Annotated in this window: 42 protein-coding genes; 25 read left to right on the forward strand and 17 right to left on the reverse strand. The window is 69.9% G+C overall.

Annotated elements, in window-relative coordinates:
- From AB0915_RS21265 to AB0915_RS21285, 5 genes are all read left to right on the forward strand, one after another.
- Positions 1-759, forward strand: a 759-nt coding sequence (locus tag AB0915_RS21265) for a (2Fe-2S)-binding protein (RefSeq protein ID WP_366692569.1), incomplete at its 5' end; no start/stop codon positions are given.
- Positions 756-3,083 carry a molybdopterin cofactor-binding domain-containing protein gene (locus AB0915_RS21270; protein ID WP_366692570.1) on the forward strand — a complete coding sequence of 776 codons (2,328 nt, stop codon included), beginning with the start codon at positions 756-758 and terminating at the stop codon, positions 3,081-3,083. The genes AB0915_RS21265 and AB0915_RS21270, both read left to right, overlap by 4 nt.
- A gap of 697 nt (positions 3,084-3,780) precedes the next feature.
- Entirely contained in the window at positions 3,781-4,209 is a 429-nt protein-coding gene (locus tag AB0915_RS21275) for a hypothetical protein (protein WP_366692571.1), read from the forward strand.
- A gap of 18 nt (positions 4,210-4,227) precedes the next feature.
- Entirely contained in the window at positions 4,228-6,564 is a 2,337-nt protein-coding gene (locus tag AB0915_RS21280) for a hypothetical protein (protein WP_366692572.1), read from the forward strand.
- Between the two features lie 53 nt (positions 6,565-6,617).
- Entirely contained in the window at positions 6,618-7,283 is a 666-nt protein-coding gene (locus AB0915_RS21285; RefSeq protein ID WP_366692573.1) for a hypothetical protein, read from the forward strand.
- Positions 7,284-7,487: 204 nt separating this feature from the next.
- Here AB0915_RS21285 and AB0915_RS21290 read toward each other — a convergent pair whose 3' ends face one another.
- Positions 7,488-7,895 (reverse strand): hypothetical protein, encoded by a 408-nt coding sequence (locus tag AB0915_RS21290; protein ID WP_366692574.1) that lies wholly within the window; start codon positions 7,893-7,895, stop codon positions 7,488-7,490.
- Positions 7,896-7,979: 84 nt separating this feature from the next.
- Between AB0915_RS21290 and AB0915_RS21295 the strand changes: the two genes are divergently transcribed.
- Positions 7,980-8,795, forward strand: coding sequence for a helix-turn-helix transcriptional regulator (locus AB0915_RS21295; protein WP_366692575.1), 816 nt, complete (start codon positions 7,980-7,982; stop codon positions 8,793-8,795).
- Positions 8,792-9,040: a DUF397 domain-containing protein gene (locus tag AB0915_RS21300; RefSeq protein ID WP_366692576.1), complete on the forward strand. Its 249-nt coding sequence runs from the start codon at positions 8,792-8,794 to the stop codon at positions 9,038-9,040. The genes AB0915_RS21295 and AB0915_RS21300 overlap by 4 nt, the downstream gene beginning before the upstream one ends.
- 240 nt (positions 9,041-9,280) lie before the next feature.
- Here the strand turns inward: AB0915_RS21300 and AB0915_RS21305 are convergent, their stop codons facing one another.
- Complete coding sequence (locus tag AB0915_RS21305; RefSeq protein WP_366692577.1) at positions 9,281-12,970, reverse strand: S8 family serine peptidase; 3,690 nt, start codon at positions 12,968-12,970, stop codon at positions 9,281-9,283.
- A gap of 249 nt (positions 12,971-13,219) precedes the next feature.
- Between AB0915_RS21305 and AB0915_RS21310 the strand changes: the two genes are divergently transcribed.
- The 6 genes from AB0915_RS21310 (at position 13,220) to AB0915_RS21335 (ending at position 18,271) form a co-directional block, all read left to right on the forward strand.
- A complete protein-coding gene (locus AB0915_RS21310) occupies positions 13,220-13,348 on the forward strand; it encodes a hypothetical protein (protein WP_366692578.1) in 129 nt (42 codons plus the stop codon).
- 97 nt (positions 13,349-13,445) lie between these two features.
- Positions 13,446-13,961, forward strand: a complete 516-nt coding sequence (locus AB0915_RS21315; protein ID WP_366692579.1) for a DUF1269 domain-containing protein — start codon at positions 13,446-13,448, stop codon at positions 13,959-13,961.
- A 290-nt stretch (positions 13,962-14,251) separates the two neighbouring features.
- Positions 14,252-15,727: an MFS transporter gene (locus AB0915_RS21320; protein WP_366692580.1), complete on the forward strand. Its 1,476-nt coding sequence runs from the start codon at positions 14,252-14,254 to the stop codon at positions 15,725-15,727.
- Positions 15,728-15,759: 32 nt separating this feature from the next.
- Entirely contained in the window at positions 15,760-15,957 is a 198-nt protein-coding gene (locus AB0915_RS21325; protein WP_366692581.1) for a hypothetical protein, read from the forward strand.
- On the forward strand, positions 15,957-16,325 hold the full coding sequence (locus AB0915_RS21330; RefSeq protein WP_366692582.1) for a Fic family protein: 369 nt from the start codon (positions 15,957-15,959) through the stop codon (positions 16,323-16,325). The genes AB0915_RS21325 and AB0915_RS21330 overlap by 1 nt, the downstream gene beginning before the upstream one ends.
- 164 nt (positions 16,326-16,489) lie before the next feature.
- Positions 16,490-18,271 (forward strand): DEAD/DEAH box helicase, encoded by a 1,782-nt coding sequence (locus tag AB0915_RS21335; RefSeq protein WP_366692583.1) that lies wholly within the window; start codon positions 16,490-16,492, stop codon positions 18,269-18,271.
- Positions 18,272-18,347: 76 nt separating this feature from the next.
- On the opposite strand, the gene AB0915_RS21340 is transcribed toward AB0915_RS21335, so the two are convergent.
- The 3 genes from AB0915_RS21340 to AB0915_RS21350 form a co-directional block, all read right to left on the reverse strand.
- Positions 18,348-19,184, reverse strand: a complete 837-nt coding sequence (locus AB0915_RS21340; RefSeq protein WP_366692584.1) for an SDR family NAD(P)-dependent oxidoreductase — start codon at positions 19,182-19,184, stop codon at positions 18,348-18,350.
- 436 nt (positions 19,185-19,620) lie between these two features.
- Positions 19,621-20,157 (reverse strand): YceI family protein, encoded by a 537-nt coding sequence (locus tag AB0915_RS21345; protein ID WP_366692585.1) that lies wholly within the window; start codon positions 20,155-20,157, stop codon positions 19,621-19,623.
- A gap of 62 nt (positions 20,158-20,219) precedes the next feature.
- Entirely contained in the window at positions 20,220-20,684 is a 465-nt protein-coding gene (locus AB0915_RS21350; RefSeq protein ID WP_366692586.1) for a nuclear transport factor 2 family protein, read from the reverse strand.
- A gap of 158 nt (positions 20,685-20,842) precedes the next feature.
- On the opposite strand from AB0915_RS21350, the gene sigJ reads away from it, so the two are divergent.
- The 5 genes from sigJ to AB0915_RS21375 all read left to right on the forward strand — a co-directional run bounded on the left by sigJ (position 20,843) and on the right by AB0915_RS21375 (position 25,839).
- Positions 20,843-21,784, forward strand: coding sequence for an RNA polymerase sigma factor SigJ (gene sigJ, locus AB0915_RS21355; RefSeq protein WP_366692587.1), 942 nt, complete (start codon positions 20,843-20,845; stop codon positions 21,782-21,784).
- 106 nt (positions 21,785-21,890) lie between these two features.
- Positions 21,891-22,817: an NAD(P)-dependent oxidoreductase gene (locus AB0915_RS21360; RefSeq protein WP_366692607.1), complete on the forward strand. Its 927-nt coding sequence runs from the start codon at positions 21,891-21,893 to the stop codon at positions 22,815-22,817.
- Positions 22,814-23,737, forward strand: a complete 924-nt coding sequence (locus AB0915_RS21365) for an RNA polymerase sigma-70 factor (protein WP_366692588.1) — start codon at positions 22,814-22,816, stop codon at positions 23,735-23,737. The genes AB0915_RS21360 and AB0915_RS21365 overlap by 4 nt, the downstream gene beginning before the upstream one ends.
- A gap of 458 nt (positions 23,738-24,195) precedes the next feature.
- Positions 24,196-24,837, forward strand: coding sequence for a helix-turn-helix domain-containing protein (locus AB0915_RS21370; protein ID WP_366692589.1), 642 nt, complete (start codon positions 24,196-24,198; stop codon positions 24,835-24,837).
- A gap of 213 nt (positions 24,838-25,050) precedes the next feature.
- The gene (locus AB0915_RS21375; RefSeq protein WP_366692590.1) at positions 25,051-25,839 is read left to right on the forward strand and encodes a S16 family serine protease; all 789 of its coding nucleotides are present in this window, start codon (positions 25,051-25,053) and stop codon (positions 25,837-25,839) included.
- Positions 25,840-25,925: 86 nt separating this feature from the next.
- Here the strand turns inward: AB0915_RS21375 and AB0915_RS21380 are convergent, their stop codons facing one another.
- The 8 genes from AB0915_RS21380 to AB0915_RS21415 all read right to left on the reverse strand — a co-directional run bounded on the left by AB0915_RS21380 (position 25,926) and on the right by AB0915_RS21415 (position 32,386).
- On the reverse strand, positions 25,926-27,203 hold the full coding sequence (locus tag AB0915_RS21380) for an MFS transporter (RefSeq protein WP_366692591.1): 1,278 nt from the start codon (positions 27,201-27,203) through the stop codon (positions 25,926-25,928).
- Between the two features lie 2 nt (positions 27,204-27,205).
- Positions 27,206-27,409: a hypothetical protein gene (locus AB0915_RS21385; protein WP_366692592.1), complete on the reverse strand. Its 204-nt coding sequence runs from the start codon at positions 27,407-27,409 to the stop codon at positions 27,206-27,208.
- Positions 27,410-27,421: 12 nt separating this feature from the next.
- Positions 27,422-28,030, reverse strand: a complete 609-nt coding sequence (locus AB0915_RS21390; protein WP_366692593.1) for a helix-turn-helix domain-containing protein — start codon at positions 28,028-28,030, stop codon at positions 27,422-27,424.
- A gap of 88 nt (positions 28,031-28,118) precedes the next feature.
- Positions 28,119-29,063, reverse strand: a complete 945-nt coding sequence (locus AB0915_RS21395; protein ID WP_366692608.1) for a glycine betaine ABC transporter substrate-binding protein — start codon at positions 29,061-29,063, stop codon at positions 28,119-28,121.
- A 53-nt stretch (positions 29,064-29,116) separates the two neighbouring features.
- Positions 29,117-29,989 carry an ABC transporter permease gene (locus AB0915_RS21400; RefSeq protein WP_366692609.1) on the reverse strand — a complete coding sequence of 291 codons (873 nt, stop codon included), beginning with the start codon at positions 29,987-29,989 and terminating at the stop codon, positions 29,117-29,119.
- A gap of 11 nt (positions 29,990-30,000) precedes the next feature.
- On the reverse strand, positions 30,001-31,257 hold the full coding sequence (locus AB0915_RS21405) for a betaine/proline/choline family ABC transporter ATP-binding protein (protein ID WP_366692594.1): 1,257 nt from the start codon (positions 31,255-31,257) through the stop codon (positions 30,001-30,003).
- Entirely contained in the window at positions 31,250-31,897 is a 648-nt protein-coding gene (locus AB0915_RS21410; protein ID WP_366692595.1) for an ABC transporter permease, read from the reverse strand. Before AB0915_RS21410 ends, AB0915_RS21405 begins: the two co-directional genes overlap by 8 nt.
- A gap of 15 nt (positions 31,898-31,912) precedes the next feature.
- Positions 31,913-32,386: an Lrp/AsnC family transcriptional regulator gene (locus AB0915_RS21415; protein WP_266985129.1), complete on the reverse strand. Its 474-nt coding sequence runs from the start codon at positions 32,384-32,386 to the stop codon at positions 31,913-31,915.
- A 122-nt stretch (positions 32,387-32,508) separates the two neighbouring features.
- On the opposite strand from AB0915_RS21415, the gene hppD reads away from it, so the two are divergent.
- Both hppD and AB0915_RS21425 read left to right on the forward strand, forming a co-directional pair.
- The gene (hppD, locus tag AB0915_RS21420) at positions 32,509-33,654 is read left to right on the forward strand and encodes a 4-hydroxyphenylpyruvate dioxygenase (RefSeq protein WP_366692596.1); all 1,146 of its coding nucleotides are present in this window, start codon (positions 32,509-32,511) and stop codon (positions 33,652-33,654) included.
- A 59-nt stretch (positions 33,655-33,713) separates the two neighbouring features.
- Positions 33,714-33,944 carry a hypothetical protein gene (locus tag AB0915_RS21425; protein WP_366692597.1) on the forward strand — a complete coding sequence of 77 codons (231 nt, stop codon included), beginning with the start codon at positions 33,714-33,716 and terminating at the stop codon, positions 33,942-33,944.
- Between the two features lie 18 nt (positions 33,945-33,962).
- Here AB0915_RS21425 and AB0915_RS21430 read toward each other — a convergent pair whose 3' ends face one another.
- On the reverse strand, positions 33,963-35,660 hold the full coding sequence (locus tag AB0915_RS21430; protein ID WP_366692598.1) for a tetratricopeptide repeat protein: 1,698 nt from the start codon (positions 35,658-35,660) through the stop codon (positions 33,963-33,965).
- A 97-nt stretch (positions 35,661-35,757) separates the two neighbouring features.
- On the opposite strand from AB0915_RS21430, the gene AB0915_RS21435 reads away from it, so the two are divergent.
- On the forward strand, positions 35,758-37,125 hold the full coding sequence (locus AB0915_RS21435) for an FAD-linked oxidase C-terminal domain-containing protein (RefSeq protein ID WP_366692599.1): 1,368 nt from the start codon (positions 35,758-35,760) through the stop codon (positions 37,123-37,125).
- Between the two features lie 20 nt (positions 37,126-37,145).
- Here AB0915_RS21435 and AB0915_RS21440 read toward each other — a convergent pair whose 3' ends face one another.
- Positions 37,146-37,622 (reverse strand): SsgA family sporulation/cell division regulator, encoded by a 477-nt coding sequence (locus AB0915_RS21440; RefSeq protein ID WP_366692600.1) that lies wholly within the window; start codon positions 37,620-37,622, stop codon positions 37,146-37,148.
- Positions 37,623-37,833: 211 nt separating this feature from the next.
- Here AB0915_RS21440 and AB0915_RS21445 point away from each other — a divergent pair, with 211 nt between their 5' ends.
- Together AB0915_RS21445 and AB0915_RS21450 are read left to right on the forward strand one after the other, a co-directional pair.
- Positions 37,834-39,423 carry an RDD family protein gene (locus tag AB0915_RS21445; protein WP_366692601.1) on the forward strand — a complete coding sequence of 530 codons (1,590 nt, stop codon included), beginning with the start codon at positions 37,834-37,836 and terminating at the stop codon, positions 39,421-39,423.
- A gap of 303 nt (positions 39,424-39,726) precedes the next feature.
- A complete protein-coding gene (locus AB0915_RS21450; protein WP_366692602.1) occupies positions 39,727-40,395 on the forward strand; it encodes an RDD family protein in 669 nt (222 codons plus the stop codon).
- 49 nt (positions 40,396-40,444) lie between these two features.
- Here the strand turns inward: AB0915_RS21450 and AB0915_RS21455 are convergent, their stop codons facing one another.
- Positions 40,445-40,795, reverse strand: a complete 351-nt coding sequence (locus AB0915_RS21455) for a hypothetical protein (protein ID WP_366692603.1) — start codon at positions 40,793-40,795, stop codon at positions 40,445-40,447.
- 371 nt (positions 40,796-41,166) lie between these two features.
- On the opposite strand from AB0915_RS21455, the gene AB0915_RS21460 reads away from it, so the two are divergent.
- Entirely contained in the window at positions 41,167-43,566 is a 2,400-nt protein-coding gene (locus AB0915_RS21460; RefSeq protein ID WP_366692604.1) for an immune inhibitor A domain-containing protein, read from the forward strand.
- Positions 43,567-43,690: 124 nt separating this feature from the next.
- Positions 43,691-44,023 carry a hypothetical protein gene (locus tag AB0915_RS21465; RefSeq protein ID WP_366692605.1) on the forward strand — a complete coding sequence of 111 codons (333 nt, stop codon included), beginning with the start codon at positions 43,691-43,693 and terminating at the stop codon, positions 44,021-44,023.
- A 166-nt stretch (positions 44,024-44,189) separates the two neighbouring features.
- Here AB0915_RS21465 and AB0915_RS21470 read toward each other — a convergent pair whose 3' ends face one another.
- Complete coding sequence (locus tag AB0915_RS21470) at positions 44,190-44,774, reverse strand: isochorismatase family protein (protein WP_366692606.1); 585 nt, start codon at positions 44,772-44,774, stop codon at positions 44,190-44,192.
- Positions 44,775-45,004 lie beyond the last annotated feature (230 nt).

The following is a 45,004-nucleotide window of genomic DNA, read 5'->3' on the forward strand; positions in this document are numbered from 1 at the left end:
GACAGCGCCTTCGACCCCCCTCACGACAGCGCCTTCGACCCCCCTCACGACAGCGCCTTCGACCCCCCTCACGACAGCGCCTTCGACCCCCCTCACGACAGCGCCTTCGACGCCCCCCTCGACACGCCCCCCGACACCCCCAGCGAGCACCCCTCCGCCTCCTACGTCCTGCGTGTGAACGGCGCCGATCGCCCCGTCACTGACGCCTGGATCGGCGAGTCCCTGCTCTACGTGCTCCGCGAGCGCCTCGGCCTCGCCGGAGCCAAGGACGGCTGCTCGCAGGGCGAGTGCGGTGCCTGCAGCGTCCAGGTCGACGGCCGCCTCGTCGCCTCCTGCATGGTCCCCGCGGCCACCGCGGCGGGCAGCGAGGTCCGTACGGTCGAGGGCCTGGCCGTCGACGGCGAGCCGTCCGACGTGCAGCGCGCCCTGGCCGACTGCGGCGCCGTCCAGTGCGGCTTCTGCATCCCCGGCATGGCCATGACCATCCACGACCTGCTGGAGGGCAACCACGCCCCCAGCGAACTGGAGACCCGCCAGGCGCTCTGCGGCAACCTCTGCCGCTGCTCCGGCTACCGCGGCGTCATGGACGCCGTCAACGAGGTCATCGCGGGCCGCGAGGCGAGCGCCGAGGCCGCCACGGAGCCCGGCGCCGCCACCGCGTCCGCGGATGCGCATTCCGCCGAGGCCCGCATCCCGCACCAGGCGGCGCCGGGTGCCGGTAGTGTCCAGCCCCATCTGCAGGACGGAGGCATGGCGTGAGCAACGACGCAGCCACCGCCACCCACACGGCGCTCACCATCCCGCCGGTGGACGGCCCCGGCGCCGAGCCGCCCGTACTCGGCATCGGCGCCTCGCTGCCGCCCGCCGACACCCGTGCCAAGACCGAGGGCACGTTCCCGTACGCGGCCGACCTCTGGGCCGAGGGACTGCTCTGGGCGGCCGTGCTCCGTTCCCCGCACCCGCACGCCCGCATCCTGTCCATCGACACCACGGGCGCCGCGGGGATGCCCGGCGTACGTGCGGTCGTCACCCACGAGGACGTCCCCGGCGACGGGGCGTACGGACGCCGGGTCGTCGACCGCCCCGTCTTCGCCTCCGAACTGGTCCGCCATCACGGCGAACCGATCGCCGCGGTCGCCGCCGACCACCCCGACACGGCCCGACTCGCCGCGGCGGCGATCGTCGTCGAGTACGAGGTCCTCGAACCGGTCACCGACCCGGAGAAGGCGTTCGCCGCAGAGCCCCTGCATCCCGACGGCAACCTCATCCGCCACATCCCGCTGTGCTACGGCGACCCGGAGGTCACGGGCGACGTCATCGTCGAGGGCCTGTACCGCATCGGCCGCCAGGACCCCGCCCCGATCGGCGCCGAGGCCGGCCTCGCCGTGCCGCGCCCCGACGGCGGTGTGGAGATCTACACCGCCTCCACCGACCCGCACACCGACCGCGACCTCGCCGCCGCCTGCTTCGGCCTCGAACCGGACCGGGTGAAGATCGTCGTCACCGGCGTTCCCGGCGCGACCGGCGACCGCGAGGACCCGGGCTTCCAGCTCCCGCTCGGCCTGCTCGCCCTGCGCACCGGCTGCCCGGTCAAACTGGCCGCCACCCGCGAGGAGTCCTTCCTCGGCCACGCCCACCGCCACCCGACGCTGCTCCGCTACCGCCACCACGCGGACGCGGAAGGCAGGCTGGTCAAGGTCGAGGCACAGATCCTCCTCGACGCGGGCGCGTACGCCGACGCCTCGTCCGAGTCCCTGGCCGCCGCGGTCGCGTTCGCCTGCGGTCCGTACGTCGTCCCGCACGCCTTCATCGAGGGCTGGGCGGTCCGTACGAACAACCCGCCGTCCGGCCATGTGCGCGGCGAGGGCGCCATGCAGGTCTGCGCGGCGTACGAGGGCCAGATGGACAAGCTGGCCACCAAACTCGGCGTCGACCCGGCCGAACTCCGCCTCCGTAACTCGCTCTCGACCGGCGACATCCTCCCGACCGGCCAGACGGTGACGTGCCCCGCCCCCGTGGCCGAACTCCTGCATGCGGTCCGGGACTTTCCGCTCCCCGCGCTCCCCAAGGACTCCCCGGAGGACGGCTGGCTGCTTCCCGGCGGCCCGGAGGGCGCAGGCGAACCCGGTGCCGTACGCCGGGGCGTCGGCTACGCACTCGGCATGGTCCACATGCTCGGAGCCGAAGGCGCGGACGAGGTCTCCACCGCCACGGTCAGGGTCCACGACGGCGTCGCCACGGTCATCTGCGCCGCGGTCGAAACCGGCCAGGGCTTCAGCACCCTGGCCCGCCAGGTCGTCCAGGAGACCCTGGGCATCGAAGAGGTCCACGTGGCCGCGGTCGACACCGACCAGCCCCCGGCGGGCCCGTCCACGCACGGCCGCCACACCTGGGTCTCCGCCGGAGCGGTGGAACGCGCCGCCAAGATGGTCCGCACCCAGCTCCTCCAGCCCCTGGCACACAAGTTCGGCATGTCCACCGAGCTGCTCCAGATCACGGACGGCAAGATCACCTCGTACGACGGGGTGCTGTCCACGACGGTCACGGAGGCGATGGACGGCAAGGAACTCTGGGCCACCGCCCAGTGCCGCCCCCACCCGACCGAGCCGCTCGACGAGTCCGGCCAGGGCGACGCGTTCGTCGGCCTCGCCTTCTGCGCGATCCGCGCGGTCGTGGACGTCGACATCGAACTCGGGTCGATCCGCGTGGTCGAGATGGCCGTGGCCCAGGACGTGGGCCGGATCCTCAACCCGTCCCAACTGGTGACCCGTATCGAAGCAGGTGTCACCCAGGGCATCGGCGCAGCCCTGACGGAGAACCTCCGCACGACCCGCGGCGTGATCCGCCACCCCGACCTCACGGGTTACGCCCTCCCCACTTCCCTTGACGCCCCCGACATTCGCATCGTCAAGCTTGTCGAAGAACGAGACGTGGTGGCCCCGTTCGGCGCCAAGCCGGCCTCGGCGGTCCCGGTGGTGACCTCCCCCGCAGCAGTGGCCGCAGCAGTACGAGCCGCCACCGGCCGCCCGATCAACCGCCTCCCGATCAGGCCCCAGGCGGCGGTGGCGGCCCCCAAGTCCTGAGCCCTCCCTGCACGGATGGTGTGCTCCGGGTTGCGGAGGCAACCCGGAGACGTCCCAGGGCGAGTTGGAGCCGGGGGGAGCGGTCGGAGGCGGAGGCGAGGGGCACCCCCGCCGTCGTCGCCCACCACCCCGAAGAGGGCACGATCGCACCGTCCACCGGAGCGATGCGCGTCGCGGTGACGACGCCCGTCAACGGTCCGGCGTCCGCAGACGTATGACAGCCGGCCCCTCGTGCCGCCGGCACGAGGTCCGGTCGCGATCCCACGCGGCTCGTTCACCGAGGCGATACGCGCGGTGCCCGCAGGGATGCGGACCACCCGGGCCCTGTACCAGGCGGCGGGGGAGATGCGGAAGCTGGCGCAGTCGTACGCGTTCTCGGCATCGCAGATGGACAGCCAGGAGAAGCCGGCATTCCCGCCGCCAGGGGTGATCGTGCCGGAGCGAGCAGGTGGCTTCGGCGACGCCGGCGTGTCTGCTGAAGCTCAAGTCGACGCGCGACGGCCGGACCAGCAGCACGACGTACGTGGACTTCGGCAAGGAGAAGACTGTGCCCAGCAGGTGTGAACCCTCCTCCGGGGAGGGCTGGGCTGTGCGAGCCCGTACAGCGGCCCCGTGGAGGAGAAACCGATACGGTTGTCGGGTCGGTGGCCGCATTCTTCGGACAGGCCGGCCAGCAGGGAACTATGTGGGGGAGTTCGTGTCGTTCGACGAGGAATGGGCCCAGCTGCGCGATGCGGCGGCCGCGCGCCGGAGTGCCATGCAGATCAACAGCGTTCCGGCCGAGGGAGGGGGTGGCGGGTCCGCCGATCTGGTGGTCAACCGGGACTCCCTCGGCGCCATCGGGAATGACGCCTACGACCTGCGGGTGCGGTTGTCGAAGCAGGGCGACCACGCCCGGCCCGCCACGTTCGACGCGGCGATCGCGCTGACCAACGGTAACTTCGCGAGCGGTTCGGCGGTGCTCAAGGTGCACGACAACTGGAAGACCCACCTGAAGACGCTGCTGGATTCTTTGGCGCACATTTCGAATCACCTGGATTACACGAAGGCCCAGCACGCGAAAGACGAAGTGAAGGTCGAGGGAGATCTGGCGCCGATCTCCAAGCTCACGGAATACATGAAGTAGGGTCGGGGGACTCCGGGCATGCTCAAGTACGAGGACATAGTCGACGCCCCGGTGGCGAAACTGAAGGCCGCAGCGGACGACTGGGCCAAGATGGCCGGCGACTTGGAGAAGCTGGCCACCGACGCCGCCGACGGGATGAAGGTCAAGTCGGACAAGGCGGAGTGGGAGGGCCTCAACGCGGGGGTCACCAAGGCGTTCGTCACCAAGACGGCCAGGGAGTTCGCGGACGCCGCAGCCGAGGCCAAGGGCGTGAAGATGATCCTCGAAGAGGGTCACGCGGCCATCAAGAAGGCCATGGACGACCTGATCAACATCCGGGACCACGAAGGACCCGCGGCCGGGATCAAGGTGGACGGCGCGGGCAAGGTCAGCGCCCGCCATCCGGTCGAGGACATCCCTCCCGCCCAGCGGGCCCACGACCCCGACTACCCCGAACTGCTGCGGCAGCAGAAGGAGAACATCGCCGCCTGGCAGAAGAAGATCGACCTGATCGTCGAAAACTGCAACGACACCGACGTCTCCTTCAAGAACTCCCTCGAAGCGGACGTCACCGACCGCAAGGACTTCAGCGCCCCGAAGTTCACGAAGATGGACCAGGAGGAGGCCCACCGGGCCGCCGCACTGGCCGCCAAGGGCCGCGACATCACGCACACCGAACTCCAGGCCCTCAACGAACTGCTGAAGGACAACAGTAATTCCGTGGAGTTCTCGAAGTCCTTCTACGAGAAGCTCGGCCCGGAGAAGTCGCTGACGTTCTTCGGACAGCTCTCCACGGACACGTACGAGTACGGCAAGGTGGACAAGCAGCGGCTCAAGGACGTCCAGGAACTCCAGAAGAACCTGGGCCTCAACCTGGCCACCGCCTCCCACGACAAGGAGTTCACCGAGAAGTGGGGGCCCGAGCTGCGCAAGATGGGCACGGAACGCATCCCGCTCGCGAAGCACGACTACAACGGGCCGTTCGGCTACCAGCTGCTTGGCGGGATCATGCGGTACGGGAACTACGACGCGAAGTTTCTCAACCCGATCGCCGAGCACGTGGCGCAGCTGCACCAGAAGGACCCGTACATGTTCGCCGACAACAAGATGGTGAACAGCCCGTTCAAGAACCCGTTCAACCCATCCGGTGTGAACGGGGCGGGCTACGACCCGGCCACCGCCATGCTGGAGGCACTCGGCAACAGCCCGGAGGCGGCGAAGAAGTTCTTCACCGACGAGCCGACCGCGTACAACGAGGACGGCACGGTCAACCACGGTGCCAAGGCCGACCTCGGCAAGGGGATCGACAACTACCTCGACTTCTTCGGGAACGAGAAGTGGGAGTCCTTCCCGGACGTCAACTCCCTCGACCAGGACGAGCTCAAGGCATCGCTCGACCAGATGCCCGACGCCTTGGGTCACGCCCTGGAGGCCGCGACCCTCGGCTACCCGGCCGGGGACCCGGACGCGGGCGTGGTGCGGGACGCGGACAACGCCGCGGTCATGCAGCAGGTCATAGAGAAGTACGGAGCGGACGCCGGCCTGCTCAAGGAGCACGAGGCGATGGCCGACAGCCTGGGCACCATGGGCGCCGGCTACATCGACGACATCAACTGGGCGCTGGAGAAGAACGACGCGAACAGCCCCTTCGCGCCGGGCAAGAACCCGGACGGCCACCTCGACTTCGCGGACACCCAGGACGAGAACGGCCGGAGCGTCGTCCGGGGCTTCCTCAGCACCCTGGGCCAGCACCCGGACGCCTACGCGACGGTGTCGGCGGCGGAGCAGGTCTACACCCGCAGCGTGCTGGAAGGCCAGGTGGGCGCCGACGGGAAGATCGACACCGGCGCGGCCAGGGCGACCGTGCACACGGGTTCCGAGGTGCAGGGCATGCTCGATCAGTCCCGGGCCGACCAGGTCGAGGCCACGAACCTCAAGACCCACGAGGACTACGAGAAGGCGGTGGCCAAGCGGGCGGGGTGGGTCGAATTCGGTGCCGTGGCCGGTGTGGCCGCGGGCGTCGCCTTCCTGCCCGCGACCGCGGCCGTGGGCACGGCGGCGGTCCTCATCCCGCTGGCCACCGACACGGCCGCTGGTGGCCTCGAACAGGTCATCGGCCAGGTGGTCGGCGACATCGCCGATAACTCCGTGGACGAGCACAAGGAGAAGGTCGAGGAGCTCACCCGGGAGGAGAAGACCAAGGTTTACTCTGCGGGCGAGAGCCTGGCCGAGTCCCCGATGGAGGAGTTCATGCGGCAGCACGGCGTGACCCCCGACAGCGAGTTCGGACAGGACCTGAAGGAGTCCATGAGGATCGGCTACGCGACGGGCAACGACCGCGAGAACCAGCAGGGCAACGACCCGGAGACCGGCTGAGCCCGGTGGGAGGGCCGATGACCGGGAGTGCCGATGAACACAGAAGGAGGCAGATGGTGATCAGTCGTAGGACCCGGCGTACGGGCCTCCGCGGGGCGGCCCTGACCGGCTCCCTACTCCTCGGGGCCGCGGGCTGCTCGGGAGGGGGCGACGGGGCCGTGAAAGAGCCGGACGCGACGGTGGCAGCCGGCGCCCTCTGCGGTGGTTCCGCCGTGTCCCCAGGCGCGGCCGAGGCGCTGAAGACGATCACCGGGTCCTCGCGGTTCGAGGCGTCGGGCGAGACATCCACGGTCGCCCATGCCGCGAAGGAGCTGACTGAGAGGTTCACGTCCTCCGCCACCGGTGACGGGGAGGTCTGCCGCGTGTACACGGCCCGGGACGAGCTCCGTATCACCTGGCAGCTGTTCAGCAGCGCACCCGTGGACGATCCGGCGGCGAAGTTCAGCGTGCTGGACATGGGGGAGCGGGCGCTGGCCGCGCCGGACGGCGCGTTCCTCCGGTTCGCCTGCCGCAGCGGAAAGGTGCCCGGTTCCGGCCCGGCCCATATCGACATCGGCGTCGAGCGTGGGGGCATGCCCAAGGAACCCGAGGGCGACCCCGAGGCACTGAAGGACGCCTACGCGACCGTCGCCCACTCCTTCGCCCTGGCCATGGCGAAGCAACTGGGCTGCGAGAACAACGGAGGGCTGAAGGCGAAACCCTCCCTGGACCCGGTGTGAACCGGCCGCCGGTACAGCGAAACGGCCGCCCCCGCACGGTGGGGGCGGCCGTTTCCGCTTCGGCCTTCCGCCCGCCCGGCGCACCGCCCTGTCGCCCACCGGGGACCGGATCCCCGATGTGCTGAGCGCCGCCGAACCATGACCATGGACGCATTCCGCGGAAGGACCGGCAGCTGACGGTCACCTCCCCTACCCGCGCCCGGCTCACCCCTCCTCCGGCGCCAACTGCGCCATCACCAGCCCGTACAGCAACTCCACGTCCACGAACTCCCCTTGCCGTGGTGCCCCGCACCGCCAGCTCAGCGGGTACGTGTTGCCGTCCGGTGCGGGGATTCCCACGTCCTGGTCCCGGGCGGCCGGCCCGAAGCACGTGGCGCCCGGCGGCCAGTCGTACTCCTTGCTCGACCCGGGCGGGATCAGGAAGTACGTCCACCGGGCGCCCGCGACCTCCCGTACGACCGGGCCCGGTTCGCCTTCGGTGAGCGTCCCGAGGTGCTGCAGCACTGCCTCGCCCCGTACGCCCCGCAACCGGATGGCGTCGAAGTGGATGCCGGTCAGGTGGAGTTGGAGGCCTGCGGCGGGTACCCATTCGGGGCGTTTTTTACTCGTCATGACCCCAAGCGTCCAGGCCGCTGCATAGCGTGACCAGGAGGGCACGGTCCACATCGACGCGATCTGGGGAGGGAGGTGGTGGCTGTGGGGGCGAGTGGTGAGCCGTCGCAGGTCCGGCGGCTCGTGGGCGAACTGATCCGTATCCACCGGGTGCGGGCCGGGCTCACGCAGAAGGACGCGGCGGACCAGCTGTTGATCTCGGAGTCGCTGATGGGCGCGGTCGAGCGGGCGGAGCGCATTCCGTCGCTGGAGCTGCTGGCCGACGCGGACCGGGTGTTCGTCGCGGACGGTGCGCTGAAGGCGTGCATCGAGCTGATCGACGAGGAGAAGTACCCGGCGAAGTTCCTGGACTGGGCGCGGCTGGAGCGGCAGGCGCGGGTCATCAGCGCGTACGAGACGATGCTGATCCCGGGGCTGCTCCAGACGGAGGCGTACGCGTACGCCCTGTACCGGGCGCGCAAACCCGCGTACACCGAGGACGAGATCGTCCGGCACGTCGAGGCTCGGCTGGAACGACAGGCCGTGCTGATGCGCAAGCCTCCGCCCTACGTCGGGTTCGTCGTCGAGGAGTCGATCCTGGGCCGGACGCTCGGTGGCGCTGAGGTGTTGAAGGAGCAGTTGCTGCATCTGCTGGAGTGCATGCGGCGGATGAACCACCTGACGGTGCAGGTGATGCCGTCGGATCAGCACACGCACGCGGGGTTGAACGGGCCGATGCAGTTGATGTGTACGGCGGAAGGCCGCAATCTGGTCTTCGCGGAGAGCCAGGGCGGCGATAGGTTGATCTCCAGGCCGGAGCACGTGGGTGACACGTTCGACCTCTTCGGCATCCTGCGGGCCCAGGCGCTCACCCCCTGGAAGTCGGCTGAGATCATCGAAACGAAGGCGAGGCAACTGTGACCACCGGTCCCGAGCTCTCCTGGTTCACGTCCAGCTACAGCAACAACGAGGGTGGCGCCTGCGTCGAAGTCGCCTACGACTGGCGCAAGTCCAGCTACAGCGGCAACGAGGGCGAAGCCTGCGTCGAGGTCGCCACCTGCCTCCACACCATCCACGTCCGCGACTCGAAGGTCACCGACGGCCCCACCTTCGCCGTCGCCCCGGCCGCCTGGACCGCTTTCCTGGCGGGTGCCGTCGCGGGATGACCTCGGGATTGCTTCGCGCTGCCGCCGACTCCGGCAGCCAGGAGTTCGCCGGAAGCCATCGAGCCGGCCGTGCGGGAGCCTGCCTGCGCTCCACATGGAACAGGCCGAGCGTTCGCAAGTCCCGGTAACTACGGCCCTTTGTGCGAGGCCACGATGCGAGCGGACCAGGTCCCGGGGACGGCCGGACAGCTCCGGCCGCGCCCCAGGACCTGGTCGAACTGTGCGTCGTACGCGGGATGGTCAGCGCACGCCCACCGCGCGGATGAGCTCCTGCTTCACCGAGCCGCCCCGGTCGTCGCTCACGCCCGCCCGCAGCGAGACGGACTTCGCGCCGCTCGGGACGCGCAGCTCACCATTCCAGGAGGCGTCGCGCGACGAGCTCAGCGCGACGTTCGTCCAGGTCGCCCCCTCGTCGTAGGAGACCTCCAGGGAGCCGCTGTTGAGGACACCGGTGTCCGGCGCGCCCTTCACGTACTCGCCGTAGATCCGTACGGGCACCCGGCTGCCGCCCCGGGCGTCGCCGACGAGGTCGGTGTCGAGGTCGAAGCCGAGGTTGATCAGCGGCAGGACGGTCCACCGGTCGGCCGGGGTCTCCTTGGAGCGGATGGTCCACTCGGAGTGGCCCTTGGTGCCGAGCCGCCAGCGGTCCGGGTCGAGCGTGGTGTCGGTGACGACCTTGTAGGTGGCCTCCTCGGCGGGGGCCTTCCGGGCGTAGGCGCCGGAGCTCTTCCTGCGGTCGACCCGCTCGCCGTTGACGTACACCTCGGTGTACTGACTCACCGTCGGGTCGTTCCACACGTCGCCGAAGCCGGTGTGGTCCGGTCCGGAGTCGCCCCAGCCGGGCGTGTTGAACTGCAGGTCGTTGCCGGCGCGCTGCTGACCCCAGCCGAGGCCGGTGCCGAGCCACGGGTGCCAGACCGGCTTGAACCACTCCAGGTCGACCTTGCTGCCGCCCCGGTAGGACGGGAGGCCGCCGCGCTCCTCGAGCGAGTTCTGCCCCAGGTCGACGGACTCGTGCCAGCGCTGGCCGGTGCCGGTGGAGACGTACTCGGTGCGCTCGGTCGGGAAGACGATCCACTCCTTGAAGCCGAAGCCGTACCGGAAGGTGTCGGTGATCGAGAAGCGGAACTCGCCGCCGAGCTCCTTCTTGGCCGTCGGCATGTAGTACTTCGAGTGGATCGTGGCGAGTTCGTCCTTGCCGGGCCGGAAGACGAGGTCCGTGCCGATGGCGCCGGGGTGCCCCTCGGAGAGGTCGTAGGTGTACGGGGTGAAGCGGGTGCCCGTCAGGTCGAGAGCCTTCCCGCGGGCCGCGGCGGCCGCGAGCCTGGCGGCGTCGGCCGCGTTCACGGTGGCGACGGCGAGCGGCCGTTCCTCGCCGTCGGCGGTGCCGAACGAGGCCATCAGCCGGCCGGGCTTGTCGTCGGTGACGAACAGGGCCTTGGCGCCGGCGTCCTGGGCGGTCTGGGCGAGCTGCTGGGTGTCGGCGCCCTCGGTGCGGCGGACCAGGACCGCCTTGCCGGTGACGTCCTTGCCGGCGTACTCCGCGGCGGTGCCGGTGCCCGCGTCGACGACGCCGAGGCGGTGGCGGCCTTCGAGGAGGGTGGTGCCGCGCTGCGGGGTGGCGTCGGAGAGCTGGACGCCGCCCGCGGCGGCCTCGAGCAACGGCTTGCCGAGCCGCCAGACCGTCCGGTACTCGAAGGAGCCGGTGGCGGGCTTGGTGGTGGGCGCGGCGAAGACCGAGTCGTACTTCGGCGGGACCTGGACGGCGCCGCCGAAGGAGGCCCCGTTGGCCTTGCGGTCGAACTCCATCAGGAGCTGCCGGGTCTCGGTGCGCTTGTCGACCTCGGCGCGGATCTCACGCAGTTGGCGCCCGTCGAGGGTGATCTCGCGGTCGCGGTCGAGGACGATCTCCGGATCGGTGAGGAAGCCGAGGCCGAGGGAGTCCTTGCCGTGCGAGCCGCGGACGTCGAGGAAGGTGTCGACGGTGTACGTGCCGGGCTTCAGGCGCAGTTGGACGGTGCCGGACTCGCCGACGGCCGCCGGGAACGGGTCTTCGTCCGCTACCAGGTGCTGCACCACGAGCCAGGCGGGGGTGGGGGCGCCGTCGCGGTCCTTGACATGGATGGTGAGGTTGTAGCGTTCCTCCTCCTTGACCAGGCCGAGCGCGGTGTGCGCGACGGGCGTGCCGCCGGAGGTGGCGGTGATGCGGCCGGAGGTGGTGCCGGCGGGGGCCTTGGCGCCGTCGCCGGTGACGGTGGTCTGCGCGGTGCCGTGGGCCGGGACGGTGAGGGTGGTGTCGGCGAGGGCGGCGGTGCCCTCCGGCATGCCCTCGACGGCCAGGTTCAGCTCGACGGGCGCGTCGGAGGAGTTGGTGTATGTGACGGTCTTCGTCACGGGCTTGTTCGTCTCGTACGGCCAGGAGTAGAAGCCCAGGTCGGCGGAGCCGGTGGCGGTGACGTTCGCGGAGATCGCGGCAGCCACGTCGACCCGGCCCGCGCCGAGGGCGTACGAGGACGCGGTGAGCGTCTTGGAGCTGGACATGAGGGCGTTCTTGAGCTGGGCGCCGGTCCAGTCGGGGTGCCGCTCGGCGAGGAGCGCGGCGACGCCCGCGACATGCGGGGTCGCCATCGACGTACCGCTCTTGGAGGTGTAGAGGCCGCTGCCGCTGACGAGCTGGGAGCGGGCGGCGAGAATGGCGACACCGGGGGCGGAGATGTCGGGCTTGAGGGCCTGGTCGCCGTAGCGGGGGCCCTGGCTGGAGAAGTAGGCGGCGCGGTCGGCGGAGTCGACGGCGCCGACGGTGAGCGCGGAGTCGGCGGCGCCGGGGGAGCCGATGGAGCCCGGGGCGCCGGAGTTGCCGGCGGCGATGACGAAGAGGGCGCCGGTCTCGGCGGAGAGGGTGTTCACCGCCTGGGCCATGGGGTCGGTGCCGTCGCTGGCCTCGCTGGAACCGAGGCTCATCGAGACGATCTTCGCGTCGATGTCCCGGGCGGCCCACTCCATGCCGGCGATGATCTGCGACTCCGAGCCGAAGCCCTGGTCGCTGAGGACCTTGCCGACGGCGAGGGTGGCGCCGGGGGCGACGCCCTGCTCCTTGCCCGCGGAGCCCGCGCCGCTGCCGCCGACGGTGGAGGTGACATGGGTGCCGTGGCCGTTGCGGTCGGCGACCTCCTGGCCCTCGATGAAGGACCTGGTCTCGGCGACCCGTCCGGCGAGGTCGGGGTGGGAGAGGTCGGCGCCGGTGTCGAGTACGGCGACCTTGACGCCCTTGCCGGTGAGGCCGGCCTCCCATGCCTTGGGGGTGCCGATCTGGGCGTTGGAGTCGGCCATGGCGGACTTGACCCGGGCGTCGAGCCAGACCTTCACGGCACCGGCCGAGCGGGCGCCGGGGCGGGCGGAGTCGGTGAACTCGCGCCAGAAGGCTGCTGGTTCGGTTGTTCGTAAGGCCGCGCCGCCGATGCTGGGCAGGGCCCGGACGGTCTTGGTGCCGCGCGGGGCGACGGCGGTGCGGGCACCCTTGCCGTGCGTCACGATCAGCGGCAGATCGCCGGTGATGCCCTGCTCGACGAGGCCGGTGACGTCGAAGAGCCGCCGGTCGAGGACACCGGCCTCCAGGTAGGGGCGGGCCTCGTCGGGTATGACGGTGACCCTGCCGTTCACGGTCTCGTTGCGGACGGCCCCGGTGGCGCCCTTGGCCCGGTCGACGGTGACGGTCTTCCGGTCGCCGCCGAGGTCGGTGAGGGTGACGCGGTCACCGGTGATGAGGGTGACGGTGGTGCTCGCGCCCTGGGCCCCGGTGAAGGTGGCCGGTACGGACGCGGTGTCTGGAGCGGTATCGGACGCGGCGGCGGTCTGCCCTGCTGAGAGCAGCACCAGGGAGAGCCCTGCGGCGAGCAGGGCGGCTCTTCCTCCTGCGGAAGGTCTGATCACGACGCACTCCTCGGACGCCCGGGGGAAGAGGTGGTTCCGGGCGTCGCGGTGAGTCTGGGCCGTGGGACGGGAGTTGAAGCCTGTCGGGCGTGGCGGGTATGTGTAATGGCGGCCAACCGCCAGTAGCTGCAGCCCTGTTGGCAACCGTATGCCGGTCGGGCGTCGCAATGAGTCAGGCGTCGCAACGAGTCGGGTGGCGCGCGGATCGGGGCCGGGAGCGGTTACGGGGCCGGGTGGACGGTCGAGGCGTTGGACCGGGTGCCGCGGGAGGAGATGCCGCGGATCGGGCTCTGGTCGAACACGACCGGGCAGAGCGTGGAGCAGACGGTCGACACGGTCCTCGCGGGGCTGGGGCGGGTGCGGATGGTGGAGAGCTGAACCGATCGCAGCGCCGACACTACAGACCTTATGTCTTATTTAGTGATACTTCCCCTATGGTTGGTACGGTAAGGCACCTTGAGGAGGAGTCAGTCGCATGAGCAATCTTTTCGTCATCGCCTACGACGATCTCGCCACCGCCAACCAGGTCCGGGACAAGTTGCTGTCCATGAACCGCGAGCACCTCGTCGAGTTGGAGGACATCGTCGTCGTCGAGCGGCGTGAGAAGGACGGCAAGATCAAGCTGCATCAGGCCGTCAGCCACGTGGGTGCCGGTGCCGCGGGCGGCGCGCTGTGGGGGAGCGTCATCGGGCTGCTCTTCCTCGTGCCGTTCCTCGGTGCCGCGGTGGGCGCCGCGGCCGGCGCTGCCGGAGGGTCCGCCATCGACACCGGTGTCAACGACGACTTCATGAAGGAACTCAGCACCAATCTCCGGCCCGGCGCCGCCGCCGTCTTCGTGCTCGTCAAGAAGTCCGTCCGCGACAAGGTCGTCCCCGAGATCGTCAAGTTCGGCGGTCAGCTCGTGCAGACCTCGCTCAGCAACGAGGACGAGGCGCACCTGCGGGAAATGATGAAGGAAGGGTTCAAGGCAGAGCCGACGACCGCCTCCTGATCTCCGGACCATACGAGAGAAGGCGACTGCCCGCGCCGCGCGCAGGGTGGTCGCCTTTCGTATGGGGGGACCCGGTGCAGATCAGGTTCCCCGCGGAGGTACGCCGTCCTTGTCGAACTCGGCGAATCCAAGCCGGTACCCGAGGACGTCGCCGACCGCCGCGGGCCGGGCCGCAACGCGACTGCCATGTTCCGTTCACGATCGGCTCCGCGGTCCTACGACCGACGGACGAGTGGCGGACCGTCTCGCGACAGGGGCCACATAAGATCTTGGCCCTTACTCTTGGGCTCATGAGTGCCCTGGAACCACGAGACGCCGGTACCGATGCCGGCACCGCCGTCGAAGCGGCGATACCGGTCACGCCCGCCGAATCCGAAGGGGTGCTCGGCCGGACCTATCGGGCGCTCAGCATCGGCATCGTCTCCGTCGTCTTCCTGATCGCCTTTGAGGCGACCGCCGTGGGGACCGCGATGCCGGTCGCCGCCCGTGAGTTGCACGGCATCCCGCTCTACGCGTTCGCGTTCTCCGCGTACTTCACCACCAGCCTGTTCGCCATGGTCCTGTCCGGGCAGTGGGCGGACCGGCGCGGGCCGCTGGCGCCGCTCGCCACCGGGATCAGTGCGTTCGGGGCCGGGCTGCTGCTGTCGGGTACGGCGGGCAGCATGTGGATGTTCATCGCCGGGCGGGCCGTGCAGGGGCTCGGCGGCGGGCTGGTGATCGTGGCGTTGTACGTGGTGATCAGCCGGGCCTATCCGGAGCAGCTGCGGCCGTCGATCATGGCCGCGTTCGCGGCGAGCTGGGTGATCCCGTCCGTCGTCGGGCCGCTCGCCGCCGGGAGCGTGACCGAGCACCTGGGGTGGCGGTGGGTCTTCATCGGCATCCCCGTGCTCGTGGTGTTCCCGCTGGCGCTCGCGCTGCCCGCGATCCGGCGCCGGGCGTCGGGGCCGGCCGATCCGGCGGCACCCGTCGAGCCGTACGACCGGCGCCGCATCGTGCTCGCGCTCGGGGTCTCGCTGGGGGCGGGGCTGCTCCAGTACGCCGGGCAGGAGCGGAACTGGTTCGCGCTGCTTCCGGCCGCCGTGGGCGTCGCTCTGCTCGTTCCCGCCGTGCGGGGGTTGTTGCCCCCGGGTACCGGCCGGGCGGCGCGTGGGTTGCCCTCGGTGGTGCTGCTGCGCGGGGTGGCGGCCGGTTCATTCATCGCCGCCGAGTCGTTCGTACCGCTGATGCTGGTGACCCAGCGCGGGCTGAGCCCGACGATGGCCGGGCTCTCGCTCGCGGCCGGGGGCGGGACCTGGGCGCTCGGTTCGTACGTACAGTCCCGGCCGCGCCTGGAGCCGTACCGGGAGCGCTTGATGGTGGGCGGCATGGTGCTGGTCGCCGCGGCGATCGCGGCCGCGCCGTCCGTGCTGATCGACTCGGTGCCGGTCTGGACCGTGGCCGTGGCCTGGGCCTTCGGGTGTTTCGGCATGGGCATGGTGATCGCATCGACGAGTGTGCTGCTGCTGAAGCTGTCGGCGCCGGAGGAGGCGGGGGCGAATTCGGCCGCTCTCCAGATCTCCGACGGGCTGTCGAACGTCCTGTTGCTGGCCGCGGGCGGGGCGGCCTTCGCCGCGCTCGGCGGAGGTGCGGTGGGGGCCGTGCACGCGGCGGCGGAGGCAGGGGCTGCCGGGTCCCATCCGGGGGCCTTCGCGGTGGTCTTCCTGCCGATGGCGGGGGTGGCGCTGGTGGGGGCGTGGGTCGCCGGCCGGGTGCGGGAAAAGGCGTAGTACCGCGTGGTACCACGGCGTACCGTTCAGGGGTGGCTGGTCTGAATCTGCGGTTCACCGACGAGGAACTAGACGCGCTGCGTGCCCGTGCCGAGGCGGAGGGGCGCAGCATGCAGGCATTCGCCCACGATGCGGTGATGACCGCCATCGACGCGCACACGCGTCTCTTCGACGAGGCGGCGGATCACGTGCTGAGAGTGAGCGAGGAGCTCAACAGGAGGCTGGCCTGATGAAGTACCTGACCCTCCCGGAGCAGCTGACCCTCGCGCAGCGTCTCGGGACCGCCGAGGTGCGCGACTACGGTCTGATCGATTCGGCGTTGGCCCGGCCGAAGGCAAGTGTTTTCGGCCAGGACGCCTATCCGGACGTCTGGCAGAAGGCCGCGGCACTGATGGAGTCCCTGGCGCGCAACCATGCGCTCGTGGATGGCAACAAGCGCATCGCCTGGTACGCGACCTGGGTCTTTCTGCACATGAACGGGCATCCGCTGAGCCCCGAGTTCGATGTGGACGAGGCCGAGGAGTTCGTCCTGGACGTGTGCCAGGGCGCCCTCGACATGCCCAGGATCGCCGCGAAACTGCCCCGATTCGCCGTGTAGCCGAACCCTGCGAAGAGGGTCTCAACGGGGACGCACCACGGCTCGTTCGTACGGGGCTCCGGCCGGCCCCCCGGTAAGGTGGCCCGGTTGTCGTATCACGTACGAGCCCCTCCCGGCCCGTACGGGCAACGCCCCACGTACCCGAGAGCCCCGAACCGGAGACCGTGACTACTACCGCCTCCCACCACCTCTCACCCGCCTATCCCGGCCGCGCCCCCTGGGGCACGGCCGGCAAGCTGCGAGCCTGGCAGCAGGGCGCCATGGAGAAGTACATCCAGGAGCAGCCGCGTGACTTCCTCGCGGTCGCCACGCCCGGCGCGGGGAAGACCACCTTCGCGCTGACCCTCGCGTCATGGCTGTTGCACCACCACGTCGTGCAGCAGATCACCGTCGTCGCGCCGACCGAGCACCTGAAGAAGCAGTGGGCGGAGGCGGCCGCCCGGATAGGGATCAAGCTCGACCCCGAGTACAGCGCCGGACCTGTGAGCAAGGAGTACCACGGGGTCGCGGTCACGTACGCCGGTGTCGGTGTCCGCCCGATGCTGCACCGCAACCGGTGCGAGCAGCGCAAGACCCTCGTGATCCTGGACGAGATCCACCACGCCGGTGACTCGAAGTCCTGGGGCGAGGCGTGTCAGGAGGCGTTCGACCCGGCGACCCGGCGGCTCGCGCTGACCGGTACGCCGTTCCGGTCCGACACCAACCCGATTCCGTTCGTCGCGTACGAGGAGGGGAACGACGGGATCCGGCGCTCCTCGGCCGACTACACCTACGGCTACGGGAACGCGCTCGCCGACGGCGTCGTCCGCCCCGTGATCTTCCTCAGCTACAGCGGCAACATGCGCTGGCGCACCAAGGCCGGTGACGAGATCGCCGCCCGGCTCGGCGAGCCGATGACCAAGGACGCCATCGGCCAGGCGTGGCGGACCGCCCTGTCGCCGACCGGGGACTGGATCCCCAATGTGCTGGCCGCCGCCGACAAGCGGCTGACCGAAGTGCGTAAGGGCATTCCGGATGCGGGCGGGCTCGTGATCGCCACCGACCAGGAGTCCGCGCGCGAGTACGCCAAGATCCTCAAGAAGGTCACGGGCGAGAAGGCGACCGTGGTCCTCTCCGACGAGAAGGCCGCGTCGAAGAAGATCGACAAGTTCAGCGAGGACGACTCGCGGTGGATGGTCGCGGTCCGGATGGTGTCGGAGGGCGTCGACGTGCCGCGTCTCGCGGTCGGTGTGTACGCCACCACCATCTCGACCCCGCTCTTCTTCGCCCAGGCCGTCGGGCGCTTCGTGCGGTCGCGTCGGCGCGGCGAGACCGCTTCCGTCTTCGTGCCGACCATCCCGATGCTCCTCGACTTCGCCAACGAGATGGAGGTCGAGCGCGACCACGTCCTCGACAAGCCCAAGAAGGGGAGCGACGAGGAGAACCCGTTCTCCGAGGAGGACAAGCTCCTGGCCGACGCGGAACGCCTGGAGGACGAGGAGACCGAGGACCAGCTGCCGTTCGAGGCGCTGGAGTCCGACGCGGTCTTCGACCGGGTGCTGTACGACGGTGCCGAGTTCGGCATGCAGGCGCACCCGGGCAGCGAGGAGGAGCAGGACTACCTGGGGATTCCCGGGCTGCTCGAACCCGACCAGGTGCAGTTGCTGCTGCAGAAGCGGCAGACCCGGCAGATCGCGCACAGCAGGCAGAAACCGGCCGGGGAGGCCGATCTGCTGGAGAAGCCGGCGGAGGCCCGGCCGGTGGTCACGCACAAGCAGCTGCTGGGGCTGCGCAAGCAGCTCAACACGATGGTGTCGGCGTACACGCACCAGAGCGGCAAGCCGCACGGGGTGATCCACACCGAGCTGCGGCGGGTCTGCGGAGGGCCGCCGAGCGCGGAGGCGACGGCGGGGCAGATCCAGCAGCGGATCAAGAAGGTGCAGGAGTGGGCCACCCGGATGAGGTGAGTCCGCTCGTGTCAGGTGCCGGCCCGGTACGGGGACAGAGATCCTCGTGCCGGGCCGGCGTCGTCCGGTCGCCGGGTCAGGCCGCCGGGGCCGGCGGGGTGTGTCCGTGAGCCTCCAGCGAGAGGTCCTGCCAGTCGGCCCAGGTCTTGAGCCGGTCGGTGTAGACCTGCTGGACGACCTGGTTGCCCTGCGTGCCGAAGAACACGCGCAGGGGCGGGTTTTCGGAGTCGACGATCTTGAGGAGTGCCCGGCCCGCGGCAGCCGGGTCGCCGAAGTCGAGCGTCTTCGCGAACGCGGCGAAGCTCTCGCGGAGACCGTCGTAGAGCGGGTCGGCCGGGGCGTGGACGGCGGAGGCCATCGCGTCGGTGGCATACGAGCCGGGCTCGACCAGGGTCACCTTGATGCCGAAGCCGGCGACCTCTTGGGCGAGGGATTCGCTCAGGCCTTCGAGGGCCCACTTGGAGGCGCAGTATCCGCCGCTGAGCGGAAATGCGGAGACGCCGCCGACCGAGGAGATCTGGATGATGTGCCCTCCGCCCTGCTCGCGCAGGTGGGGCAGCGCGGCCTGGACGACCCACACCGCGCCGAACAGGTTGGTCTCCAACTGGTCGCGCAGGTCCCGCTCGGTCAGCTCCTCGACAGCGCCGGACAGGCCGTAGCCTGCGTTGTTCACGATGATGTCGAGGCGGCCGAAGTGCTCCTTGGCACGCTTCACGCTCTCGTGGACGGCGGCCTCGTCGGTCACGTCCAGCTCAAGCGGGAGCACCGCCTCGCCATAGGCGGCGACCAGCTCATCAAGGTGTTCGGGGTTCCGGGCGGTCGCGGCCACCTTGTCGCCGCGGGACAGGGCGGCCTCGACGAAGTTGCGGCCCAGGCCGCGGGACGAACCGGTGACGAACCAGACCTTGCTCATGATGTCCATCCGTTCTTTCTGCGGTGACGGTTACAGCCGTGAGGGGCGAGGCGGGGGTCGATCCTGCGACTGGGCGGCCGGCGGGCAGCGTCGTCCAGGAAGCGGTGCAACTCCCTTACGGTTGTGGGCGGATATACCTCTGTGACGAGACAGCCCGGGGAGCTGTGACGTGGATGAATGTGACGCGCGTCTCCCCGTCGCGCCGCGGCGCAGACTCCCGGCGTCGCCCTTACCGCTGCCCCGGCGTCTCCTTCGGCCCCACTCCTGACGGGTTCCAGCGGCTGGGCCATGAAGATCCGAACGTCGGCAGGTCCCGGCTGCCGAACGTGGTGATCTTCATGACCTCCACCCTTCCGGCCAACCAACCGTTCGGGATGTGCTTAGTACACAGCAGTGGGTCCAGGACTCACTCATGCGCACTGGACAGGAACGGTTGTCAGGTCCGCCGGATCGCGGCGATGTCGAGCTCAAGCGTCACCTTCGCGCTGACCAGAAGTCTGGTCGCGGCGTTCCAGTTCACGCCCCAGTCGTTGCGGTCGATCGTGACGCCGCCCTTGAAATTGACCCGAGCGCCGCCCCGTGGGTCGTTCTCTGCGCCGGTCAGCTCGAAGTCCACGGTGACCGGCTTGGTCACACCGCGGATGGTCAGGTCACCGGTGACCCTGAAGTCGGTGTCGGCGAGCTGTTGCACCGTGGTCGAGGTGAAGACGAGGGTGGGGTGGTGGTCCGTGTCCAGGAACGTGCCGCACAGGTGGTCGTCACGCCGCTGGTCGCGGGTCTTGATGCTCTTCGCCCGGATCGTGAGCCGGACACTGGACTTCGACGGATCGTCGCCGTCGAAGTGCGCACCGCCCTCGAACTCGTCGAACTGGCCACGCACCCTGGTGGCCATCGCGTGCCGGGCGACGAAGCCGATCCGCGTACGGGTGGTGTCGAGCACGTAGCCGCCGGTCAGATCGCTGAGTGTGGTCATGGTTGACATGCTGGGTCGCTCCTGGTGGGAAAACGGGTAGTTGATCTCTCGGTCCGGAACGGTCACGACTCGCGGACGGACCCGGGCGCCGGGTGGGATGCCGAGCCCGCCAGCGGGGAGGTGTCGAAGTACCTGACCTCATAGCGGCGTTCGGTGAACTTCCAGCCGTCCTGGGTGCGCCGGTAGCGGTCGTGGTACAGGGAGTAGTTCAGGTGTGAACTGCCGTCGCGCATGCGCCCGAACTCCGCGACATAGGCACGGCCGACCGCGGTGTCGCCCTCGATCCGGACCGTGCCCGGGTGCACGGTTTGCACGAAGTACTCCCAGTGATCCTGCAGCCTCTCGATTGCGGCGCGGATCTCCGTCCGGCCGACGAACTCGACGGGGATGTGGGGCATCCGCCACGCGCCGTCGTGGGTGAACAGCAACGCGAAGCGGTCGTAGTCGTGCATCATCCCCGCGTCGGTGAACTCGCCGCGCAACGCCTCGATCTCGACGCGATCCGCAAGGGCCTGAAGGTCGGTCATGGCGCCATGGGGCCTTCCTGTTCGATGGCTGGTGTTCGTCTCAGCAGTACGACGAGACGACCGCCCGGAATGTGAGGTCGACGTACCGCCTCACATTCCGAGGGGGTGCCTCGTCGTACTGGTGTGAGCAGATGCGACCAAGGAGAGCCGGTAACACCATGAACACCTTGTCCGAGCCGGAAGCCGGTGGGCTCGATCCGGGCCTGAGCGCGATCATGAGCGAGCGGCATCAGCTGATCGGCGTGGCGTACCGGCTCCTCGGTTCGCTGGCCGATGCCGAGGACGTCGTACAGGAGACCTACGCGCGCTGGTACGCGATGTCCCGGCAGCAGCAGGAAGCCATCAACCGTCCCGGTGCCTGGCTGGCGAAGGTCGCCAGTCGCATCTGCCTCGACGTGCTCGGCTCGGCACGGGCCAGGCGCGAGAGCTACGTGGGCGAATGGATCCCCGAGCCGCTGCCCGGACGTCCGGAGTGGATCAACGAGAGGCCGGGCGACACCACGGTCGACCCGGCCGAGAGGGCCACCCTCGATGAGTCGGTCCACATGGCCTTCCTCGTCGTCCTCGACTCGATGACCCCGGCCGAGCGCGTCGCGTTCATCCTGCACGACGTCTTCCGCTACTCCTTCGCCGAAGTGGCCGAGGTCGTCGGCCGCACTCCGGCCGCATGCCGCCAGCTGGCCTCCTCGGCCCGCCGACGCATCCGTGCGTCGCAGGCTCCCGAGGCTACGGCGGCTCGGCGTGCCGGCATCGTCCGGGAGTTCAAGCGGGCTTGGGAAGCCAAGGACATCGACGCGCTCATCGGCCTGCTCGACCCCGATGCCTGCGCGATCGGCGATGGTGGCGGCCTCGTCAGCGCCGAGTTGCGCCCCGTCGAAGGCGACGGGCAGATCGCGCGTTACCTGGTCGATCTCGTCGGCATGGCCCCCGACCTGACGATCGTGGAGCGCACGGTCAATGCTCAGGCCGGTCTGACGGTGCAGCAGGACGGCGTCACCGTGGCGGTGTTCGCGTTCGACGTCACAGGCGACCGGATCGCGCACATCTGGGCTGTCCGGAACCCCGAGAAGCTCCGGCCCTGGACGGCGCAGACGGCATAGTCGTCGATCCGGCCGGCGCGGATCGTCCGCGGGATTGCCTCTCGTGTCACAGGCGGGCGGGTTGTCTCGTCTCGGTTCTCAGAGACAGGTTCTGATCAGAAGGGTGATGATCATGCGGGTGTTCGTGGCAGGGGGGACCGGTGTCCTCGGGCGGCGGCTGGTGCCGCAGCTGGTGGCGCGGGGGCACCAGGTGACGGCGACGACGACGAGCGCGACCAAGCTGGGCCTGCTGCAGCGGCTGGGCGCGGACGGCGTCGTCATGGACGGTCTGGACGCGGCATCGGTCGGTGAGGCGGTGGCCCAGGCGCAGCCGGACACGATCGTGCATCAGATGACCGCCATCGCGGGCAAACCCGACATGAAGCACATGGACCGCTGGTTCGCCACCACCAACCGGCTGCGTACCGAGGGGACGGACCACCTGCTTGCCGCCGCTCAGGCGACCGGCGTGTCCCACGTCGTCGCGCAGGGGTATGCGAACTGCAACGGCATCCGTGAGGGCGGCTGGGTGAAGACCGAGGAGGACCCGCTGGACCTGATGGCAGGTACGTCCGCGGCCCCTGGCATGGCGGCGATCCGCCATGTCGAGGAGAGGGTCGTGGGGGCCGGCGGCGCGGTCCTGCGCTACGGCGGGCTCTACGGGCCGGGCGCCACCGACGACCAGGTCGAGTTGATCCGGAAGCGGCAGTTCCCGCTGGTGGGGCGCGCCACCGGCTACAGCTCATGGGTGCATCTCGACGACGCGGCGAGGGCCACCGTCCTGGCCGTGGAGCAGAAGGCGAGGGGCGTGTTCAACATCGTCGACGACGAGCCGGCCCCGGCCGCCGAGTGGCTGCCGTTCTTGGCGGCGTGTGCGGGGGCGAAGCGGCCGATGCGGGTTCCGGTCTGGCTGGCCCGGCTGCTGGCCGGGGAGGTGGCCGTGGTGATGATGACCGAGGGACGTGCCTTCTCCAATGCCAAGGCCAAGCGGGAACTCGGCTGGCAGCTGCGCTACCCGTCGTGGCGGCAGGGCTTCAAGGAGGAGCTGGTGTGACCCGGGCAGAGGAGTTCGAGGAACTGCGGCCGCTGCTGTTCTCGATCGCCTACCGGATCCTGGGCAGCGTGAGCGAGGCCGAGGACGCGGTCCAGGAGACCTGGCTGCGCTACGAGGGCTCGCCTGCGCAGCCGGTCTCGGTCAGGGCGTTCCTGGCGGCTGTGGTGACCCGGGTCTCGGTCGACGTGCTGCGCTCGGCCCGGGTGCGGCGGGAGGAGTATGTCGGGGCGTGGTTCCCCGAGCCGCTGCTGACCGACCCCTACGAGGATCCGGAGCGCTCCGCGGAGCTGGCCGACTCGGTGTCGATGGCGGCGCTGTTGCTGCTGGAGCGGCTCAGCCCGCTGGAGCGTGCGGTGTTCGTGTTGCGGGAGGTGTTCGGGTTCGGGTATTCGGAGGTCGCGTCGGCGGTGGGGCGTTCGGAGGCGGCATGCCGCCAGCTCGCGGTGCGCGCCCGCCGCCACATGGACGCCGGGCGCGCCCGGTTCGAGGCCGACCGGAAGGAACGTGAGGCACTCACCGAGCGGTTCTTCGAGGCCTTCCGGGAAGGGGACGTCGACGGGCTGTGCGAACTCCTCGCCGCCGACGTGCAGATGGTCGGCGACAGCGGCGGCAAGGCCCCGCTGTGGGGCACGGGCGTCATCGGCGCCGAGAAGGTGGCCCGGCTGCTCGCCGCGCTCGTCGCACCGTTCGCCCGGATCGGCGGCGTTGTGGAGCCGCATGAGGTGAACGGCCAGCCGGGTGCGATCTTCCGCGACCGGGACGGCAGGGTCATCAACACCTGGACGCTCGACGTCCTCGACGGACAGATCCAGACCATCCGCACGGTGCTCAACCCCGACAAGCTCGGGCACGTGGGTCCGGTGGCGGACGCCTGGTCGGTCCTGCGCGAGGCGTACCAGGCTCGCCGGCTCGCGGACTGACCGCATACGGGAGCGGTCGAGCAGGCCGACGCCCCGGCCGAGGAGGTCGTGGACCGTGTGCCGCGCCCCGGCGGCGTCCGCCCACAACGCTCAACGGAGCAGCGTTGAAAAATTCAACATGCATTCACCGTGAGTTTGGGGGATCGCGTGGAGCGTCGCAATGGCGTCGGTCGACGTGAACGCGCGTAGATGTTCCGGATTCGGCCGGCGCCGCGCTGACCGGCGCTTACGCTTCTGCGGCACCGGCCGCTCTTCCGCATGCGCCCGGATTCTGAACGAGGTCTTCCGCTCAGCGGACTGGCTCGCTACTGTCCCCGAAAAGTGAACGCCCCGTGGCAGCGCCGCCGCGGAGCGCAGCCGGTGCCTTGGCCGCCGGCGGCATCTCCGTGCGTCGCCGCTGGGACCGGCGACGCAACCTCCGTGAGGGTGCCGCCACTCACCGAAGAGGAGAGGGCGTCGTGACCGCGGAGACCTCCCAGACGCTCGACCGGGGACTGCGTGTCCTCAAGCTGCTCGCCGACACCGACCACGGGCTGACCGTCACCGAGTTGTCCAACAAACTCGGCGTCAACCGCACCGTTGTCTACCGGCTGCTGGCCACACTGGAGCAACATGCCCTGGTGCGCCGCGACTTGGGTGGCAGGGCCAGGGTGGGACTCGGCGTGCTGCGCCTGGGCCGCCAGGTGCATCCGCTGGTACGGGAGGCTGCGCTGCCCGCGCTGCGGTCCCTGGCCGAGGACATCGGAGCCACCGCCCACCTGACGCTGGTCGACGGCAGCGATGCGCTGGCGGTTGCCGTCGTCGAACCGACCTGGACCGACTACCACGTGGCCTACCGGGCCGGCTTCCGTCACCCGCTCGACAAGGGCGCCGCGGGCCGGGCGATCCTGGCCGCACGGGCGAAGCCGATGTCCGAGCCGGCGTTCACGCTCACGCACGGCGAGCTGGAAGCGGGCGCGAGCGGCGCGGCGGCGGCCCTGATCGGGGTCACGGGCGTGGAGGGCAGCGTGGGTGTGGTGATGCTGGCGGACGCGATACCGGAGCGGGTCGGCCCGCGAGTCGTCGACGCGGCGCGCGAGGTCGCGGACGCCTTGCGGTAGTACCGGGGTCGTCCGGTGGCCGCTTTGTCCTCCGCCGCCGGACGGGCCGGATCGTGTTCGGGCGGGCTGCGTCCGTGCTCCGGGGCGGCCTGCCGAACCCCGTCCGGAGCCCGAGGACGTACCGGTCGGGCGGGTGGACCAACGGATGGGGGACGGGCCCGCCCCTCTCCGGACCGGCCGGGCGGATGAACCCGGCCAGGTTAGATTGGGAGGGTGCTCACTCGTCTCTCGCGCCCCCGCGCCCTCGCCCTGTGCGCCCTGCCCGTAGCCGCCCTCTTCGGCGTCGCCGCCTTCGCGCCGTTGCCGTTCACCGTGGCGCAGCCCGGCACGACCGCGAACGTACTCGGGGACGTCCGGAGCACGCCCGTGATCAGCATCCAGGGTGCGCCGACCCGCCCCACCAGCGGTCAGCTGCGGATGACGACCATCATCGCGACCGGGCCGACCGCCGACGTCGGCATCGGCGACGTGATCGACGGCTGGTTCCGGACCGACCGGGCGGTCATGCCCCGCGAATCGGTCTACCCGACCGGCGGCTCCGAGAAGGAGATCGAGAAGCACAACCTCGAGGACATGAAGAAGTCGCAGAACTCCGCCGTGGACGCGGCCCTGCGGTACCTCGGCAAGGCGCCCGGATCGGTGGACGTGACCCTGCACCTCGCCGATGTGGGCGGGCCCAGTGCCGGTCTCTTCTTCGCGCTCGGCATCGTCGACAAGCTCGACGGCAACGGTTCCGGCGGGGATCTCACCGGTGGCCGCACCGTTGCCGGCACGGGCACGATCGAGGCGGACGGTACGGTCGGCGCGGTCGGTGGCGTGTCGCTGAAGACCCAGGCCGCCCGGCGCGACGGCGCCACTGTCTTCCTCGTACCGAAGGCCGAGTGCAAGGCGGCGGGCGCCGAACTCCCCAAGGGGCTCAAGCTGATCCCGGTCACCACACTGAAGAGCGCGGTGTCCTCGCTCACGGCCCTGGACAAGGGGGCCAAGGTTCCGAGCTGCTGATGCAGGGCGAGCCGGACACGCACCAGGGCGTGTTTCGAAAGTAGCGTCGTCCGCCCGCCTGGCAGGCGGGACGTTCGAAACACGCCCTAGAGGCGGGCGGCGTCGGCCTTCGCCTCCGTACACTCCTCCACGGGCGGCCGATGGTCCATCGTGCGCCATACCGGGAAGATCATCGGGCTCACCGTCGCCAGCGTGTAGACCGCACCCAGCGCCAGGAGCGCACCGTCCGCCCCGATGCTCTCCACGAGCAGCCCCGCCAGTAGCCCGCCCACCGGCATCGCCAGCTCGCAGCCTGCGGTGAGCGCCCCGGATACCCGGCTGCGCAGCTGCTGCGGTACGCGTTCGTACGTCATCGTCGTCAGGATCGGGTTCAGGACCCCGCCCGCGAGGCCGCCCAGCAGCATCGTCACCGCGAGCGGCAGCGTCGTGTCCGTCAGCGCGGCAACCACGAACCTCGGTCCGCCGCACAGCACCACGCACACGGTGAACACCGCACGCCGCGAGAACCGGTGTCCCACCGCCCCGTACACCAGCGCGCCCGTCAGTCCGCCCGCCCCGAACAGTGCGGTGAGCAGGCCGAGTTGGGGTGCTCCGCCCAGTTCGCGCTCGGCGTGCACCGGGAGCAGTACGGCGCTCCAGCCCTGATCGGTGCCGTTCATGAAGAGCACCATCACCACGACGGCCAGCAGCAGCCGGTTGGAGAACAAGTAGGCGTATCCCTCACGCAGTTCATGGCTGTACGTGCGCAGTGAGGCCGGTGCCGCCGCCTTTCGCGGCTCGGCCGCCCGTACCCCTCGTACGCCTGCCGCGATGAGCAGCGCGGACGAGCCGAAGGTCGCCGCGTCCAGCAGCAGCACGGTCTCCGCGCCGACGAGCGCGATCAGCACCCCGGCCAGTGCCGCGCCGGTCATCCTGGCGCCGCGCGAGGCGGCGTCGAAGAGGCTGGCGGCGCGGGTGACCGTGGTCCCGGCGTGTTCGGCGAGATCCGGCAGCAGGACATAACGCGCGGTGTTGCCGGGGGTGTGGACGAGTCCGTTCAGTCCCATCAGGGCGCAGAGCATCCAGAATTCGAGCGCCCCGGCGTAGTGAAGCAGTGGAATGGTGGCGATGGCGAGTGCGCAGACGGTGTCGGTGGCGATGGAGATCCGGCGCCGTCCGATCCGGTCGATGACGGGCCCGCCGATGACCGCGGAGATGATGACCGGCAGTGTGGCACAGAAGGCGACGACACCGGCCCGGCCGGCGCTGCCCGTGGTCTGCAGGACGAACCACGGGACCCCGATCAGGGTGAGCGAAGTGCCTGCGGTGGATATGCAGTTGGCCGCGAGAAGCGCGGCGAGCGGCTTGCGGTTCCCCCCGGCCATGGCTAAACCGCGCGGGGGGAGGACGTGGACAGGACGTGCCGGTTCGGCAGGACGTGCAGGCCCAGCTCGACCAGTCCCCAGCCCAGCTGTGTACGCAGGCTCCGGCGCGGCGCCCGCACCGTACGTGCCATGCGGAACTCGTCGGCCTGCCGGTGCAGTTCGGTGCTGCGGAGCCGCTGCAGCGTCAGGTGCGTGTCGGAGTGCATGGTGGAGTCCTCTCAGTCGGTGGGGCGCGGGAACATGTGCAGATGGGTGCGGACGACGGCCGAACCCTCGGTGCCTTCGGGGACCCGGTCGCTGTAGCTGTCGACCAGGTCGTGGATCTTCTCGGCCAGCTCCAGGGAGAGCTCCGGGGTGAGCCGCAACTTGAAGTCGCTGACGTCCCAGCCGCGCAGCCACTCCTCGGGCCATTCGTGCATGGTGCCGAGCCAGGTGTTGAGCTCCTGGGTGTGCGTGGTGGCGACCTCGTGCAGGACGACTCCGATGGCGCCGCGCACCTCCGGGTCGGGGTCGCGGAGGAAGTCCGCACTGCGCTCGAATGTGGCGCCCACGTGTACGGCCCGCCACCACCGTTCGCGTCCCTTGCCGAGCGTCGGGTCGTCCTCGACGAAGCCGTGCGCCGCCAGTTGCCGCAGGTGGTAGCTGGTGGCGCCGCTGGACTCGCCGAGCCGGTCGCCGAGCTTCGACGCGGTGGCGGGGCCGAACTCCCGGAGGGCGCTGAGCAGGCGGATCCGGAGGGGGTGGGCCAGCACGCGCAGGGTGTGGACGTCGACGCGGTGGATGTTCGGGTCGAGCGGCTTCTCGCCGCCGGCTTCGTTCGCTGCCATGCCTCGACTGTAGACGTGCAAAGGGGCCTTTGCAACGCTTCTTTGCAACATCTTCTTTGTAACTCCGGGAGGCACCGGCGGCTGCGCGCTACCCCTTCTTGATGAACCCCTCCGCGATCAGCCAGTCCTTCGCCACCTTGTGCGGGTCCTCCCCGTCCACATCCACCTTCGCGTTCAGCTGCTGCGCGACCTCGGTCGTCAGCCGTCTGCTGACCGGGTCCAACAGCTCGGCGATCTCCGGGTACTTGTCGAAGGTCGCGGTGTGGATGACGGGCGCGGCGTTGTAGTTGGGGAAGAAATGCTTGTCGTCCACGAGGACGTCGAGGTCCATCGCCTTGATCCGGCCGTCCGTGGTGTACACCTCACCCAGCAGGCAGGAGTTGGACTTCGAGACCTGGGTGTAGATGATCCCGGCGTCCATCTTCCTGATATTGGAGGCCGGGATCGACATCCCGTAGGCCTTCTCCATCCCCGGCAGTCCGTCGTCACGCGAGGCGAACTCGTTCTCCACGCAGATCGTCACCGCCGCCGGGTCCATCTTCGACAGCGCGGCGACATCGGAGAGCGTCTTCAGATGGTGCTCCGCGTTGTTCTTCTTGCTGATGGCCAGCGCGTAGGTGTTGTCGAGGGTGGACTGCGGCAGCCAGGTCACCCCGTTCTTCCGGTCCTCGTCCCGGACCGCCTCCCACTGCTTCAGCGGGCTGGCGATCGGTTTCGCGTGGCCGAGGTAGGTGATCCAGGCGGTGCCCGTGTACTCGTACATCGCGTCGGCGCTGCCCTTGATGATGGCCTCGCGCGCGCTGATCGAACCCGGCAGGTTGGTCCGGTCGAGGACCTCGGCACCGGCGGCCTTGAACACCAGGCCGATCATCTGGCCGAGGACGATGTTCTCGCTGAAGTTCTTCGAGGTGACGGTCAGCGAGGCACCGTCCAGTGGCTTCCCCCGGCCGACCGAGCCCGGCACCACGTCGTCCACCATCGGCGAACCGCTCTTCAGCCCGCACCCGGAGAGCGTCACCCCGAGCAGCACCAGGGTCCCGAGGAGACCGGCCGCCCTGAGCCACCGTGCCGCCCCCTTACCCGCGCTCACGCCCCCACCTCCAGCCCGCGCGGCGTCAACGCCACCTCGACCAGGGAGGCCAGCCAGTCCACCAGCAGCGCAAGCACCACCGTCAGCACGGAACCGAGCACCAGCACCGGCATCCGCTGCGTCTGGATGCCCGACGTGATCAGGTCCCCCAGCCCGCCGCCGCCGACGAACGTCGCCAGCGTCGCCGTGCCGACATTGAGGACGAGCGCCGTCCGTACCCCCGCCAGGATCAGCGGGACGGCGAGCGGCAGTTCGACCTTCGTGAGCGTCCCCACCGCCGACATGCCGATGCCGCGCGAGGCCTCGACCAGATTCGGCTCGATCGCCCTGAGACCGGCCACGGTGTTGGAGAACACCGGCAGCACCGCGTAGATCACCATGCCGATGATCGCGGTCGACGGGCCGATGCCCAGCCAGATCACCAGCAGTGCCAGCAGGCCGATCGCCGGGGTCGCCTGGCCGACGTTGGCGAGGGCCGTGACCACCGGGGCGCCCCGGCGCAGCCTGCGCCGGGTCAGCGCGATCCCGAGCGGAATGGCGATGATCAGCACCCAGAAGGTGGAGATCGCGGTCAGCTTGACGTGCTGCCACCAGCGCAGCTGCACGTTGCCGCCGGTCAGCGCGTTCTTCGCGATCGAGTCGAGGTGGACATTCGTGATCCACAGATAGGTGAGGGCGAGGACGACCGCCAGGGCGGCCGGCATCAGCACCAGCTTGCGCCAGGTGATCCGGCGCCGCGGCGCGGCGGGCGGCGGCGCGGGTTCCTCCTCCTCGTCGCGGAAGACGTCCTGGGCGTCGTGCTCGCCCGGCAGCCGGGACGACGACGGGCGTTCCCCGGGCTCCGGCGGCACCGACCGGTGGGGACTCATGTCAGGGGGATTCATGCGCCCGCACCTCCCTCCAGCTCTTGCTCGGTCTGATGGGCGCGCAGCTCCTCCAGATCGTGCTGGTGCTCGATGGCGGTGAGCCGGTCGGCCTCCAGGAGCTCATGTACGGAGTTCATCAGGGTCTCCATGTCGACGACCCCGATGAACTCGCCGCGCCGCCCCGTCGCAGCGACCCGTCCGCTGCTGTCGAGCAGTACGGCCTCCAGCGCGTCGTGCAGTGTGGCGTCCAGGGTCACCGTGTCGTGGACCAGTTGCCCGGCGCGCGCCAGCGAGCCTCGGGCCCGCATCAGGTCGCCGCGCCTCAGCCACTTGTACGGGCGGTTCCTGCGGTCCAGCATCAGGAGCTCGTTGTGCGGGCTGCTGCGCAGCTTGTTGAAGATCGACTGGAGCGGGTCGTCGACCGTCACCGTGGGGAACTCGGCGATCCCCACATCCCGTACGCGGGTCAGATTGAGCCGTTTCAGCGCCGCGCCCGCGCCGACGAATCCGGAGACGAAATCGTCCGCCGGGTTGGTGAGGATCGCCTCCGGGGTGTCGAACTGCGCGATGTGCGATCGCTCCCGCAGCACGGCGATCCGGTCGCCCAGCTTGATCGCCTCGTCGAAGTCGTGGGTGACGAACACGATCGTCTTGTGCAGCTCGTGCTGCAGCCGGATCAGCTCGTCCTGGAGGTGGTCGCGGGTGATCGGGTCGACGGCGCCGAACGGCTCGTCCATCAGCAGCACCGGCGGATCGGCAGCCAGTGCCCGCGCCACGCCCACCCGCTGCTGCTGACCGCCGGACAGCTGCCGCGGATAGCGCCCGTGGAACTCCCTCGGGTCGAGACCGACCAGATCGAGCATCTCCTCGACCCGGTCCTTCACCTTCGACTTCGACCAGCCGACCATCTTCGGTACGAGGGCGATGTTCTCGGCGACCGTCATGTGCGGGAACAGCCCGGACGACTGGATCGCGTACCCGACCTTGCGGCGCAGCTTGACCGGGTCGATGCGGGTGACATCCTCGTCGTTGATCCTGATCCGGCCGGACGTCGGTTCGATCAGCCGGTTGATCATCTTCAGGGTGGTGGACTTCCCGCAGCCGGACGGCCCGACGAAGATCACCGTCTCACCGGCCTTGATGTCCATCGAGACGTTGTCCACGGCCGGGCTCGGATTGCCCGGGTAGAGCTTGGTCAGGTCCTCCAGCTGGATGGTGGCACCGGAGGTGGCGGTGGGCGTCCCGGCTGCCCCGGTGTCGGTCTCAGGCACGGATCCCCCTGGGAATGGTCAGCCGCCCGAGCAGGACGTACGCGGCGTCGAAGAGCAGAGCGAGGATGACGATGCCGAGCGTGCCGGCGAGGACCTGATTGAGCGCGTTGGCGCTGCCCAGTGAGGCGATGCCGCGGAAGATTTCGTTGCCGAGTCCGGGCCCGGAGGCGTACGCGGCAATGGCGGCGATCCCCATCAGCATCTGCGTGGAGACGCGGATGCCGGTGAGGATCGGCGGCCAGGCGAGCGGCAGCTCGACCCTGCAGAGCCGGGCGAACCGTGACATCCCGATGCCCTTCGCCGCGTCGACGACGGACGGGTCGACGCCGCGCAGCCCGACGATGGAGTTGCGGACGACGGGCAGGAGCCCGTACATCGTCAGAGTGATCACGGTGGGCGGGACGCCGAGACCGACCAGCGGGATCAGCAGACCGATCGCGGCGAGGGACGGGATGGTGAGGATGACGGCCGTGGTGGTGATGGCCAGCGAACCGCCCCAGCTGCTGCGATAGGTGACGATCCCGATCAGGATGCCGAGCACGGTGGCGATGACCATGCACTGGAACACGGCGCTGACGTGCTGGTACGCGTCGGTGAGCAGCTGCTGGTGCTGATTGCCCAGATACTCCCAGAAGCTCACACGTCACTCCTCGGCTCAGTCGCTGTCCTCCGCGGCCTGCTCGACGAGCGGGATGATGCGCAGAGGCACCGGGTTCTCCATGACGATCGCGGTGGAGGCCCGGACAATGCCATCAAAACCGACAACCCGGTCGATCACTCGCTGAAGGTCGGCGTTGGACCGGGCGACGAGCCGGCACAGCATGTCGCCGTGCCCCGTGGTGGTGTGCAGCTCCAGAACTTCCGGGACGCCGTCCAAATGGGCCCGCACATCGGCGCCTTGGCCCTGCTTGATCTCCAGGGTGGCGAAGGCGGTGACGGGGTAGCCGAGGGCCGCCGGATCGACATCGGGGCCGAATCCGCGGATGACTCCATTCGACTGAAGCCGGTCGAGGCGCGCCTGTGCGGTTCCGCGGGCCACGCCGAGCCGGCGCGACGCTTCCAGCACCCCGATCCGGGGCTCGCGCGCAAGCAGCACGATGAGCCGCCCGTCCAGATGATCGATCGCCATACGGGTCCCCTCCATGGTCACCATGTACAGATAGTCCGCCCATCCAAGCAAACCTGTGTACAGACTGCTCAGCGAAAACGCGAACTATTGCGCACCTTGCGATGCGGGGAGAGCCTTCCCTTATGACTGAGACGCTGCACAACACCCCTGACACCGCCCGGCAGGCCGACCCCTTCCCGGTCAAGGGAATGGACGCGGTCGTCTTCGCCGTGGGCAATGCCAAGCAGGCCGCGCACTACTACTCGACCGCCTTCGGCATGAAGCTCGTCGCCTACTCCGGACCGGAGAACGGCAGCCGCGAGACCGCCAGTTACGTACTGACCAACGGGTCGGCACGCTTTGTCCTCACCTCCGTCATCAAGGCATCCACCGACCACGGCCGCTTCCTGGCCGACCATGTCGCGGAGCACGGCGACGGCGTGGTCGACCTGGCCATCGAGGTCCCCGACGCACGGGCGGCATACGCGTACGCCGTCGAGCACGGCGCCCTGGGCCTCACCGAGCCGCACGAGGTCAAGGACGAGCACGGCACGGTGGTGCTCGCCGCGATCGCCACGTACGGCCAGACCCGCCACACCCTCGTCGAGCGCTCCGGCTACGACGGCCCGTACCTCCCCGGCTTCGTGGCCGCGGCCCCGATCGTCGAACCGCCCGCCAAGCGCACCTTCCAGGCCATCGACCACTGCGTCGGCAATGTGGAACTGGGCCGGATGAACGAGTGGGTCGGCTTCTACAACAAGGTCATGGGCTTCACCAACATGAAGGAGTTCGTGGGCGACGACATCGCCACCGAGTACTCCGCCCTCATGTCGAAGGTCGTCGCCGACGGCACCCTGAAGGTGAAGTTCCCGATCAACGAACCGGCGATCGCGAAGAAGAAGTCGCAGATCGACGAGTACCTGGAGTTCTACGGCGGCGCGGGCGTCCAGCACATCGCCCTCGCCACCAACGACATCGTCGCGTCGGTCCGCACGATGCGCGCAGCGGGCATCCAGTTCCTGGACACCCCCGACTCGTACTACGACACCCTCGGCGAATGGGCGGGCGAGACCCGCGTACCGGTCGAGACGCTGCGCGAGCTGAAGATCCTCGTCGACCGCGACGAGGACGGATACCTGCTGCAGATCTTCACCAAGCCGGTCCAGGACCGCCCGACGGTCTTCTTCGAGATGATCGAACGCCACGGCTCGATGGGCTTCGGAAAGGGCAACTTCAAGGCCCTGTTCGAGGCGATCGAGCGCGAGCAGGAGAAGCGCGGCAACCTCTGAGCCCAGCTGGCTCCCACGTGAAGGCGGGGTCTCCGACGGATCCGGAGGCCCCGTCTTCCGTGCTCTGCGCCACGTCCGTCTTCGCCGCCGTCGTGGCCACGGGCGCATCACGCACACGTCTCGCCTCCGCCGCCGTCGGTGCGGCGGCCCCGGACGCGGTACAGAAGTTCCTGGCCGCCGGACTCGGGCCGGGGAGGCCGTGGATCCGGCAGCAGGGCGATCCCGGCAACGCCGGCAGGGCGCCCGGGATCCGGGACGTCCGGCATCGAACCGACGCCGGAACGGTGTGAAGAACCGCCGCGCCCCTGTCAGCTGCTGCCCGGCGCAAGCGAGGCCGGGGGAGCGGGAGCGATGGTGGTCCCCGTCGTTCCCGCCGCCAGGTTGCCCTGCTGCGCGGGCGGGGCCTCGGACGGTTCCGGGGACTGCTGAGGGGGTTCCGCGGGAGGCATCGGTTCGGGTGCCGGGGGCACCTCCTGCGGGTGGCCCGCCGAGGTGCCGCCCAGCTGGTCCAGGGCCTTCTGGGCCGATGGGGCGTCCAGAGGGCTGAAGTGGGGGTTCGTGCGCAGCGCCTCCTCCAGGTGGCGGCGGGCCGGGCCGAGGTTTCCCAGCCCCCGTTCGATCATGCCCAGGTGGTACGCGTACAGGGCCGTCCCACCACCCGTGTCCGCCGCCTGCTGCGCGTATGCCAGCGCACTCTGCGAGTCGCCCGATCTGTACAGCGCCCAGCCCAGCGCGTCCGCCACTGCCGCGCTGTGGTGCTGTCGGTCCCACTCCGCCCGCAGCAGCTCCACCGCCCGCGACGCATCACCGTGGTCGGCCTCGAAGCGCCCGAGGAGGAGGGACTCGTCGACCCCATGGCCGCTCTCCTGGGTCAGGGTTCTGCGGAGCTTCGTGTACTGGCCCCGGGACTCGTCACCCAGCCCCAGCGACTCGTACAACTCGCCGAGTTCCAGCATGTATGCGGGGCTCGGGAGCCGGGACAGCGCCGCCCGGTAGTCGCGCTGCGCCTCGTGCGTACGGCCCAGGGCCGCCAGCGCCCGCGCCCGGCCCGCGAGCGACGGAGGGTGGGCGCGGTCCGTCCGCAGGGCCGCGCCGTACTGCGCCACCGCCTCCTCGGACTCGCCCCGCTCCCAGGCCAGTTCGCCCAGCCGGAACAGGCAGTCCGTCTTCTCGGCGGGGGTGGCGGCCCGGTTCGCCGCATCCTGCGCGACCGCCCGGGCGTCCTCGCGCCGGCCCGCGTTCCGGTACATCTGCGCCGTCCACGAGAGCGCCGGTACACCCGAGCGGAGCGCCGTGAGCTTCTCCACCGCCCGGCCCGCCGCCGCGTACTGGCCGAGCCCGTTGTACGCGTCGATCAGGACCGGGTACGCCGTCCAGTCCTTCGGCCGCCGGGCCCGTACCGTCTCGCCCCACTTCTTCGCCGTGACGAAGTCGTGCCGCGCGTTGGCGAGCGCCGCCAGCCCCACCCAGGCCGCCGTGTTCCCCCGGTCACCCGGCTGTACGTCCAGCGAGCGCCTCAGTGCCTGCTCCGCCCGCCCGTAGTACGCCACGTCCGCGGAACGCCGCCCCCACTCCACGTACGCCGATCCGAGCACCGCCCACGACCGCGCGTCGGACGGATGCGTGCCCACCCAGCTCTGCCGGTCCCCGATCAGTGCCGTCAGATCGGCGAGGGAGGCGGGGGCGCCCGCGTTCGTCGCGGTCAGGGCGCGCATGACCGGTCCCGGCACGGGCGGCGGCGCGGCTTCCTTCTCCTCGTCCGGTACGGACACGACCGCACCCGTGACCAGCACGGCGGCTGCCACCGCACCGACCGCGGCCCGGCGCAGCGTCGTGTGCAACGAGACCGGCGGGAGTTCGGCCGGTGTCGCGGGGGCCGGGGCGGGCGGCGGTTCGGAGCCGGGGAGCGACGACGTCTGCGGTGGGCAGGCGACGTACGGATCGGACGAAGGGGGCGTGTGATCCGACTGGGGGGACTCCGGAGGCTGCTGCGGCATGACATCCATGCCGATCACTCTGCGTCAGTATGAAGATCGCACCGTGTTGTGCGTAGGCTGCCGCAGACGGGTTCACACCATTGGCCCCGGGTGCCACGCTTGGATCATGGACGATCTTCTCGAACGACTGCGCGCGGGCCTTCCTGCCGAGGCCCTGATCACCGATCCGGACGTCACGGCCTCGTACGCCCACGACATGGCGAGCTTCTGCGACGCGGGCGCTCCGGCCGTGGTGGTGCTGCCACGCACGGTCGAGCAGGTCCAGCACGTCATGCGCACGGCGACCGCGCTGCGCGTGCCGGTCGTCCCGCAGGGTGCCCGTACCGGCCTGTCGGGCGCGGCCAACGCCTCCGACGGCTGCATCGTGCTGTCCCTGGTGAAGATGGACCGGATCCTGGAGATCGACCCGGTCGACCGGATCGCCGTCGTCGAACCGGGCGTCATCAACGCCGTGCTGTCCCGTGCGGTCAACGAACACGGCCTGTCCTACCCGCCGGACCCGTCCAGCTGGGAAACGTGCACCATCGGCGGCAACATCGGCACCGCGTCCGGCGGGCTGTGCTGCGTGAAGTACGGCGTCACCGCCGAGTACGTACTCGGCCTCGAAGTCGTCCTCGCCGACGGGCGCCTCCTGACGACCGGCCGCCGGACAGCGAAGGGCGTCGCCGGATACGACCTCACCCGGCTCTTCGTCGGCTCCGAGGGCAGCCTCGGCATCGTCGTCCGCGCCGTGCTCGCCCTGAAGCCGCAGCCGCAGCCGCAGCTCGTCCTCGCCGCCGAATTCCCGTCCGCGACAGCCGCCTGCGACGCCGTGTGCCGGATCATGGAGCGCGGCCACACTCCGTCACTCCTCGAACTGATGGACCGTACAACGGTCCAAGCCGTCAACACGATGGCCCACATGGGTCTCCCCGACTCCACCGAGGCGCTGCTCCTCGCCGCCTTCGACACCCCGGACCCCACCGCCGACCTCGCCGCCGTCGCCGAACTCTGCACCACCGCCGGTGCCACCGAGGTGGTCCCCGCGGCCGACGCCGCCGAGTCCGAACTCCTCCTCCAGGCCCGACGGATGTCGCTGACCGCGCTGGAGGCCGTCAAGTCGGCCACGATGATCGACGACGTGTGCGTACCCCGCTCCAGGCTCGGCGCCATGATCGAGGGGACGGCGGCCATCGCGCAGAAGTACGACCTCACCATCGGCGTCTGCGCCCACGCGGGCGACGGTAATACCCACCCCGTCGTCTGCTTCGACCACGCCGACGCCGACGAGTCGCGCCGGGCCCGCGAATCCTTCGACGAGATCATGGCGCTGGGCCTCGAACTCGGCGGCACCATCACCGGCGAGCACGGCGTCGGCGTCCTGAAAAAGGAATGGCTGGCCCGCGAACTCGGCGAAGTGAGCGTCGAGATGCACCGGGGCATCAAGGCGGCGTTCGACCCGCTGGGGCTGCTCAACCCCGGCAAGGTCTTCTGACGCCGCCGACGGACCGCCCGTCAGACCTCGCCGTCCGTCGACTCGTCCGACGGCCACGAGTTGCTCAGCCACAGGTCGTCGGCCGGCAACGGCGCGAGCAGCTCGGCGAGAGCGGCGTCGACGCCGAGCCGCCCGGTCTCGGTGCCGGGCGGCACCAGCCTCAGCGTCCCCTCCACCCACGCGGCCACGGCCGCGGACGACACCTCCAGCAGCGCATCACCGTCGGGCGAGCTCAGCGCCACGCAGAGGACGTTGCGCCGCTCGATCTCGGCCGGCCAGATCCGCACGTCCCCGTGCCCGCAGGGCCGGAACACGCCCTCGATCAGCAGATCGCGGGCGAACGTCCAGTGCACGGGGAAGTCGGAACCGATGTGAAAGGTGACGTGCACGGCGTACGGATCCTCCGTGCGGTACGTCAGCCGGGCCGGGACGGGGATGCTCCGCTCCGGCGACAGGACCAGCTTGAGTTCCAGCTCGCGTTCCACAACGGTGTGCATGAGTGCGTCCTTTCGGTGCCTGTGGACCGGTCCCCTGACCGGCCCGCACGTGGAGAGAGCACCCTCCCCGCCACCTATGACGCGACTTCCGGAAAGAACTTCACCCTGACCGGAAAGTGCCCCAAACGCCGGGACCGGCCCGGGGGTACGCGGCTGTCTGATAGATGTGGTCCGTTGACTTGAGGCTTCGAAGAGATACGGGACCACGGTGATGAGCGCCCCAACCCCGGCACCCGGTGACGACAGGCCCCGCGAGGGGTATTACCCCGACCCGTCCATTCCCGGATATGTCCGGTACTGGAACGGCACTTCGTGGGTTCCCGGTACGAGCCGTCCCGCGCCCCAGCAGGGCGAACCGATGGCCGCGACGCCCTCCGAGGGGGCAACGCCCGAACCGCAGCCGCAGCCTTCGGCACCGATGCCCGCCCAGGCGTCCGGCCCGACCTACGCGCCGGTGGACGAAACCGGTCCGGTCTTCCTCGACGAGGAGCCGAACGACGGCAACCGGCCCGAACCCTCGTCCGCCTGGCAGGCCGACGCCTCCCGGCAGACCGGCTTCGGCGGGGAACGCGACCGGCGGGTGTCCTGGGGCGGCACAGGCGGTACGGGGCAGCCGGGCGGGGCCGGAGCAGCGGGCCAGGTCCCTGCGGACCCGGCACCGGGAAACGAGGCCCCCGCCGACCGGGCCCCCGCGGACCCGCGCCTGCCCGGGCCGCAGGACCCCACGGGCGGTGCGCTGCCGGGCATGCGGGGCGGCAACAGCCAGGTCCCCGAGCGAACGGTCGCGATCCGGGCCGGCCGCCCGGCCGAGCCCAAAGGCGGCAGCGGTGAGGCGGGGCGTCCGCCTGCCGACGGTACGGTCACGATCCGTCCCGCGGGACAGGGGGGCCGGCCGCCCCGTCCCCGCAACGCAGAACAGGAACCGGCCAACGGGACGATGGCGATCCGCGCGGTTCCCCCCGGCACCAGCGCCCCGCAGCCCTCCGCGGCGGCACCTGCTCCGGCTCTCGCGCCCGCTCAGGCCGCCGCGCCGGCCCCGGCGCCCGCACCCGCGCCGGCCCCGGCCAATCCGCTCACCCAGGGCCCCGGCGGCGGCGCCTCCTGGGCGCAGCAGGCCCACCAGCCGGCCGCGCCCCAGCAGGCCGCCCACCCGCAGCCCCAGCCCTCGCAACAGCAGCAACTCGGGCCCAAGCAGTCCCAGCAGGCCGTGCCGTCCCAGCAGCGTGTCAGTGCGCACGCGGCTCAGCCGGACGGCCCCGTCGTGCCATGGAAGCCCCCGGTCAACGACCACTTCCAGCAGCTCGCACAGGCGCAGGCGGCCGCCCGCCCCGCCGGGCTCGGCAAGCGGTTCGCCGCCCGGCTCGTCGACACGGTCGTGCTGGGCGCGCTCGTCGGCGCGATCGGCTTCCCGCTCGTCTCGCAAGCGCTGGACCATATCGGCGACAAGATCGACGCGGCGAAGCTGTCCGGCCGGACGGTCACCGTCTGGCTGGTGGACTCCACCACGGCCGGGCTGTTCGGCGGCGTGCTCGGTGCGTTCCTGGTGCTCGGCGTACTGTTGGAGGTCCTGCCGACCGCGAAGTGGGGCCGCACGCTCGGCAAGAAACTCTGCGGTCTGGAGGTACGGGACATCGAGTCCCACGGGACGCCCTCCTTCGGTGCCGCGCTCCGCCGCTGGCTGGTCTACGGCGTGCTCGGTCTGCTGGTCATCGGCGTGGTCAATGTCCTGTGGTGCCTGTTCGACCGCCCGTGGCGGCAGTGCTGGCACGACAAGGCGGCACACACCTTCGTGGCGGGCTGACGACGAGCACGACGACGCCGCGCGGGCGACCCGCGCGGCTGACGGCTCATCGGGCGAGCGGCGGCTGCTCCGTGCCCCGTTCCCTCGAACGCACCTCAGGGCCTGTCGGGTGGCCTCTGATCGGGCGGACGCGGCGTGGCACGCACGCTTCCGGCGTTGCCGAAATGCTCTAGTGGCTCCGCTACGAGGCCATCCCGGCGCCTTGGAATCGCACGCACCACGCCGCGTCCGCTCTCCGATCGAAGGTCACCCGACAGGCCCTGAGCCGTTGCGGGCACCCGTGGGCCGGGGTGCACTGCCCCCATGAGCAACGATCAGCCGACGTCCGGCCAGCCTCCCGAGGACGACCCGTTCCTCAAGAAGCCGCAGGGGCCGCAGCCGCCGTCGTCGGGTTCGCCCTACGACGGCGCTCCGCCGCCTCCGCCGCCGTACGAGCCCGGTCCCTACGGCGGTGGTCCGTACGGCGGCCCGGACCCGCTGGCGGGCATGCCGCCGCTCGGCGAGCCCGGCAAGCGGATCCTGGCCCGGCTGATCGACTTCCTGATCATTTCGATCCCGCTGTATCTGATCTCGTTGCCGTTCGGCGGCCCGGTCGAGGTGTCGTCGAACAACGCCAACAGCAACTACGACAACTTCAGTAACGCCTTCAACCAGACCTACAGTGCCCGTCAGATGCTCTGGTCGCTGATCGGGCTCGTGGCCTACGTGGCGTACGACACGTACTTCACGCACAAGGACGGCCGCACCATCGGCAAGCGGCTGATGAACCTGCGGGTCGCGATGCTCAATGACGGCCGGGTGCCGGACACCAGTGCGGCGTTCCTGCGGGCCGTGGTGCTGTGGCTGCCGGCGCTGCTGTGCTGCCCGTGCCTGTGGTGGCTGATCAACATCGTGCTGATGTTCACGGACAAGCCGTACCGGCAGGGGCTGCAGGACAAGGCGGCCAAGACGGTGGTGGTCTCGACCGCATAGCCGACGTACGCAGACGGTCCGCCCGAGCCGCACGCCGCCGGTTGCCCGGTCAGCGGCGCAGGGAGTGCTCGCCCACCCGCTCGGTGGCGCGGGCGGCCGGGATCCTGGCCGGCTGAACGTCGTCGAGCTCGATGTCCTCGGCTGCGCCGACGGTGGAGGCGGCGCCGTGGTTCGTACGAACCGCGGTCGCCGTCTTTGCCGTCTTCGCCGCATTCCTTGTTTTCATTCGCAGCGGCAGGGGTACGGTGACGGCCACCAGCAGACCGAGCGCCAGCGCCGCCGTGCCGATGACGGCGATGCCGATGCCCGAACTCGTGCGGGACAGCAGGAGCATGGCGAGCGTCGAGAAGACGACGGTGACCGATCCGTAGGAGAGCTGTGCAGCAGTGGGACGCGGCATGGCGGTATCCGTCCTCGGGGCATCGGAAAGGGCAGTCTCTCAACGCGGTCGCACTCTCAAGCGACTCTACGACGGTGGATGCCCTGGAGGAACCGGTAGTAAGCGTGACCTAACCCACGGTGCCGATGCATGGGGGGCGCACTGAGTCATCCAGTGCGTCAAAGGGGAGCATTGGCGCGCCGGTCGTCCGTTCGGTGAACGTCCGTATAACGGAACCGCACTCCCGCATAATGCACTTGGCCTGTTCAAGTCAAGGTCTGTCTTTTCTCGTGTAACTCCGGTCGAATGGCGTCACTTGTGACGCGTATCCGCGCGCGGCCTCCTCATCACTCCCAGGCCGCAGCCGCGGGCGCCGGGGAGGACTGCATCAAGTGACCACCAAGAGACGGACGCTCCGCGCCGCGGCGGTTGTCGTGGCCATGGCCGCCACCGCTGCCACGGCGTCGACCTTCGCCACCGCACAGGCGGATGACAAGGCATCAGGCGTCGGCGCATCCAGCATCGACCGCCGCGACCCGGCATCGGCCGAGGGCAACGCGCACAACCTGAAGGGCCCCTTCAGCGAGCAGCAGGACGCCCAGCGTCAGGCCGCCCTGGAGCAGGTCGTATCCGGCGACAAGAAGGTGTCGAACCGCAACGGCTCCAAGGTCGTCAAGCTCGACGACAAGAAGTACGTCGAGCTCGGCCGCGAGAAGACGGACAAGATCTTCACGATCCTGGTGGAGTTCGGCGACAAGGTCGACGACACGACCATGTTCGACCCGGACGGCGACGGCCCCAAGCCGCCCGTCAAGAAGTACGGCGGCACGCCCGGACCGCTGCACAACAAGATAGCCAAGCCGGACCCGGCGAAGGACAACAGCACCGCCTGGCAGGCCGACTACAACCAGGCCCACTTCCAGGACCTCTACTTCGGTGAGGGCGCCGGCAAGGACTCGCTGAAGACGTACTACGAGAAGACGTCCTCCGGACGCTACTCGGTCGACGGCCAGGTCTCCGACTGGGTCAAGGTCCCGTACAACGAGGCCCGTTACGGTTCCAACTACTGCGGCTCGTCCAACTGCGCCAACGCCTGGGACATGGTCAGGGACGGCGTGAACGCCTGGGCGGCCGACCAGAAGGCCAAGGGCCGCACGCCGGAGCAGATCAAGGCGGACCTGGCGCAGTACGACCAGTGGGACCGCTACGACTACGACAACGACGGCAACTTCAACGAGCCCGACGGCTACATCGACCACTTCCAGGTCGTGCACGCGGGTGAGGACGAGTCCGCGGGCGGCGGCGTCGAGGGCTCGAACGCCATCTGGGCGCACCGCTGGTACGCGTACGGCACCAACGCCGGTGCGACCGGCCCGGCCGACAACAAGGCCGGCGGCACCCAGATCGGTGACACCGGCATGTGGGTCGGCGACTACACCGCGCAGCCCGAGAACGGCGGCCTGGGTGTCTTCGCCCACGAGTACGGTCACGACCTCGGTCTGCCGGACCTCTACGACACCACCAACCGCGCCGAGAACTCGGTCGGTTTCTGGTCCCTGATGTCGGCCGGCTCCTGGCTCGGAACCGGCAAGAACGCCATCGGTGACCTGCCCGGCGACATGACCGCCTGGGACAAGCTGCAGCTGGGCTGGCTCAACTACGCCTCGGCCAAGGCCGCCACGAACTCGGTCCACAAGCTGGGTGTCTCGGAGTACAACACCAAGGACAAGCAGGCGCTCGTCGTCGAGCTGCCCAAGAAGCCCGTCACCACCGCTGTCACGACGCCCGCGGAGGGCGCCAAGCAGTGGTGGAGCGACATGGGTGACGACCTCAACAACACCCTGTCCCGCTCGGTCGACCTGACCGGCAAGTCCAAGGCGTCCCTGGACCTTTCGGGCTGGTGGGACATCGAGAAGGACTACGACTTCCTCTACACCGAGGTGTCTACGAACGGCGGCGCCAGCTGGACCGCGATCGACGGCACGGCCGACGGCAAGGCGATCCCGCGTGACGCCAGTGACAAGCCGGCGCTGACCGACGTGTCCGGCAAGTACCAGAAGCTGTCGTACCCGCTGGACGCCTACGCGGGCAAGAAGATCGACATCCGCTTCCGTTACACCACCGACGGCGGCGCGGGCGGCGTGGGCTTCGCGGCCGACACCATCGCGGTCAACGCCGACGGTGCCGTGCTCTTCTCGGACAACGCCGAAGGCGACGACAACGGCTGGACCGCCAAGGGCTTCTCCCGGGTCGGTGCGTCGTTCACCAAGGACTACCCGCAGTACTACATCGCGGAGAACCGCCAGTACGTCTCGTACGACAAGACCCTCAAGGTCGGCCCGTACAACTTCGGCTTCCTCAACACCCGTCCGGACTGGGTCGAGCACTACCCGTACCAGAACGGTCTGCTGATCTGGCTCTGGGACCAGTCCCAGAAGGACAACAACGTCTCCACCCACCCGGGCCAGGGCCTGATCCTGCCGATCGACGCGCACGCCAAGCCGCTGAAGTGGGCCGACGGCACCGTCATCCGCAACAAGATCCAGCCCTTCGACGCGCCGTTCAGCTGGCAGCCGACCGACGGCTTCACGCTGCACAAGGCCGACGTGGCGACCAAGATCAAGTCCCAGCCGGGCGTCCCGGTCTTCGACGACCACAAGGGCACCTACTGGTACGAGGAGAACAAGACCGGAAGCGTGAAGGTCGCTGACACCAACACCCGGATCACGATCGTCAGCGAGCCGCTCAGCGGCTCGACGATCACGGTCAAGGTTGGCGCCTCGCACAAGTAATTCCGCATCACCGCAGGTCAAAGCATGATCGGCCGTCGCCCTCTAGCGGGCGGCGGCCGATCGTGTTTAGGTGCCTCTTATTCGGATTCTTATTGACACGATGTCTCACGGGGGAGCGCGGAGCATGGCAGGCGGAGGATTCAGCAAGTTGCCGAACGGCAGTGTGGTGGTCGCGATCACCCTGAACGGCCCGGCGGACGGGACGGACCCGGGAACCCCGGTCCGGGTCCTGGTGCACGCGGCGAACCGGGCCCGCGCACTGACCCGCCTGCGCAATGTGGGCCTCCGGGCGGTCTACCTCCGCGGCAACGCGGAACCACCCACGCCCGACGAGATCACGGCGGTGCTGCACCACCCGGACGGCCTGCTCTGGCGAGCGAGACCGGCGAACGCCCAGGAACTCTGGCACCCCATCCGGACACTTCTGCGCCCACCGGTACCGGCCCACCAGTCCTGAGAGCGCCTGCGCGCCGCCCTGCCACGTGGAGCCCGTCCGGCGCTCGAGAAGCAAGACCCGGGCCGCAAACCGGCCCGGGTCTTCGAGCGCCACGACGGCAGGGACAAGCCCGTCCGGCGACCGAGGACAACGCGGCCGCCGGACGACCTCGGCACCTCCCGCCGCCCTACACCACCGGCTTGCCGGAGAGCTCCACCCCGGCCTCCCGGAGCTCCTCCAGCGCCCGCCCCGTGCTCGCGGCGGCTACGCCCGCGGTCAGGTCCAGCAGCACATGCGTCGCGAACCCTTCCCGGACCGCATCCAGCGCCGTCGCCCGCACGCAGTGATCCGTGGCGATGCCGACGACGTCGACCTCGGTGACCCTCCGGTCCCGCAGCCACTGCGAGAGCCCCACCCCGTTCTCGTCGACCCCCTCGAAGCCGCTGTACGCCGCTGCGTACGCCCCCTTGTCGAACACCGCATCGATCGCGCCGGAAGCGACCGCCGGGGCGAAATTGGGGTGGAAGCCCACCCCCTCCGTGCCGGCGACACAGTGCGCAGGCCAGGAGTGCTGGAAGTCGGGCTGTGCGGAGAAATGGCTGCCCGGGTCGACATGGTGGTCACGGGTGGCGACCACATGGCGGTATGCGGCCTGGGCCTCACCGATCAGGTCGGTGATGGCGGCGGCGACATCCGCGCCCCCCGTCACCGCGAGGCTGCCGCCCTCGCAGAAGTCGTTCTGAACGTCCACGACGATCAACGCGCGGTGCATGGCGGGTGTCCTTCGATGGGGAGAGAAGCGGGGGAGGAGAGCGGAACGGTGAAGTTCGAGGGCCGTAAGACCGACCCTAGAGACAAAGACCGCCTTGCGGGAGGGGGCGTATCGCTGCTAGGGCGTGTTTCGAAAGTAGCGCCGTCCGCCCGTAGGGCGGGCCTGGCGGCGTCTGGAGCGTGCGATCGCAAGGCGGAGGCTCGCCCCGATACTGGGCGTATCGGGGCGAG

Source organism: Streptomyces sp. NPDC048411, from assembly GCF_040704695.1.
In the GTDB taxonomy this organism is placed as follows: domain Bacteria; phylum Actinomycetota; class Actinomycetes; order Streptomycetales; family Streptomycetaceae; genus Streptomyces.

Bases quoted from the DNA above. Each gene is read 5' to 3' on its own strand.
- AB0915_RS21280 (WP_366692572.1), top strand. From the start codon at position 4,228: ATGCTCAAGTACGAGGACATAGTCGACGCCCCGGTGGCGAAACTGAAG.
- AB0915_RS21285 (WP_366692573.1), top strand. From the start codon at position 6,618: ATGGTGATCAGTCGTAGGACCCGGCGTACGGGCCTCCGCGGGGCGGCC.
- AB0915_RS21290 (WP_366692574.1), bottom strand. From the start codon at position 7,895: ATGACGAGTAAAAAACGCCCCGAATGGGTACCCGCCGCAGGCCTCCAA.
- AB0915_RS21315 (WP_366692579.1), top strand. From the start codon at position 13,446: ATGAGCAATCTTTTCGTCATCGCCTACGACGATCTCGCCACCGCCAAC.
- AB0915_RS21320 (WP_366692580.1), top strand. From the start codon at position 14,252: ATGAGTGCCCTGGAACCACGAGACGCCGGTACCGATGCCGGCACCGCC.
- AB0915_RS21330 (WP_366692582.1), top strand. From the start codon at position 15,957: ATGAAGTACCTGACCCTCCCGGAGCAGCTGACCCTCGCGCAGCGTCTC.
- AB0915_RS21340 (WP_366692584.1), bottom strand. From the start codon at position 19,184: ATGAGCAAGGTCTGGTTCGTCACCGGTTCGTCCCGCGGCCTGGGCCGC.
- AB0915_RS21345 (WP_366692585.1), bottom strand. From the start codon at position 20,157: ATGACCACACTCAGCGATCTGACCGGCGGCTACGTGCTCGACACCACC.
- AB0915_RS21350 (WP_366692586.1), bottom strand. From the start codon at position 20,684: ATGACCGACCTTCAGGCCCTTGCGGATCGCGTCGAGATCGAGGCGTTG.
- sigJ (WP_366692587.1), top strand. From the start codon at position 20,843: ATGAACACCTTGTCCGAGCCGGAAGCCGGTGGGCTCGATCCGGGCCTG.
- AB0915_RS21360 (WP_366692607.1), top strand. From the start codon at position 21,891: ATGATCATGCGGGTGTTCGTGGCAGGGGGGACCGGTGTCCTCGGGCGG.
- AB0915_RS21380 (WP_366692591.1), bottom strand. From the start codon at position 27,203: ATGGCCGGGGGGAACCGCAAGCCGCTCGCCGCGCTTCTCGCGGCCAAC.
- AB0915_RS21385 (WP_366692592.1), bottom strand. From the start codon at position 27,409: ATGCACTCCGACACGCACCTGACGCTGCAGCGGCTCCGCAGCACCGAA.
- AB0915_RS21390 (WP_366692593.1), bottom strand. From the start codon at position 28,030: ATGGCAGCGAACGAAGCCGGCGGCGAGAAGCCGCTCGACCCGAACATC.
- AB0915_RS21400 (WP_366692609.1), bottom strand. From the start codon at position 29,989: ATGAGTCCCCACCGGTCGGTGCCGCCGGAGCCCGGGGAACGCCCGTCG.
- AB0915_RS21415 (WP_266985129.1), bottom strand. From the start codon at position 32,386: ATGGCGATCGATCATCTGGACGGGCGGCTCATCGTGCTGCTTGCGCGC.
- hppD (WP_366692596.1), top strand. From the start codon at position 32,509: ATGACTGAGACGCTGCACAACACCCCTGACACCGCCCGGCAGGCCGAC.
- AB0915_RS21430 (WP_366692598.1), bottom strand. From the start codon at position 35,660: ATGGATGTCATGCCGCAGCAGCCTCCGGAGTCCCCCCAGTCGGATCAC.
- AB0915_RS21435 (WP_366692599.1), top strand. From the start codon at position 35,758: ATGGACGATCTTCTCGAACGACTGCGCGCGGGCCTTCCTGCCGAGGCC.
- AB0915_RS21440 (WP_366692600.1), bottom strand. From the start codon at position 37,622: ATGCACACCGTTGTGGAACGCGAGCTGGAACTCAAGCTGGTCCTGTCG.
- AB0915_RS21445 (WP_366692601.1), top strand. From the start codon at position 37,834: ATGAGCGCCCCAACCCCGGCACCCGGTGACGACAGGCCCCGCGAGGGG.
- AB0915_RS21450 (WP_366692602.1), top strand. From the start codon at position 39,727: ATGAGCAACGATCAGCCGACGTCCGGCCAGCCTCCCGAGGACGACCCG.
- AB0915_RS21455 (WP_366692603.1), bottom strand. From the start codon at position 40,795: ATGCCGCGTCCCACTGCTGCACAGCTCTCCTACGGATCGGTCACCGTC.
- AB0915_RS21465 (WP_366692605.1), top strand. From the start codon at position 43,691: ATGGCAGGCGGAGGATTCAGCAAGTTGCCGAACGGCAGTGTGGTGGTC.
- AB0915_RS21470 (WP_366692606.1), bottom strand. From the start codon at position 44,774: ATGCACCGCGCGTTGATCGTCGTGGACGTTCAGAACGACTTCTGCGAG.